The 57,671-nt window shown below is 33.3% G+C and carries 45 protein-coding genes and 1 other RNA gene (2 of these 46 running past the window's edge); 19 read left to right on the top strand and 27 right to left on the bottom strand.

Annotation, left to right across the window (positions count from 1 at the left end):
• Both IWX80_RS09820 and pyrR read right to left on the bottom strand, forming a co-directional pair.
• Positions 1-715, bottom strand: partial view of an aspartate carbamoyltransferase catalytic subunit gene (locus IWX80_RS09820; protein ID WP_196853268.1) — the 5' portion only. It extends 212 nt beyond the left edge of the window; the window shows 715 of its 927 coding nt (coding positions 1-715); the start codon lies at positions 713-715; the stop codon falls past the left edge of the window.
• Between the two features lie 46 nt (positions 716-761).
• Positions 762-1,301, bottom strand: a complete 540-nt coding sequence (gene pyrR, locus IWX80_RS09815) for a bifunctional pyr operon transcriptional regulator/uracil phosphoribosyltransferase PyrR (protein WP_091168558.1) — start codon at positions 1,299-1,301, stop codon at positions 762-764.
• 211 nt (positions 1,302-1,512) lie between these two features.
• Here pyrR and IWX80_RS09810 point away from each other — a divergent pair, with 211 nt between their 5' ends.
• Entirely contained in the window at positions 1,513-1,686 is a 174-nt protein-coding gene (locus IWX80_RS09810) for a hypothetical protein (protein WP_196853267.1), read from the top strand.
• Between the two features lie 92 nt (positions 1,687-1,778).
• Here IWX80_RS09810 and IWX80_RS09805 read toward each other — a convergent pair whose 3' ends face one another.
• The 3 genes from IWX80_RS09805 to nagB form a co-directional block, all read right to left on the bottom strand.
• Entirely contained in the window at positions 1,779-3,398 is a 1,620-nt protein-coding gene (locus IWX80_RS09805) for an ABC-F family ATP-binding cassette domain-containing protein (RefSeq protein ID WP_196853266.1), read from the bottom strand.
• A 181-nt stretch (positions 3,399-3,579) separates the two neighbouring features.
• On the bottom strand, positions 3,580-5,607 hold the full coding sequence (locus IWX80_RS09800) for a beta-N-acetylhexosaminidase (RefSeq protein ID WP_196853265.1): 2,028 nt from the start codon (positions 5,605-5,607) through the stop codon (positions 3,580-3,582).
• 24 nt (positions 5,608-5,631) lie between these two features.
• Positions 5,632-7,569: a glucosamine-6-phosphate deaminase gene (gene nagB, locus IWX80_RS09795; RefSeq protein ID WP_196853264.1), complete on the bottom strand. Its 1,938-nt coding sequence runs from the start codon at positions 7,567-7,569 to the stop codon at positions 5,632-5,634.
• 351 nt (positions 7,570-7,920) lie between these two features.
• Here nagB and IWX80_RS09790 point away from each other — a divergent pair, with 351 nt between their 5' ends.
• Positions 7,921-9,582 (top strand): MFS transporter, encoded by a 1,662-nt coding sequence (locus IWX80_RS09790; RefSeq protein ID WP_196853263.1) that lies wholly within the window; start codon positions 7,921-7,923, stop codon positions 9,580-9,582.
• 142 nt (positions 9,583-9,724) lie between these two features.
• Here the strand turns inward: IWX80_RS09790 and fsa are convergent, their stop codons facing one another.
• The 3 genes from fsa to ffs form a co-directional block, all read right to left on the bottom strand.
• On the bottom strand, positions 9,725-10,381 hold the full coding sequence (gene fsa, locus IWX80_RS09785) for a fructose-6-phosphate aldolase (RefSeq protein ID WP_073353076.1): 657 nt from the start codon (positions 10,379-10,381) through the stop codon (positions 9,725-9,727).
• A 136-nt stretch (positions 10,382-10,517) separates the two neighbouring features.
• The gene (locus tag IWX80_RS09780) at positions 10,518-11,321 is read right to left on the bottom strand and encodes an SDR family oxidoreductase (protein WP_196853262.1); all 804 of its coding nucleotides are present in this window, start codon (positions 11,319-11,321) and stop codon (positions 10,518-10,520) included.
• Between the two features lie 81 nt (positions 11,322-11,402).
• An RNA gene (ffs, locus tag IWX80_RS09775) (signal recognition particle sRNA small type) lies at positions 11,403-11,500 on the bottom strand.
• A gap of 87 nt (positions 11,501-11,587) precedes the next feature.
• Here ffs and IWX80_RS09770 point away from each other — a divergent pair.
• Both IWX80_RS09770 and hutI read left to right on the top strand, forming a co-directional pair.
• Positions 11,588-12,664, top strand: a complete 1,077-nt coding sequence (locus IWX80_RS09770) for a glutaminyl-peptide cyclotransferase (RefSeq protein WP_196853261.1) — start codon at positions 11,588-11,590, stop codon at positions 12,662-12,664.
• A 12-nt stretch (positions 12,665-12,676) separates the two neighbouring features.
• Positions 12,677-13,915, top strand: a complete 1,239-nt coding sequence (hutI, locus tag IWX80_RS09765; RefSeq protein WP_196853260.1) for an imidazolonepropionase — start codon at positions 12,677-12,679, stop codon at positions 13,913-13,915.
• Positions 13,916-13,967: 52 nt separating this feature from the next.
• Here the strand turns inward: hutI and IWX80_RS09760 are convergent, their stop codons facing one another.
• Positions 13,968-14,852: a hypothetical protein gene (locus IWX80_RS09760; protein ID WP_196853259.1), complete on the bottom strand. Its 885-nt coding sequence runs from the start codon at positions 14,850-14,852 to the stop codon at positions 13,968-13,970.
• Positions 14,853-14,951: 99 nt separating this feature from the next.
• Here IWX80_RS09760 and IWX80_RS09755 point away from each other — a divergent pair, with 99 nt between their 5' ends.
• The 3 genes from IWX80_RS09755 (at position 14,952) to IWX80_RS09745 (ending at position 18,211) form a co-directional block, all read left to right on the top strand.
• Complete coding sequence (locus tag IWX80_RS09755; protein WP_196853258.1) at positions 14,952-15,998, top strand: formimidoylglutamase; 1,047 nt, start codon at positions 14,952-14,954, stop codon at positions 15,996-15,998.
• A gap of 301 nt (positions 15,999-16,299) precedes the next feature.
• On the top strand, positions 16,300-17,556 hold the full coding sequence (locus IWX80_RS09750; RefSeq protein ID WP_196853257.1) for a DEAD/DEAH box helicase: 1,257 nt from the start codon (positions 16,300-16,302) through the stop codon (positions 17,554-17,556).
• A 178-nt stretch (positions 17,557-17,734) separates the two neighbouring features.
• Complete coding sequence (locus IWX80_RS09745; protein ID WP_334682306.1) at positions 17,735-18,211, top strand: Hsp20/alpha crystallin family protein; 477 nt, start codon at positions 17,735-17,737, stop codon at positions 18,209-18,211.
• 105 nt (positions 18,212-18,316) lie between these two features.
• On the opposite strand, the gene IWX80_RS09740 is transcribed toward IWX80_RS09745, so the two are convergent.
• The 3 genes from IWX80_RS09740 to aroC form a co-directional block, all read right to left on the bottom strand.
• Entirely contained in the window at positions 18,317-20,512 is a 2,196-nt protein-coding gene (locus IWX80_RS09740) for a response regulator (RefSeq protein WP_196853256.1), read from the bottom strand.
• A gap of 189 nt (positions 20,513-20,701) precedes the next feature.
• Complete coding sequence (locus IWX80_RS09735) at positions 20,702-21,982, bottom strand: dicarboxylate/amino acid:cation symporter (protein WP_113635682.1); 1,281 nt, start codon at positions 21,980-21,982, stop codon at positions 20,702-20,704.
• A gap of 112 nt (positions 21,983-22,094) precedes the next feature.
• The gene (aroC, locus tag IWX80_RS09730) at positions 22,095-23,153 is read right to left on the bottom strand and encodes a chorismate synthase (protein ID WP_113635741.1); all 1,059 of its coding nucleotides are present in this window, start codon (positions 23,151-23,153) and stop codon (positions 22,095-22,097) included.
• A gap of 183 nt (positions 23,154-23,336) precedes the next feature.
• Here aroC and IWX80_RS09725 point away from each other — a divergent pair, with 183 nt between their 5' ends.
• Together IWX80_RS09725 and IWX80_RS09720 are read left to right on the top strand one after the other, a co-directional pair.
• Entirely contained in the window at positions 23,337-24,176 is an 840-nt protein-coding gene (locus tag IWX80_RS09725; RefSeq protein WP_196853255.1) for a UDP-2,3-diacylglucosamine diphosphatase, read from the top strand.
• A 115-nt stretch (positions 24,177-24,291) separates the two neighbouring features.
• The gene (locus tag IWX80_RS09720; protein ID WP_196853254.1) at positions 24,292-24,795 is read left to right on the top strand and encodes a hypothetical protein; all 504 of its coding nucleotides are present in this window, start codon (positions 24,292-24,294) and stop codon (positions 24,793-24,795) included.
• Positions 24,796-24,846: 51 nt separating this feature from the next.
• Here IWX80_RS09720 and IWX80_RS09715 read toward each other — a convergent pair whose 3' ends face one another.
• The 10 genes from IWX80_RS09715 to IWX80_RS09670 form a co-directional block, all read right to left on the bottom strand.
• Entirely contained in the window at positions 24,847-25,275 is a 429-nt protein-coding gene (locus tag IWX80_RS09715) for a protease complex subunit PrcB family protein (protein WP_113635675.1), read from the bottom strand.
• Positions 25,276-25,345: 70 nt separating this feature from the next.
• Entirely contained in the window at positions 25,346-26,479 is a 1,134-nt protein-coding gene (gene bshA / locus IWX80_RS09710) for an N-acetyl-alpha-D-glucosaminyl L-malate synthase BshA (RefSeq protein ID WP_113635673.1), read from the bottom strand.
• 77 nt (positions 26,480-26,556) lie between these two features.
• Positions 26,557-28,578, bottom strand: coding sequence for a heavy metal translocating P-type ATPase (locus IWX80_RS09705; RefSeq protein ID WP_196853253.1), 2,022 nt, complete (start codon positions 28,576-28,578; stop codon positions 26,557-26,559).
• Between the two features lie 105 nt (positions 28,579-28,683).
• On the bottom strand, positions 28,684-31,680 hold the full coding sequence (locus tag IWX80_RS09700) for a glycoside hydrolase family 3 N-terminal domain-containing protein (protein ID WP_196853252.1): 2,997 nt from the start codon (positions 31,678-31,680) through the stop codon (positions 28,684-28,686).
• 15 nt (positions 31,681-31,695) lie between these two features.
• Entirely contained in the window at positions 31,696-32,178 is a 483-nt protein-coding gene (locus IWX80_RS09695; RefSeq protein ID WP_196853251.1) for an ABC transporter ATPase, read from the bottom strand.
• 65 nt (positions 32,179-32,243) lie between these two features.
• Positions 32,244-33,035 (bottom strand): (Fe-S)-binding protein, encoded by a 792-nt coding sequence (locus IWX80_RS09690; protein WP_196853250.1) that lies wholly within the window; start codon positions 33,033-33,035, stop codon positions 32,244-32,246.
• Positions 33,036-33,131: 96 nt separating this feature from the next.
• Complete coding sequence (locus IWX80_RS09685) at positions 33,132-34,463, bottom strand: 4Fe-4S dicluster domain-containing protein (RefSeq protein WP_196853249.1); 1,332 nt, start codon at positions 34,461-34,463, stop codon at positions 33,132-33,134.
• Positions 34,464-34,468: 5 nt separating this feature from the next.
• Positions 34,469-35,434 (bottom strand): MlaD family protein, encoded by a 966-nt coding sequence (locus IWX80_RS09680; protein ID WP_113635661.1) that lies wholly within the window; start codon positions 35,432-35,434, stop codon positions 34,469-34,471.
• Between the two features lie 50 nt (positions 35,435-35,484).
• Entirely contained in the window at positions 35,485-36,654 is a 1,170-nt protein-coding gene (locus IWX80_RS09675) for an N-acetylmuramoyl-L-alanine amidase family protein (RefSeq protein WP_196853248.1), read from the bottom strand.
• Positions 36,655-36,701: 47 nt separating this feature from the next.
• Positions 36,702-37,868 (bottom strand): N-acetylmuramoyl-L-alanine amidase family protein, encoded by a 1,167-nt coding sequence (locus tag IWX80_RS09670; RefSeq protein WP_196853247.1) that lies wholly within the window; start codon positions 37,866-37,868, stop codon positions 36,702-36,704.
• Between the two features lie 83 nt (positions 37,869-37,951).
• Between IWX80_RS09670 and IWX80_RS09665 the strand changes: the two genes are divergently transcribed.
• Complete coding sequence (locus IWX80_RS09665; protein ID WP_196853246.1) at positions 37,952-40,702, top strand: putative LPS assembly protein LptD; 2,751 nt, start codon at positions 37,952-37,954, stop codon at positions 40,700-40,702.
• A 63-nt stretch (positions 40,703-40,765) separates the two neighbouring features.
• On the top strand, positions 40,766-41,146 hold the full coding sequence (locus tag IWX80_RS09660; RefSeq protein ID WP_113635653.1) for a RidA family protein: 381 nt from the start codon (positions 40,766-40,768) through the stop codon (positions 41,144-41,146).
• 147 nt (positions 41,147-41,293) lie between these two features.
• On the opposite strand, the gene IWX80_RS09655 is transcribed toward IWX80_RS09660, so the two are convergent.
• The 4 genes from IWX80_RS09655 to IWX80_RS09640 form a co-directional block, all read right to left on the bottom strand.
• The gene (locus tag IWX80_RS09655) at positions 41,294-42,145 is read right to left on the bottom strand and encodes an N-acetylglucosamine kinase (protein WP_196853245.1); all 852 of its coding nucleotides are present in this window, start codon (positions 42,143-42,145) and stop codon (positions 41,294-41,296) included.
• A 132-nt stretch (positions 42,146-42,277) separates the two neighbouring features.
• The gene (gap, locus tag IWX80_RS09650) at positions 42,278-43,282 is read right to left on the bottom strand and encodes a type I glyceraldehyde-3-phosphate dehydrogenase (protein ID WP_113635650.1); all 1,005 of its coding nucleotides are present in this window, start codon (positions 43,280-43,282) and stop codon (positions 42,278-42,280) included.
• Between the two features lie 75 nt (positions 43,283-43,357).
• On the bottom strand, positions 43,358-44,344 hold the full coding sequence (gene pfkA / locus IWX80_RS09645; protein WP_113635648.1) for a 6-phosphofructokinase: 987 nt from the start codon (positions 44,342-44,344) through the stop codon (positions 43,358-43,360).
• Between the two features lie 382 nt (positions 44,345-44,726).
• Entirely contained in the window at positions 44,727-49,133 is a 4,407-nt protein-coding gene (locus IWX80_RS09640; protein WP_196853294.1) for a translocation/assembly module TamB domain-containing protein, read from the bottom strand.
• 230 nt (positions 49,134-49,363) lie between these two features.
• Between IWX80_RS09640 and tsaD the strand changes: the two genes are divergently transcribed.
• From tsaD to IWX80_RS09600, 8 genes are all read left to right on the top strand, one after another.
• The gene (gene tsaD / locus IWX80_RS09635) at positions 49,364-50,386 is read left to right on the top strand and encodes a tRNA (adenosine(37)-N6)-threonylcarbamoyltransferase complex transferase subunit TsaD (protein WP_196853244.1); all 1,023 of its coding nucleotides are present in this window, start codon (positions 49,364-49,366) and stop codon (positions 50,384-50,386) included.
• A gap of 3 nt (positions 50,387-50,389) precedes the next feature.
• Positions 50,390-51,097 (top strand): 16S rRNA (uracil(1498)-N(3))-methyltransferase, encoded by a 708-nt coding sequence (locus IWX80_RS09630; protein ID WP_196853243.1) that lies wholly within the window; start codon positions 50,390-50,392, stop codon positions 51,095-51,097.
• Between the two features lie 11 nt (positions 51,098-51,108).
• Positions 51,109-51,747, top strand: coding sequence for a DUF4159 domain-containing protein (locus IWX80_RS09625; protein ID WP_196853242.1), 639 nt, complete (start codon positions 51,109-51,111; stop codon positions 51,745-51,747).
• A gap of 528 nt (positions 51,748-52,275) precedes the next feature.
• Positions 52,276-53,220: a zinc metalloprotease gene (locus IWX80_RS09620; protein WP_196853241.1), complete on the top strand. Its 945-nt coding sequence runs from the start codon at positions 52,276-52,278 to the stop codon at positions 53,218-53,220.
• A 298-nt stretch (positions 53,221-53,518) separates the two neighbouring features.
• Entirely contained in the window at positions 53,519-54,466 is a 948-nt protein-coding gene (locus tag IWX80_RS09615; RefSeq protein WP_196853240.1) for a zinc metalloprotease, read from the top strand.
• A 78-nt stretch (positions 54,467-54,544) separates the two neighbouring features.
• Positions 54,545-55,636 (top strand): AI-2E family transporter, encoded by a 1,092-nt coding sequence (locus IWX80_RS09610; RefSeq protein WP_196853239.1) that lies wholly within the window; start codon positions 54,545-54,547, stop codon positions 55,634-55,636.
• Between the two features lie 11 nt (positions 55,637-55,647).
• The gene (locus IWX80_RS09605; protein WP_442899837.1) at positions 55,648-56,820 is read left to right on the top strand and encodes a THUMP-like domain-containing protein; all 1,173 of its coding nucleotides are present in this window, start codon (positions 55,648-55,650) and stop codon (positions 56,818-56,820) included.
• 2 nt (positions 56,821-56,822) lie between these two features.
• Positions 56,823-57,389, top strand: coding sequence for a hypothetical protein (locus IWX80_RS09600; RefSeq protein ID WP_196853238.1), 567 nt, complete (start codon positions 56,823-56,825; stop codon positions 57,387-57,389).
• Between the two features lie 4 nt (positions 57,390-57,393).
• Here IWX80_RS09600 and ddpX read toward each other — a convergent pair whose 3' ends face one another.
• Positions 57,394-57,671 carry the 3' portion of a D-alanyl-D-alanine dipeptidase gene (gene ddpX / locus IWX80_RS09595; RefSeq protein ID WP_196853237.1) on the bottom strand. 382 nt of this gene lie beyond the right edge of the window, so 278 of the gene's 660 nt are visible here — the last part of the coding sequence; its start codon lies beyond the right edge, outside the window; the stop codon is at positions 57,394-57,396.

Here is a 57,671-nt window from a genome sequence, read left to right as displayed (position 1 = left end):
TTGTGGACGGGAAATAATTGACATCCATGCGTTCATTTTGCACACGCAACATATTGGCAACATCACACCATTCTAATGCTTTTCTTAAATTAGGTTCCACGGTAACGCCAAGCGATTCAATATATCTTGGAATAAGTGTTTTAGGACCGCAAACTTTCACCTCTGCGCCTTGCATTTGCAATGCATAAATATTGGACAAAGCGACTCTGGAATGCAAAACATCGCCTACAATAACCACTTTCTTACCAGCTACTTCACCTAGTTTTTCTCGAATGGAATAACTGTCTAACAACGCTTGTGTAGGATGTTCATGTGCGCCATCTCCTGCATTTACAATACTGGCTTTTACGTTTTTAGACAAGAAATAAGCAGCACCGGGATTGGAATGTCGCATCACTACCATATCTACTTTCATCGAAAGGATATTATTAACAGTATCTATCAAAGTTTCTCCTTTTTTGACGGAAGATTGTGCCGCCGAAAAACTGATGACATCAGCAGACAATCGTTTTTGCGCTAGTTCAAAAGAGAGTTTTGTTCTGGTACTATTTTCGAAGAAAATATTGGCAATGGTAATATCTCGTAACGAAGGCACTTTCTTAATTGGTCGATTGATGACTTCTTTAAAATGATCGGCAGTTTCAAAAATCAGGTCAATATCATTCTTGTTGATGTATTTTATTCCTAATAAATGATTTACGCTTAATTCTTTCATTTTTGTTTACGATTATAGTTTTTAATAGTCAGCGTTTGAATGCAATTTAACTTGTAATTAAATACACGCCATCTTCGCCCTCATTTTCTTTCCAGCTCACTTTTACTTTTTCATTATTGATTGCGTCTACCTGTCGTCCTCTATAATCCGGTTGAATGGGTAAGTTGCGACTGAAGCGTCGGTCTATAAGAACCAGAAGTTCAATTTCCGAAGGTCGTCCAAAAGATTGTATGGCAGTCAACGCAGAACGAATGCTTCGTCCGGTGAACAAAACATCATCTATGAAAATGACTTTTTTATTTTCGACGATAAAATTAATTTTGGTTTTATTGGCTTCTAATGGCTTATCGGTTCTTCTAAAATCATCCCTAAAAAAGGTGATGTCTAGATAACCAAGCTGAATTTCAGGAGTTTGATATTCTTTTTCTAAAATTTCTTTTAAACGCTCTGCCAAAAAAACACCTCTTGGTTGGATTCCAACTAATATTGTATCTGAAAAATCTAAGTGCTTTTCGATTAATTGACAGGCCAAACGATGTAATATGATAGTAACTTCTTTTGCAGTAAGTAATACTTTTTGACTCATAGTAATTTTGTGGTTTGGTTTGGCAAATATACGAATTCCAATTTATGATTTTATAATTAAAAAGGGAGAAAATGCTAATTCAAATAATTCAAAAAAAACAGTATATTTATAGTACTTAATTTTGCAACAATCAATAAAAATTATGTAACAGAGACCAGCAGTTATACAGTAAATTTACATTTTAACGTTTAACATAAAAAAACATAAAATCATGCAAAAAAGACTCACCCGATTATTGATGCTTTTTATAGTATTAATTTCATTTTCAAGTTGTTCAATAATAGAAGGAATATTTAAAGCCGGTGTAGGTGTTGGTATCTTTATAGTTGTTGCAGTGATAGCCATTATAATCTTTATTATCAGCAAAATTTTCGGTAGAAAATAAACAACATTACTTTCGAATTTAGTATTTGAATCCTATTCAAAAAAAAATCTCCCGTTATTGCGGGAGATTTTCTATTTAATAAAAACTACTTTTTATATGGTGTACATTTTAGCTCTTAATTCCTGAACACCTTCGTTATCCAAGTATTCATCAAAAGTCATATATCTATCAATAGCGCCATTTGGTGTCAATTCGACAACTCTATTTCCAACAGTTTGAGCAAATTCATGATCATGTGTGGTGAAAATTACGGAACCTTTATAGTTTTTTAATGAGTTATTAAAAGCTGTAATCGATTCCAAATCCAAGTGATTGGTAGGTTCGTCAAGCATTAAAACATTGGCTCTTTCCATCATCATTCGAGATAACATACAACGCACTTTTTCTCCTCCGGATAATACTCTACAGGTTTTTAACGCTTCCTCTCCTGAGAAAATCATTTTCCCAAGGAAACTACGAATATTTACCTCATCTCGTTCTTCTTCTGTTTTTACCCATTGACGCAACCAATCTACAAGAGAATAATCACTTTCAAAAAACGAATGATTATCTCCCGGCAAATAGGCTTGGTTAGTCGTAACTCCCCAATCAAAAGTTCCTGAATCTGCGGTTTGATTTGCGTTTAATATTTCATAAAATGCAGTTGTTGCTCGCGAATCTTTCGAGAAAAGAACGATTTTATCGCCTTTGGCCATATTCAGATCTACTCCTTTAAACAAAACATCTCCATCGATGGAAGCGCTTAAATTCTGCACATTCAAAATTTGATCTCCTGCTTCACGCTCTTGATCAAAAATAATTGCCGGGTAACGTCGACTCGATGGTTTTATCTCGGAAATATTCAATTTGCTAATCATTTTTTTACGCGAAGTAGCTTGTTTTGATTTGGCTACATTCGCACTAAAACGACGAATAAACTCTTCTAATTCCTGTTTCTTTTCTTCGGCTTTTTTGTTTTGTTGTGCGCGCTGTTTAGCCGCTAATTGGCTTGATTCATACCAGAAAGTATAATTTCCGGAATAATGATTTATTTTACTGAAATCAATATCTGAAATATGTGTACAAACGGAATCCAAAAAATGTCTGTCGTGAGAAACTACAATTACGGTATTTTCATAGTTGGCCAAGAAATTTTCTAACCAAGCAATAGTTTCAAAATCCAGATCATTGGTAGGCTCATCCATAATAAGTAAATCCGGATTTCCAAAAAGCGCCTGTGCCAAAAGGACACGAACTTTTATTTTCCCTTCCAAATCTCCCATTAAAGTATAATGATGTTCTTCGGTAATTCCGAGATTTGATAACATCGATGCTGCATCAGAATCAGCATTCCAACCATTCATTTCTTCAAATTGCACTTGCAATTCGCCTATTCTGTCTGCATTTGAATCATTGTAATCTAAGTACAAAGCATCCATTTCTTTTTTGATCGCATAAAGGGTTTTGTTCCCCATCATAACGGTCTCCAATACGGTGCTTTCGTCAAACATATTGTGGTTTTGGTTTAAAACCGACATACGTTTTCCTGGTTCCAAATGAATATTCCCCGAAGTTGGATCCATTTCACCTGCAATTATTTTAAGAAAAGTAGATTTTCCAGCGCCATTGGCTCCGATAACGCCATAGATATTACCGTGTGTGAAGGTAGTATTTACTTCGTCAAACAAAATTCGTTTGCCAAACTGAACTGATAAATTATTTACTGTTAACATGAATGTTTATTTTATAAAATTTTTGCAAAAATACGAAAAAAATACCGATTTACTGAATTCCAAAAAAATCCGTTTTCTGCAAGTTAAATTTATAGAATGGGACGGTAATTATCATAAAAAATCCTGACGTAAATAGTCAGGATTCCAGAGTTTAGTATCGAGTAAATCAATGTTTTATTTTTTAAAGCAATTTTTTCAAACTCCCATAAACTGCTAATTCTACATCAGCCGGACTTCTGGTATTGCATTTTTCTAATAAATCCTCCAATAACGCTTGATTAACTTTTTGTTTTTTATCCATTAAAAGCAATAGCTGCTCTGATACATCACTCAAACTTTGAGACAAAGGTAAAAAAGGTTGCACCAACGGAGCATTGGAACTCAAAGCAATTAAATCGGAATTCATGGCAATCCACTTCTTGAAAAAATCAGTTATCACAACTTTATTCTCCTTGCTTTTATCCGCTAAATACGCATTGACTGCCACATTAAAATCTATCGCTTCCGAAGCATCCGCATTACAAGCATCCGCAAATAAGGTTAACGGAGAATGCATGCGGTATTTCTTTCCGCCACCGTTGCGTTTGTAATTTTTTAGTGGTTCACAAAGATTCGAAAAATCATTCAATGCCCGTGTATCTTGATTGTTGCTAATGTTTCTTAAGATTACTTCTTTGTTTCTAATGTGCGTAATTCCAAGTTCTTCTAATCGAAAAGAAATAGTTTTTAACCTTTTGCGCAAGCTGTTCATATCATTTACTTCGGCGTTAGACCATAATCGCTCGGCTATTGCGGCGGTTCGTGGCCAAATTCTGGAATCTATATTTAATGGTGTTACGAGTTCGCTCCACATCGCAGCTTCTCCTCCTAAAACTCTTGCTTTTTCTTCTTGAGTAAGAATAATCTTTTTAGGCAAGGGATCATTCATATAATGACTTTCTAAACCTAGCATCAAATCAATATAATACCCATTAGACAAAACTGTATTGTAACCGCTTTTTGCAGCTTTTATCAATGCTCCACCAGCTTCTTGACCTTCATTCGTTCCTCTCCAAGCATGAATTATGGCATCTTTTGACATGTTTTCAGTCATTATTTCTTCCCAACCCATCAATTTTTTGTTGTGTTTTTTCAGCATTGGAATCAACTTCATATTAAAGTAAGTCTGCAAATCATGGTTGTTTACCAAATTATTTTCCTTCTTAAATTGTTGAATAGCAGGATTTGCATTCCATTCTTTTCCATTATTCTCGTCACCACCAATATGAAAATAACTGCCTGGAAATAACGGACACACTTCATCAAAAATTGAGCTTACTATTTCATAAGTTTTTGGATTTGTAGGGTCTAAAGTCGCATTGAAAATCCCTGAATTTCTTTGCACTTCATACGTAATTTTCCCTTCGCCAATTTTACTTCCTATTTCCGGATAAGCAGTCAGCAATGCCGAGGCATGTCCCGGAACATCTATTTCAGGAATAACGAGAATCCCTCTTTCATCGGCATACGTTACAATATTTTTGATTTCTTCCTGAGTATAAAAATATCCATCTGAGGCTAATTCTGTTAATTTTGGATGATTTTTTAACTGAATTCTCCAACCTTGATCATCGGCTAAATGCCAATGGAAAACATTCATTTTCATCGAAGCCATAGCATCTAGATTTCTTTTGATAACATCTACGGGCTGAAAATGTCGGGCAGCATCAATCATTAATCCTCTCCAAGTAAAACGAGGCGAATCCGAAATTTCACCTACCGGAAAGTAAAACGATGTACTATTATTTTGAAGCAATTGCAATAAAGTTTCCAATCCATGAAGCGCTCCTAAATCATTGGTTGCATTAATAATAATTTTATTCGAGGTAATTATAAGTTGGTAACTTTCGTCCTCATTAATTTCTATTTTTCCATTGCGATTACAATTTATTTGTAATTCGGCTTCAGGACTTTCGTTGACTTTCGTCAAAAAACTTTGCTCTAGAAACAATCCCGTTCTGCCATCCAATCGTCGCAGGAAATTGGTTGCGCCTATGAAAATTCTGGGATTTGGATTCCCAGCAATATTCACTTTGAAATTTTTGCTTAAAGCAAAAGTGCCTTCAGACAACTTTATATTTTGTGGCCAAGGCATCAGGTTTAATTGCTCGGTGGTTATTTGAGCATTCGAAACAAAAGTTCCCAATAATAGGATTAAAAAGTATTTCATAGTTTATAGGTATTCAAGATATTTTTAATAATCAAAACGTTTAAAAGCTTCGATGGCTTCATATTCAGCCAATCCCAAATCATCATACAATTTTGCTGTATGTTTATTTCGATCTTCGGCACGCACCCAAAATTCTCTGGAATCATTTCCTTGAAACATCACGCGGTCTTTTTGCGATTGATGGTACAAAATAGCGTGTCTCTTTAGCATTACTTCCTCGGGGCTTAACGGAACTGCCATATCTATTTCGTGAATTTCCCACTCATGCCAAGCACCGCGATAGAGCCACAACCAACAGTCCTTCATAAACGGTTCGGGTTTCAAAGCTCCCATTGCAGCGAAAATAGCGTTTAGGCAAACTTCATGCGTTCCGTGCGGATCAGCAAGATCACCTGCGGCAAAAACCTGATGCGGTTTTATTTTTTCGATAATTGCTTTTACAATAGAAATATCTTCAGCATGTATTGGGTTTTTCTTTATTTGTCCCGTTTCATAAAAAGGCATATCCAGAAAATGAATATTAGATTCTCTCAATCCAATATATCGAACTGCAGCATACGATTCTCTTCGTCTGATAAGTCCTTTTAGCTTCCGAACTTCAAGAGAATCCATTTGGTTTTCTGACTTGTTATTCAAAAAATCAATAACCGATTGAAAATCTATTTTTGTTGCATCCTTTTCTACAAAATCATTACAAACCTCAGCAAATTTCAACGCTTCTTCATCCGTAACTGCTATATTTCCTGAGGTTTGATACACAACATGAATATCATGTCCTTGCCTTATCAATTTAGAGAAAGTCCCTCCCATCGAAATCACATCATCATCCGGATGCGGACTAAAAAGTATAATTCGTTTTTTTGCGGGATTAGCCCTTTCAGGTCTGTTGGTATCATCCGTATTGGGCTTTCCTCCAGGCCATCCGGTTATTGTGTGTTGCAATACATTGAACATATTGATGTTCAAATCATAAGCAGAACCTTCTAAAGCGAGTAAATCAGACATTCCATTATTATTGTAATCCCTATCAGTTAATTTTAGTATGGAGCGATTTGTTTTTAAACACAACCAAACAATCGCTTTGCATTTAAGTTCCAATGTCCAATTACAATCTTGAACCAGCCATGGAGTTTTGAATCTGGTTAGTTCTGAAGCCGCTGATTGGTCTAGAACAAAAGTGGTATTATCATGATTTTGCAAAAATGTTGCTGGAATTTCCGGGCTTATATCGCCTTGAACAGTTCTTTTAATTACATCGGCTTTATTTTGGCCCCAAGCCATCAAAACAATTCTTTTAGATTTAAGAATAGTCGAAACGCCCATCGTAATAGCTCTTTTTGGAACGTTTTCAATACCATTAAAATCAGAAGAAGCGTCGACTCGAGTAATGTAATCCAAAGTAATTATTCGAGTTCCAGAATTGATATGGGAACCCGGTTCATTAAAACCTACATGGCCGGTACGACCAATTCCTAACAATTGAAAATCAAGTCCGCCTGCGTTTATTATCTTATTTTCGTAATCAATACAATATTGTTTGAGCGCATCAATAGGAATTGTTCCATCTGGAATATTAATATTTTCTGGTTTAATATCAATGTGATTGAACAAATGCTCGTGCATAAAATAATGATAGCTGTGGTGGTTCTCTTTCTTCATAGGATAGTATTCATCCAAATTAAAAGTGACTACATTACTAAAACTCAGTCCGTCTTCTTTATGCATTCGAACCAATTCTTCGTACACTTTTATAGGTGACGAACCTGTAGCCAAACCAAGGATACAATCTTTGTTTTCGGCTTGCTTGGATACAATCAACTGTGCGATTTCCCGAGCAACTATTAAGGACGCTTCTGAAGCATTTTTGAAAATTTTATTGTGAATTTTTTCAAATCGTGTTTCCTCAAATTTACCGACACTTTCATAACTGATATCTATTTTTCCTTCTGAAGTACTTTTCATATCGTCTTTTTTATACTGATTTATAAAGATAGTTTTTTTTAAAAGAGCAAGGAAAATAAAAAATAACAGAAATCGAATTACTGCGATTACTAATGAAAATTATTAAATCATGAAAATCTTAGACTATTTATATCGATAAACAATATTCTAAACCAAATTTCCACTTTACCGTTGTTTTATAATTAGCAAAAAGTTTGAAAAAAAAGCAGGTATTTTCAACAAAAATTGGTTATTCAATAATTCTAACAATATTTAGTCTAAATTATTTTTTTTTGATTTACTTAACAAATATATTTACGGTCTTACAACAATAAAAAGTATTTAACACTAATCATTAACCCATTTATACTTATGAATTCAGAACAAACAAAGTCTAATAATTCCGCGCTTTATACGCTCATAACCGTATTTTTCTTTTGGGGTTTTATTGGAGCTTCAAACGGGATTTTTATTCCATTTTGCAAAGCTAAATTTGGCTTAGACCAATTTCAAAGTCAACTAATCGATTTTGCTTTTTATGGTGCTTACTACATCGGAGCTTTATTGCTTTTCATTTTTAGTAGTATTGCCAAAAAAGATATTCTCAACGGTTGGGGATTCAAAAAAGGAATTATTTACGGATTATTGGTCAGCACATTTGGAGCTGTACTTATGATAATTGCAGTAACACAAGGAAGTTATTTGTTTATTCTAGGCGCATTATTTATTGTTGCACTTGGTTTTTCACTACAACAAACATCTGCTCAGCCTTTTGCAGCATCTCTTGGTGAACCACATTCAGCTTCCAGCAGATTGAATCTTGCAGGAGGAATCAATTCATTGGGAACCACAATAGGACCAATAGTTGTTTCAATCGCCTTATTTGGAGTTATTGCAGGTGTAAATATTGAAGAATTTGCTCAAAAACCAGATTCATTAGATTCAATGAGAATTCTTTATGTATTTGTAGGAGGATTATTTTTATTGGCAGCAGCCTTATTCCATTTTTCTAAAAAGTTACCGTCTGGAAAAAGTGATTCTTCATTTGAAACAGCTAATAAAGCAATGCAAACCTTGATTGCTATTACAGTAATTTTGGTTGCCATTTTTGCTTATATCTTTTCTCGTTACGAAGATGCTGAATTTATAACTCGTTTTATAGAGAACAAAGAAAAAGATTACTTAGGATTAGCCTTAACAGTTTCTACACTTTTGGTAGTTGTTATTGGATTATTCTTTGCAAATACAACGGCTCAAAAAAATCCTGAAGGATGGGGAGCAATGAAATACCCACAATTAGTTTTGGGAATGTTAGCCCTTTTCGCTTATGTAGGTGTCGAAGTAACTATAGGAAGTAACCTTGGTGAATTATTGGTAACCGCTGATTTTGGTTCAATTTCAGGACCAGCTTTAGCGCCATACATGTCAATGTATTGGGGAAGTTTAATGATTGGACGTTGGGCAGGAGCCATTACGGTTTTCAACCCATCATCACAATTAAAGAAAATTTTACTTATCGTTGTTCCTTATATCGCATTTGGAGTAGTTTTAGCTGCAAACGCTATTTCTGGACAAGATGTAACGCCTTTATATGCTTACGCATTTGTAATTTTGTTCCAAATCGCTGGTTTCTTTTTAGGAAAAGACCAACCGTCAAGAACGCTTATGATTTTTGGTTTAATGGGAATGACTGCTATGCTTATTGGTTTATTCACTACTGGAACGATTGCTATTTTTGCTTTTATGAGCGGTGGATTATTCTTAAGTATCATGTGGCCTTCTATTTTCTCATTGGCAATTGCAGGTTTAGGAAAATACACATCTCAAGGTTCAGCATTCTTGGTAATGATGATCCTTGGTGGTGGAATTATCCCGCCATTACAAGGAAAATTAGCAGATATTATCGGAATTCATACTTCTTACTTCATTCCTGTTTTATGTTTCGCTTTCATTGCATTCTACGGATGGAAAGTAATTGGAATTTTAGAAAAACAAGGAATCGGAAAAGAAATAGAAGTTGGTGGAGGACACTAATTTCAATACAAACTAACCAAAACCAAACCAACAAAAAACTCCCATTGTGCTAAGCATAATGGGAGTTTTTATTTATATCGAAATCTCAAATCAGAAATCGTTGCCCGAGCCTGAAAGGCGAACTGGCGAAGCAATCTTAAATCTATTTATTTCCTTTCTCGAAATCAGCAACAAACTGTGCCAATCCAATATCAGTCAATGGGTGTTTCAACAAACCGTAAATAGCAGATAATGGTCCAGTCATAACATCAGCACCAATTTTTGCACAGTTTACAATATGCATCGTGTGACGCACTGAAGCAGCAAGAATTTGAGTTTCGTAACCGTAGTTATCATAAATCAATCTGATTTCTTCAATCAAAGCCAAACCGTCTGTAGATACATCATCTAAACGACCAATGAATGGAGAAACATAAGTTGCTCCAGCTTTAGCAGCCAATAAAGCCTGTCCAGCCGAGAATACTAAAGTCACATTCGTTTTTATTCCCTTATCCGAAAAGTATTTAGCAGCCATAACTCCTTCTTTAGTCATAGGCAATTTTACTACGATTTGCTCGTGTAAATCCGCTAACTCTTCCCCTTCTTTAATCATTCCGTCGTAATCCAAAGCATTAACTTCAGCACTTACATCGCCATCAACAAGGTTACAAATGTCAACATAATGCTTCAAAATGCTATTTTTTCCTGTAATTCCCTCTTTGGCCATCAACGAAGGATTGGTTGTAACGCCATCCAAAACGCCTAATGCCTGTGCTTCCTTAATCTGAGCTAAATTAGCCGTGTCAATAAAAAATTTCATATTATATAATTTAATTGTGTGTTTCTAATTCTTTGGGCGTGACCCTCCGTAAAAACTTCGGGTCGGGCTTTCCGCTGTATCCTCGCTAAAAAGCGAGGGATGCCGCTTCAATCCCTCACGCAAATTTCGTGCAAAATTACAATTTATAATGGTTCATCAGCATTTTTTCATATACTTTATCCGGTAAAATTCTCTTCAAAACAATTGAGAATTTTTGCATAAATACACCCACTTTATAATGAATTTCAGGTTCCCGAGTTTGTATAATCTGATAAACTGCTTCTGCCATTTCATTTGGATTACTGCCGCTGTCTACATGTTCATCCATTGTTTTCAATGTATTTCCATATGGAGTTTCGTAAGCCGAACCTTTTAGAACCGGAGCATGAAAACGTCCTGACGCAATATTTGTCGCAAAATCTCCCGGAGCTACATTCGTAATATGGACACCAAATGATTTTACTTCCATACGCAATGCTTCCGTTATGAGTTCTAATGCTCCTTTTGAAGCAGAATAAACACTTCGGTAAGGCAAGCCCATATAACCCGCAATCGAAGTCACGTTTATAATTAAACCCGAGCTTTGCGCACGCATTTGTGGCAAAACCGCTTTCATTACTTCAATTGGACCAAAAAGATTGGTCTCAAAATTATTCTTGATTTCATGCATAGGAATTTCTTCCAATGGTCCCGTAATCCCAACACCAGCGTTGTTAATGACAACATCAAGTCTTCCGGAGATCGAAATTACTTTGGCAACAGCCGCATGAATCGAATCTGCATTCCGAACGTCCAAAGCCACTAAAGGAAAAACCGAATTCAAAATTCGATCCGGATTTCTGCTGGTTCCATACACAACAAAACCTTTATGATGTAAAAATTCGCCAATAGATTTTCCTATTCCTGAGGAACCGCCAGTTATTAAGACTACTTTATTCATGATTGTTGTTGTTTATGATACGAAAGGTCCAAAAATAAAAAAATCCTCCCGAAGGAAGACTACTTTTGTAATAAATAAAAAAAATGGCAAGCGACCTACATCGCACCGCTCAACCACGTACCCTTGCTATGTTCCCATCCTGGGGGAGTCTGCAGGAGCTGGTCGTGTAGGACTTGCCGGTGCAAATATACAATCTTTTTATATTTTTACAAGAGCTTTAATCATTAAAAATAACATTGTATATTGGTACAACAAAAAAAGAAATCATGAAAAACTATAACTTCCTATCTGTCATTTTATTAGGAATCACCTTAGCAAGTTGCAACGAAACAAAAAAAGGTGAAAATACTTTATTCTCCTTTGATAATTCTAAATTTAAGGAACAATACAACCCACAAGAAGCGCTTTCTTTGGAAATTTTGAACTCAAATTCCAAAACAATAGACAGCGTTATCTACTATGTAAATGACAAAAAAATTGGTTCGAAAAAAGGAGTTGACAAACTAACTTTTGAATTAAAGGACCAAAAATTGGGATATCAAAACCTAAAAGCTTTTGTCTATTACGAAGGTCAAAACTCAGAAGCTACAACTAGAGTAGAATTAGTTTCTGATATTCAACCAAAATTATTGAAATATACTATTATAAATACCTATCCACATGACATCGGAGCCTACACACAAGGTTTAGAATTTTATCGTGACACGCTTTATGAGGGAACTGGAAACGGAACCGGAAACGGAACCGGAGAAAAAGGGATTTCCAGCTTAAGAAAAACAAATTATAAGACTGGAGAAGTTTACAAAAAAGTGGAATTGGCTGACAAATATTTTGGTGAAGGAATTACGATTTTAAACAACAAAGTTTACCAATTAACCTGGCAAAATAATGAAGGGTACGTTTATAATGCAGATACTTTCAAAAAAGAAAAAACGTTTACCTATTTCAAACCTATCGAAGGTTGGGGATTAACAAATGACGGGAAATATTTATACCAATCCGACGGAACCGAAAAAATTTGGATAATTGACCCAGCCACACTTAAAGAAGTAGACTACTTGAACGTATATTCATTTGAAACAAAAATAAAAGCTATCAATGAACTCGAATGGATTGACGGTAAAATTTATGGAAATGTATACCAAAAAGATGCCATTGCTGTCATCAATCCTAAAAATGGCGCGGTAGAAGCAATTATCAATCTTGCCGATTTGAAGAAAAAAATAACTCAATTACCTGATACGGATGTCCTAAACGGAATTGCCTACAACCCAAAAACAAAAACCATTTTTGTAACCGGTAAAAACTGGAATAAAATGTTTGAAATCAAAGTTTCAGAGTAATTATCATTTGTAATGACAACATTAATCATCAATATTAAAGAGTTGCTTCAGGTTCGAGATTCTTCAATTTTGAAAGTTTCGGGTGCTGAAATGGCGATTTTACCAACGATTAAAAATGCCTTTTTGGTGATTAAAGATAATTTAATAACTGATTTTGGTTCGATGGATACTTTGCCGGAAATTCACACGGACAAAACTATTGACGCAACAGGAAAGATCGTTTTACCATCTTGGTGTGACAGTCACACGCATATTGTGTATGCGGGAAATCGGGAACAAGAATTTGTAGACCGAATAAACGGTTTGTCGTATGAAGAAATCGCTAATCGAGGTGGTGGAATTTTAAATTCAGCAAAAAAACTCGACGAAACTTCCGAAGAAGAAATTTACCAACAATCCAAAGCGCGTCTGGAAGAAGTCATGCGTTTGGGAACCGGAGCAGTAGAAATCAAATCAGGATACGGATTAACAGTTGATGGAGAATTGAAAATGCTTCGCGTGATTCAGCGATTAGCTCAAAACTATCCAATTACAATCAAAGCAACTTTTCTGGGTGCTCACGCTTTCCCATTAGAGTTTAAAGAAAACCATCAAGGATATATTGATTTAATCGTCAACGAAATGCTTCCAGAAATTGCCAAAAATAAACTGGCAGATTTCATAGATGTATTTTGTGAAACTGGTTATTTTACGGTTGAAGAAACCAAACAAATTATGGAAGCTGGAATTAAATTTGGCTTGAAGCCAAAAATCCATGTCAATCAATTTAACTCTATTGGCGGAATTCAAGCGGGAATAAAACACAATGCGCTTTCCGTAGATCATCTAGAAGTTATGAAACCGGAAGATATTGAATCTTTGAAAAACTCTGAAACAATGCCCGTTGCATTGCCTTCATGTTCTTATTTTTTGAGTATTCCTTACACGCCAGTGCGAGAAATGATTGCTGCTGGACTACCATTAGCGCTAGCAACCGATTATAATCCGGGTTCTACTCCATCCGGAAATATGAATTTTGTAGTAGCAACTGCGTGTATCAAAATGAAAATGACTCCCGAAGAAGCCATCAATGCTGCCACAATAAATGGAGCATATGCCATGGGAATTTCTGAAACTCTCGGAAGCATCACCATTGGCAAAAAAGCAAATCTAATTATCACAAAACCCATTCCCTCCTACTATCAATTACCTTACGCTTTTGGCAGTAATCTGATTGAAACTGTACTTTTAGAAGGTGAAATTTTTGCATAAAAAAAGAGGAACATTTTACGTTCCTCTTTTTTATGATTATTTTTTTGGATGATTATCTTAAGATAAAACTTGTTTTAGAAACCAATATATCAGTATCAAAAATATTGATATAATAAGTTCCTTTAGCAAAATCTTTCCCTTTAAGATCTTGAGTTACCTGAACGGTTTTATTGTCATATTGTACAACCGTTGTAAAACTGTATGTTAAGGTATTATCTCCAAAAGTTTCTGTTTTTTTGTCTCCTAAAACATTGTTTTTACTATCAATCACTTGAACGTAATACATTTTTTCACCTGATTTAGCAATCGGGTTTTCAGGAATTGTAAAACTAACTCTAAGAACATCTGCTCTGCTCGCTTTGTCTGTTTCAATTTGTTTACCAGAACTTCTTAGTTTAAAAGCTGATCCTCTTGTATTTAAAACTGTTAATTTTGAACCAATTTCAACTGCTTTAGCCAATTCTTCGTTTTGACCTGCTAAAACTTCATTGTATTTCTTTGATTCTCCCAAAACAACTACTGTACTATCACGCTGCGTAGTCAAAGTTGTGTTTTGTTTTTTTAATCCTTCATTTTCCGCCATTAAAACTTTCATGTTGCCTTGTAGCGCATTGAATTGAGTTCTGTATTTTGACAATGAAGCCACATCACCTTTAGATTTGCTTAAATCAGACATTAAGTTTACCACTTTATCTCTTTCTTGAATCAACTCATCAGACATTGAAGTGTTTTCTGCTATAGCAGCATCATAAGTCGATTTTAATTCCTGCAAATCTTTCATCACCGATTCTTTTTCGGTCAATGTAGTTTTTAATTCTGTTTTAACGGTGTCAGCATCAGAGGTCATTTTGAAAATGTATATCAAACTACCCACTAATAAAATCGCTAATACAGCTATTACGGCTTTAAGACTTGAACTGCTTTTTTGATTTTCCATCTCGATTTAATTTTTATTTATTTACAAATTTAACAATATATAACTACCTAATAACGTAAGTTAACACAATTATATTATTTTTGACTAAAATATTTTTTAATGGAAAAGATTATCCCGTTCACTATCAAAGATCTCGCAAAGATAACCAACCACCGAAGTGGCGAAATAAAATTTGGAGAAAAAATGATAACCATTCCAAAAGATGCAGATCCTCTTGAATTTCTAAAAACTTGTGAAGCAAAATATGTATTGTTTGGTATTCCCGAAGATATTGGCATAAGAGCAAATTACGGCAGACCTGGAGCTGCTTCAGCTTGGGATAGCGCCATAAAAAGCATTGCTAATATTCAGCACAATCGTTTTTGTAAAGGCAGTCAACTTGTAGTTTTAGGTCAACTTGATGTAAGTGAACTTATGAATAATGTTGAAATCCTTGATTTTAATGACATTGATGACCGTTCTAAATTGAGTCAGCTAGTTGATAAAATTGATAAAGATGTATCGCATATCATTTTCAGTATCATAAAATTAGGAAAAACTCCTATTGTTATTGGTGGCGGACATAATAATTCCTACGGAAATATAAAAGGAACTGCTCTTGCTAAAGGGAAACCTATAAATGCTATTAATTTTGATGCGCACTCTGATTTTAGAATTCTCGAAGGACGCCATAGCGGCAATGGTTTTTCGTATGCTTTTGAAGAAGGTTTTTTGAAAAAATATTTCATTTTTGGACTGCATGAAAATTATACTTCAAAAAGTGTTTTGGATATTATTAAAAAAATTGAAGATCGAGTTCGATATATCACGTATGATAGCGTAAGTATTAGAAAAGAAAAAGACTTTGACCAAGAAATGATCACTGCATTAAGTTTTATAAATGATGAATTTTTTGGAATTGAAATCGACTTAGATGCTATTCCAAACATTGCTTGCAGTGCTATGACAATGAGTGGCTTTTCTGTGGAACAATTGCGTCAGTTTATATCATTTTTTGGAAAAAATAAAAATGCTTCCTATTTGCATATTTGCGAAGGAGCACCAGATTTAGGGGAAGAAAAAAACAATCATCTGATAGGAAAACTGATAGGTTATTTGGTAACAGATTTTATAAAATCCAACAGCGCTTTGCCATTACCAATTTAAAAACCACTTTCCAATAAAAGAAGATAAGTTTGGTCGGCAAGCACAAATTCCTCAAAGTTACAATTTGAAATAATAGCCACGAATTTCACAATTTAGCACAAATTAATTCGTGAAATTCGTGGTGTTTTTTTTAGAAGCGAAATATACTCTAGTAGATGATTTTAACTTTTTTTGAACCAATACCCTTTCAAAAATCCATAAATTCGGCTCCTAAAAAAGTTATAAAAACCCATAAAAAATATTAATACTATCTTTGCGAAACTATCTATGTACCTAATACAAGATATTTAATATCCAAAATATGTTATTCGAAGATTTATCACTTTCAAAAAGTATACAAAAAGCCGTATTTGAACAAGGCTACCTCAATCCAACTCCTATTCAAGAACAATCGATTCCACTAGTATTAGCGGGAAGAGATTTAATAGGATGTGCACAAACCGGAACGGGAAAAACAGGCGCATTTGCTATACCAATCATACACCAATTACACCGAATTGTAGGTTCATCAAAAAAAGCCAAAGTAATCAGGTCTCTAGTTGTAACACCAACGCGAGAATTAGCCGTTCAAATAGGCCAAAGTTTCGACGATTACAGCAAATACACTAATTTGACTCAACTGACCATTTTTGGTGGCGTTTCACAAAACCCTCAAGTTGATACATTAAAAAATGGTGTAGATATCCTGATAGCAACACCTGGAAGATTACTTGATTTACACAAACAAGGTTTTATAGATTTAGATCATTTGCATACTTTAGTGCTTGATGAGGCAGATCAAATGCTGGACATGGGATTTGTAAACGATGTCAAGAAAATTGTAAAGCTTACGCCAAAAAACAGACAAACTTTATTTTTTTCAGCAACGATGCCAATTGCTATCCGAGAATTAGCCGAAATGTTTCTTACGGATCCTGAAACCGTAACCGTTTCGCCAGTTTCTTCAACAGCTGAAAATGTGGAACAACGCGTTTATTTTGTTGAAAAAGCCGAAAAAAGAAATTTACTCTATCATTTGATTAAAAATGAAAATTTATCAGATGTATTGGTTTTTTCCAGAACCAAACACGGTGCTGATAATGTTGTAAAAGCATTACGAAAAAACAACATCGCCGCTGAAGCCATTCACGGTGATAAGTCACAAAATGCAAGACAACGTGTTTTGGATGCTTTCAAAAACAAAGAGGTGGGCGTATTAGTAGCCACTGATATTGCTGCGAGAGGGATTGATATTGACCAATTACCGTTTGTAATAAATTTTGATTTACCAAATATTCCTGAGACGTATGTTCATAGAATTGGCAGAACCGGTCGAGCCGGAAATGGCGGAATTGCGATTTCTTTTTGCAGTAAAGACGAGCACGGCTATTGGAAAGATATTCAAAAACTGATAAAAGTTGATGTTAAGACCGTAAATGACCATCCATATCATTGGCATTCAGGCAGTCCGGAAACAGCGCCCGCATCTGCTGCACAAAAAAATTCGAACCGAAGCGGTGGTGCGCATAAGTCAAGAAAGTCTGACGCATCTAAACAAAATAAAAAGCGCTGGTATTAATTGTATTTCGATAGTAATTTTTCAGGTGTAAGAATTGCCCTTTTAACCAAAACATAAATACGCAATTAAACGTTAATACATTGTTTTTCAACGTTTTAAATGTTAAAAGCTGTTTAAAAAAATATTTAAATCAATACATTTGATACAAGATATTATAAACAACTTTAAACAAAAAATTATGGAAACCTTAGTTAAAAGAAACGGATTAATGCCAGTAATGAATGCAAGTTTATTTCCTTCAGTAAATACATTTTTTGATGATTTTATCTCAAGAGATCTTTTTGATTGGACTGATAAAAATTTTACCGCTCTGGGCAGTAATTTACCTTCAGTTAATTTAAAAGAAACTGATGACAAACTACAAGTAGAACTAGCTGCTCCGGGAATGAAAAAAGAAGATTTTAAAGTTGAAATTGACAACAATGTGCTCATGATTTCTTCTGAAAAACAAGAAGAAAAAGAAGAAACCAGAAAAAAAGATAATTATGTTCGAAAAGAGTTTAATTATCAATCTTTCTTTCGATCTTTTACTTTGCCGGATTCAATTGATGAAAGCAAAATTGAAGCAAGTTATAAAGATGGAATTCTTCATGTCGATATTGCAAAAAAAGACAATGGTAAGAAAAAAATGTTAAAAAAAATTGCAATAAAATAGAAATTTATTCAATTATTATCAGATAAAAATCGTTAAATCTTAGAGTTTGTAGGAGACTTTAAAGGTTTGACGATTTTTTTTTTAGTTTTAAAAATTTTCGCCCCTTTAGTTTTTAGAAATCAAAATTGTAATGATACTAAACAATTTAACCGAGTCAAAAGGTTTTATAATAATATCATTAATTCCTGCTGAGAGAGCTTCTTCAGTAATTTCAGCTTTATCAAAAGCAGTGAGTGCCACAATTGGTGTTTCAATTCCCATGAGACGAATTTTACGAGTAGTTTCAAATCCATTTATTAGAGGCATATTGATATCCATCAGTATAATATCAAAATATTCTCTATGAAGAATTTCCAATGCAGCATATCCGTTATCTACTACGCTACATTTATAATTATTCTTTTCTATAGTTTTTTTGGTAACCAACTGATTAATATGATTATCCTCAACAACCAAAACATTTATGGAATGAGGAGGAGCAATATCAACTTGAATGTTATTGATGATATCAATTGTTTTCTCAGGATTGTATTCAAAAGCAATCAAGAACTTAAAAATAGTTCCCTGACCAATGGTGCTTTGCAATGAAATAGTACTATTGAATAAGCCTAACAGTTGTTTTACTATTGAAAGTCCAAGTCCGGTTCCTTGATAATCCGTTTCTTTTCGACCTACTTGTACAAATTTCTCAAAAATCTTCTCTTGATCTTCAGCTGCAATTCCAATTCCGTTGTCTTCAATTCTGAATTCTACAAAATAGGATTTGCCTTCTACTCTTTCTAAATTTATGTGAATTATTACTTCCCCATTTGCCGTAAATTTCAGAGCGTTACTCACCAAATTCATAATAATTTGAGATAGCCGTAATTTATCACCAATTAAATATTCTGGTATAGCAGGATCAATTTTTACTACTATAAAATTATTATTTTTTTTAGCTAAAAAAGAAAGCGAATTTTTGACCATATTAATTTCATCAGAAATATTAAAAGTCAAATTCTCCAAAATCATTCTGTTATCTTCAATTTTGTTAATTTGAAGAATATCATTTACCAACGAAAGCAAGTATCTGGCCGAAAATTTTAGCGAACTCAAGTGCGGACTGTCAGCTAATTCTTTATGTTCGTCCAGCAACATATTTGTAATTCCTACCACTCCATATAAAGGCGTTCTGAGTTCGTGACTAATAGTTGACACAAATTGAGATTTTAAAACAGAAGCTTCCTCCGCTCTTTCCTTTGCAATTAATAGCTGTTTATTAGTCGTTGAAAGTTCTGCATTCAATTTTTTTCTGAAATTATTGTTTTTAAACAAAGTATAAAGCAAAAGCAACAAAACGATAGATATTACTGTAAATAACAACAAAATCGTTTTAGATTTTTCTACGATCTGAAGTTGGGCTTCTTTTTCGATTTCAAATTTATCGATTTCCCTTTTATACTCATCTAATTCAACATTAATTCCGGCAATATTAGCTTTCTCCAGTTTTTCCTTGTTGTAGAGTAATGCGGTAATTTCGTTGTATCTATTAAGGTTTTCGTACGCATTTTTATAATCACCTTTGTTCATCAAATGTTTAGAATATTCAAGATGTGCAAAGGATAAATCCGACTTTTCATTAGCTTCATTTCCAGCTTTTATAGCATTCAAAAAAGAATTTGTGGCTTTTTCATCATTACCTTCATGGGAATAATACATTCCGTTGAGCATATTGATAGCACCAGCATTAAATTTATTACCGAACTTTAAATTGTACTTATTTACGAATTCTAAACTTGGATATCCTTTCTCAAAATGGCCAACGTCAAAATAAGCCCAAGCAATATTTAATTTGGTCATAAAAATCTGATTAGTGTCCGCTATTTTTTGACTGTATTTAATAGCATTTTCATAAAAATTTATCCCTTTTATATATTGCTTCTTTTCAAAACAATAGATATTACCTAAATTATTATGAATCCTGCTTTCCAGAGTATCATTGGTAGTCTTGTTCGCGTACTTTAATGCTTTATTGTAGAAAAAAATAGCTTTATCAAATTCAGCAAGTTCAGCGTAATTAGCAGCTATGGTATTGTAGGAAATTGTAATTGCGGTAGCATCATTAGCAGTTATGGATTTTTGTAATGCTACCTTAGAAATTTCTAATGATTTTTCAAAATTAGCCTCCTTTAAATATTGAGAAGCCTCATCAGTTAGTTTGGTAATTTCTTTGTCAGAAAATAATTTTGTTTGTGCAAAAATAGTGCTGTTAAAAGAATTTAACGTTAGTAATGCCCACAAAACAACACGTATCTGATACATAAACAATTAAAGTTTATCAAATATACATTATTTTAATAAAAAAAGGAAGAAATGGGTAAATTATGTATTAAAATCAAACAGAAGAAAAGAATAATTTAAAAGACAGAAAAACTCCCGTATTTAAACAAAAAAACCTGTTCAATAGTTGAACAGGTTAAAATAGGTACTTTAAAATATTATTAATTTCTACTACTCGATAACAACTTCTTCCGTTTCATCAGCACCCTCCCATTGTCCTACAACTGAAGTTGCTAAAGCATTTCCTAAAACATTTGTTGCACTGCGAAACATATCACAAAAGTGATCGATTGGCAGAATCAAAGCAATTCCTTCAATTGGAATATCAAACATACCGCAAGTTGCCGCAACAACCACTAAACTCGCTCTTGGAACACCTGCAATCCCTTTACTGGTAAGCATTAAAACTAAAAGCATCGTCATTTGAGTTCCTAAATCTAAATCTATACCATAAGCTTGCGCAATGAAAATACTGGCAAAGGTCATGTACATCATACTTCCGTCCAAATTGAAAGAATATCCAAGTGGCAACATGAAAGATACAATTCTATCTTTGACACCAAAACGTTCTAATTCTTCTGTCAATTTTGGAAAAACAGCTTCACTGCTGGTTGTTCCAAAAGCAATAATTAACGGACTGACAATTCTTTTAAGCAAAACAGTCATTCTGCTTTTTAGAAAAATATACCCTACAACAATCAAAACTACCCAAAGTGATGAAATACCAATTAAGAAAGAACCAAAAAACTTAAAGTAAGTAATGGCCAATTCCTGAAAATCTCTTACTGCAAATACGCCCGCAATAGCACCAAAAACTCCTATTGGAGCAAACTTCATTACATAGTTTACCATTTTAAGAACAATATGAGAAGTTTTATCTAGAGCGTTTGTAACTGGCTTCACATAATCTCCCAATGCGGCTGCAGCCAAACCAAAGAAAATAGAAAAAATTACAATTTGTAAAATTTCATTGGTTGCCATGGCCTCAAAAATACTTTTAGGCACAATATGTTCAATAAAGTTTTCAAAAGATATATTTTGAGTTTTTGCAGTAACTTCTGAAACTGAACCCATATCAACATTTGATAGATTAAGGCCAACTCCAGGTTCCAATATGTTTACAAAAAACATACCCAATAATAAAGAGATAAATGAAGCTGTAAAGAACCATCCCATCGCTTTTCCTCCAATTCTTCCTACCGCCTTTATATCACCAAGTTTCGCAATTCCTACAACCAAAGTTGTAAAAACTAATGGAGAAATAATCATTTGAACCAATCGAATGAAAATTGTAGCCAGAATTTTGATTTTATTACTAAAATTTTGAGCCGATTCTGGAGAAATCGAATTGTGTATGATAATGCCTAAAACAGCACCCAAAACCATAGCAATTAATATTTGACCCGTTAATCCTGAAAAAAAAGATGGTTTTTTAGTTGTATTGGTATTCATTAATGTATTTGTTAGGCTTCAGGACTTCTCCTGATTATCACACTATCTTTTTTACTTACATTGAAGTTTAAAATCGGTAATGTTTATAGTAGAAAAGTTCCCAAAATTAGTATTAATATGTTTTGTTTATCAAATAAAAATCAGCTAAAACAATCGCTGCCATTGCTTCGACAATAGGCACGGCACGTGGAACAACACAAGGATCATGACGTCCCTTTCCGGTCATTTCCGTAATATTGCCTTTATTGTCTAAGGATTCTTGTTTTTGCATAATGGTAGCCACAGGTTTAAAAGCAACTCGGAAATAAATATCCATTCCGTTACTGATACCGCCTTGTATTCCGCCTGAAAGATTGCTTTTTGTCGTTCCATCAGAATTGTATAAATCGTTATGCTCGCTACCTTTCATTTTTGCACCACAAAAACCACTTCCAAATTCAAATCCTTTTACAGCATTTATGGAAAGCATTGCTTTTCCAAGTTCCGCATGAAGTTTATCAAAAACTGGCTCTCCTAAACCAATAGGCACATTTTGAATCACACACGTTACAGTTCCGCCCACAGTATCACCTTGTTTGCGAATATCCCGAATGTATTCTTCCATAATCACCGCTGCTTCTTCATCTGGGCATCGAACCGGATTATTTTCGGTTTTTGAAAAGTCTAAATCTTGGTATGGTTTTTCTAAAAATATTGGTCCTACAGAAGAAACGTAAGCATTAATTTTTATTTCCGGTAACATTTGTTTTGCCACAGCACCAGCCACTACTCTGCTTGCAGTTTCACGAGCTGAACTGCGTCCGCCACCGCGATAATCACGAACTCCATATTTTTTTTCATAGACATAATCGGCATGACTGGGTCTGTAATTATCTTTTATATGGGAATAATCGTCTGATTTTTGATTGGTGTTAGGAATAATAAAGCCGATTGGTGTACCAGTCGTTTTACCTTCAAAAATCCCTGAAAGAAATTGAACATCATCCGGCTCTTTTCGTTGGGTAACGATAGCTGATTGACCTGGTTTTCTTCTTGACATTTCGAATTGGATTGCTTCTAAATCTATTGTAATTCCTGGAGGACAACCGTCTATGATTCCGCCTAAAGCATCACCATGGGATTCTCCAAAAGTTGTTATTCTAAATAGTGTTCCGTAGCTATTTCCTGCCATTATAATTTGTTTTGAACAAAAGTACCATTTTAGTTTAAAGTTCAAAATTTTAGCCTTTAAAGTTTTAACCAACATTTCACATTTATTGTTATTAAATTAATATTATATTAAATTTCTTAACCTTTAATTCCAATTCATTTGATAATATTTCGATTATTTTGGTAAACTTCAAATGGAAAAACCTTGAAAAAAAGAAAAGTCGAGTTAGTGGTGATTTCAGATGTACATCTTGGAACTTTTGGAAGCCATGCCAAGGAACTTTACAATTATTTATCCACCATTAAGCCCAAGATTTTAGTCTTAAATGGCGATATTATTGATGTATGGCAATTTAGAAAATCTTATTTTCCAAAAGCACATTTAAAGGTCATCCAAAAAATTATCAGTTTTGTTTCAAAGGGAACAAAAGTCTATTACATTACAGGAAATCATGATGAAATGCTCCGAAAATTCAGCGATATGAATTTGGGTAATTTTACTTTAGTTGACAAATTAGTCTTAGATCTTGATGATAAAAAAGCTTGGATTTTTCATGGTGATGTATTTGATGCTTCTGTACAGCACTCAAAATGGATTGCAAAATTAGGTGGATTAGGATATGACTATCTAATTCTTTTAAACCGATTTGTAAATTGGTGTTTGTTAAAACTAGGAAAAGAACCATACTCTTTTTCTAAAAAAATAAAGGCAAGTGTTAAGAAAGCAGTAAAACACATTTCTGATTTTGAAAAAACAGCCACTGAATTAGCAATTGAAAAGAAGTATGACTATGTAATTTGTGGACATATTCATGAACCGAAAATGATTCATAAAGAAACCAAAATTGGCAGTACAATGTATTTAAATTCCGGAGATTGGATTGAGAATCTTACAGCATTAGAGTACAATAAAAAACGTTGGAAATTATTTCGCTATTCGGAAATGAATTATGTTGAGGAAGATAATCTTTTTGAGATGGAAGATATTTTAAGCAATCAAGTCATTGCTTCCGTGCTATTCTCGAAACAAAACATTTTGATGTAATTCTCGTTTTAGGGCGCTGTGATTTCGGAATATGTAAATTATATAACTTTTATCTGAAATTTTATAAAAATTTACCCTGTGTTAGCGTTACATTTGTATCAACAAAAACTCACATATGAAAAAGATTATTTTATCGGCAATAATGTTAATTGGATTAGCATTTACCGCACAAGCACAGGATATTTCAAAAAATGCATTAGGTCTTCGTTTTGGAGATAGCGGTGGATTTGGTGCTGAACTTTCTTACCAAAGAGGTTTATCAGCTAACAACCGTTTAGAATTAGACTTAGGTTGGAGAAACAGAAGTAACTTCAACAACAATAACTACGATGACAATGCTATCAAATTAACAGGTTTATACCAATGGGTTTGGAACATTGATGGTGGTTTCAACTGGTATGCTGGTATTGGTGGTGGTGTTGGAAGCTATGGTTATGAAAATAACAATACAAAATACAATGACACATTTGCATTTGCTGCAGGAGATATCGGTATCGAATACAACTTTGATATTCCGTTGTTAATCTCTTTAGATTTCAGACCTGAATTTGGTGGAAGTGGATACTACAAAAACAATTACGGTTCTGATGTAGCTTTAGCTCTTAGATATCAATTCTAGTATTATCTAGATAATACATGAAAACGGCCACTAGAAATAGTGGCCGTTTTTTTATTTAATAATAATTTCTTTTTTAGAATTTATTTTGACAACACAAAAAGGAGTTGTAAAAGCCTGCGTTACCATGCTACCGGGTTCAGGATTAGTTTCTTTTACAGTTATAATTACATTTTTATCAGTTTCTACAATATTTTCAATTCCTATACTATAACCGCCAGTTGTTTTCTCTCCCATATTCAAAACAATAAAATTCGAGTTCTGAATATCAGTAGCACTAATCTTATCTTTCAAATTTTCATCATTCTGCAGCATTTTAATTTCGTTTGGCTCAGAAAGTATTTCAAAAAAACGAATATTGGCGCCGCCATTAGATTGCTGTGTCAAAACTTCATATAATTTGCTTGTATCTGAAATTTTTGAAGAAGTAGCACCACATGAAGCAAGCGTAATAGCAAATGCGGAAAGAATTAGTTTTTTCATTTTTTATATTTTAAATAAACGGAATAGCTTTAACAACGTATTCTCATTCATAAAGTTATCAATCGAGAGTTTATAAATATTTATTAATGGCTTTTTGATACAACTCTTCGTAAAGCGGCAAAATATTTTTAATATCAAATTGTTTCGCAACTGATAAAGCATTTTCTTTAAATTGTTTCAGAACCGAATCGTCTTTTAAAATTTTCAATGCATTTTGAGCCATTTCATCGGTATTCCCCACGTTACTTAAATAACCGGAAATACCGTCAAAATTTACCTCAGGCAAACCTCCGGAATTACTGGAAATAACAGGAACTTTACACGCCATGGCTTCCAAAGCGGCTAAACCAAAACTTTCTGTTTCAGACGGAAGCAAAAACAAATCCGTTAAGCACAAAATTTTGTCAATTTCGTTGCTGTTACCAAAAAAGATGACTTTATCTAAAATTCCCAATTCCTGACATAAATATTCTGCTTTTTCTTTTTCAGGACCATCTCCTACCATCATTAGTTTCGCCGGAATCTCTTTCTGGATGTTATAGAATATTTTAATCACATCCGGAATTCTTTTTACTTTTCTGAAATTACTGATGTGTGTAATAATCCGTTCATTTTCCTTTGCCATTACTGAACGTTGACAAGGAATACTCGGGTCATTTATGTTTTTTTCCAATTCAATAAAATTTGGAATCACCTCAATTTCATTTTTTATATTGAATAATTTAAGTGTGTCATCTTTCAAACTTTGGGAAACCGAGGTAACAAAATCAGATTTATTGATGCTAAAAGTTACGGCCGGTTTATAAAAAGGATGATTTCCAACCAATGTAATATCAGTTCCGTGTAAGGTAGTCACCATCGGAATATTGATTCCTTCATCTTTCAACATTTGCTTGGCCATATAGCCAGCATAAGCATGCGGAATGGCGTAATGCACATGAAGCAGTTCTATTTTATATAATTTTACCATATCGACTAATTTACTGGACAAAGCCAATTCATACGGTTGATAATGGAATAGAGGATATTCAGGGACATTTACTTCGTGGTAATGAACATTTGGACTTAAAAGTGCCAAACGTACGGGCTGACTGTAGGTTATAAAATGGATTTCATGACCGCGACGCGCCAATTCCAGCCCTAATTCTGTAGCGACAACACCACTACCTCCAAAGGTAGGATAACAAACTATTGCAATTTTCATGTATGTAATTTAATGAAACGAAATTAAGAAAAATAGGAATGGGTTTTATGGAATTTTAAGTTAAATACGAGATGAACTTAAAATTTCATTCGCTGAATTCTAACCGCATTCAAAATTGCCAGTAATGCTACACCTACATCCGCAAAAACAGCTTCCCACATCGAGGCAAGTCCACCTGCTCCAAGAATTAGAACTATTAGTTTTACAGAAAAAGCCAAACTAATATTTTGCCAAACGATTTGTTTTGTTTTTCTTCCAATGGCAATAGCGGTAAAAATCTTAGTAGGTTGATCATTTTGAATAACAATATCAGCCGTTTCAATTGTTGCATCGCTTCCTAAACCACCCATAGCAATTCCGGCTTGCGCCAAAGCAATTACCGGAGCATCATTTACGCCATCTCCCACAAATGCAACTTTTAGTTTTTGGTTTATAAGCGCTGCTACTTTTTCGACCTTATTTTCCGGTAATAAATCTCCAAAAGCTTCATCAATATTCAACTCTTTGGCAACAGCCGAAACTACAGCTTGATTATCACCAGATAGCAAAATTGTTTTGATATTTATTTGGTGTAAACTTTCAATAGCTGTTTTAGCATCTTCTTTTATTTCATCGGCAATAAGGAAATAACCTGAATATTTTTTATCGATGGCAACAACTATAATGGTAAATGGAATTGTATCTAACTGTTTGTCATAATCGATATTAAATTTATTCATCAGTTTAGGATTTCCCACTAAAATTTCTTTTCCGTCCACAAGGCCTTTCAAACCAAGCCCTGAAATCTCCGTAACATCAGAAACTAAAGTTTTGTTTGTAGCATTATTGGCGTATTCTAGTATTGCAGAACCAACAGGATGCGTAGATTTGGCTTCGATTGCGGCAGAATAATTTACCAAATCAGCCTCGGGAATCCCAATTGAAACTACTTTTTGAACTTTAAAAACACCTTTAGTCAACGTTCCCGTTTTATCCATCACCACTACCTGAATTGCAGCCATTGTATCTAAAAATGTAGATCCTTTAAACAATATTCCGTTTTTACTTGCTGCGCCAATACCGCCAAAATACCCCAACGGAATAGAAATCACTAAGGCACAAGGACATGAAACCACCAAAAAAATCAAGGCTCGATACAGCCACTCTTTAAATACATACGTTTCAACAAACAAGATTGGAACCAAACAGATGGCAATAGCGAGATATACTATTATGGGCGTATAGATTTTAGCAAACTTCCTGATAAATAATTCTGTCGGCGCTTTTTTGGCGGTAGCATCCTGAACCATTTCAAGAATTTTAGATAATTTACTATCTTTAAATGCCGTAGTTACCTCTATTCGAGCAATGGAATTTAGATTGATCATTCCAGCAAGAATAGTTTCTCCTTTTGATTTAGAATCCGGTTTGCTTTCGCCGGTTAAAGCAGCTGTATTGAAAGTGGCATAATCCGAAAGCAATTTCCCATCCAATGCTAATTTTTCCCCGGGTTTTAATTCTATAATTGCGCCAATAGTTACTTCCGACGCTTTAATTGCAACCACAGTTTGTCCTTGAACAACATTTGCAACATCAGGTCTTTCATCCAATAATGATTTGATGTTGGATTTGGCTTTTTGTACCGCCATCACTTGAAACAGTTCACCAATAGCATAAAAAAGCATTACAGTAACTCCTTCTGCATATTGACCAATGCCAAAAGCGCCAATAGTAGCAACACTCATCAAGAAAAACTCAGAAAAAACAGTTCCGCTTCTAATACTTTGAAAAGCATCTTTTAAAACTGGAAAACCAACTGGAATATAAGCTATAACATACCAAACAATTCGAATCCAACCATTAAACCAAGATTGCTGAAAGTAATTATCAAATAACAACGCAACTAATAATAATACAAAACTGACTATAGAGGGAAAAAACATCTTTAATACCCCTTCACCTCCATTTGAATGATCGTGATCATGGTCATGTCCAGAGTGATTTTCAGTATCACTTTCTGATGAGCAGCAATCCGTTTGGTTATTTGTCACCGTTTTATTATCTTCTAATGAGCAACAAGTATCCTGATGACTAGCTTTATTCTTATGTTTGTGCGCCATAATTACAGTAGATTAAGAATTTTAAAAGTACAAAATTAACCCTCAAGAAGTTAGTTCAACGACTCTTTTCTAAACCTAAACTGAATCCAAAAAGATTGTAGATTTTTAATCTGTAATGGCTTCGTAAATTATTTTCTGAATATCTTCCCGAATATTTGCTTTGGATAATCTATTCTCTGCAGCTACTGGAAAAGTTCTATTGGATAAAAAAACATAAACAATTTGTGTTTCAGGATCGGCCCAAGCCATTGTTCCAGTGTAGCCGGTGTGTCCAAAACTGGTCATTGAAGCACAACCGCATGTAGGTCCTTCGGTACCCAATTGTGGTTTATCAAAACCAACGCCTCGCCTATTTCCCACTGCGCAGAAATAGCAAGTATTGAAGTCTTCAAAAGTTTTCTCGGAAAAATATTGCTGATTGCCATAATTTCCTTTTTGCAGATAAAGTTCCATTATTTTAGCCACATCCATTGCATTCGAAAAAACTCCTGCATGACCAGAAACTCCACCTTCTAAAGCAGCCGATAAGTCGTTGACATACCCTTGCAAAAGCTGGCGACGGAAATACGTATCCGTTTCAGTTGGAGGAATTCTGTTATTGTCAAATTTAGCCAACGGATTAAAACTGGAATTATTCATACCAAGCGAGCGATAAAAATTTTCCTGAATTAAAACATCTAAAGTTTTACCCGTTGTTTTTTCCAAATAATCCTTCAAAATCATGAAAGTAAGATCACTGTATTTGTATTCTTTTTTTACTGACAGCTTACTATCCACAATCATTTTCATAATCGTGTCGCTAAAATCATTTCGTATAAAAAGACTATCTCCTAATTTTTTTGAGAAATTCTCTTCGGCAACTTTCCTAAAATAAACCTCAGAAGGAGATTTTGATTTATCAATTGTGGCCTTGTAAAATGGAATTCCTGCTGCTAACCCAGCATAATGAGACAATAAATCCTTGAAATTGATATTCGCTTTATTCGAATCTTTAAAAATAGGAGACATTGTTGCTAATGTAGTCTCCAAATTTATTTTTTGCTGATCGTATTGCAACATAACATTTGGTAAAGTCGCCAAAATTTTTGTCAACGATGCCACATCATAAATATCAGAATCCTGCACTTTTATCGATTTATCATAGGTATGGTATCCGAATGATTTCTGATATATAACTTTACCTTTTCGGGCTACTAAAACCTGAATTCCAGGTGTCATTTTAGCATTAATCGCTTTATTGGCAATACCATCAATTTTGGATAAAATAGTTGAATTCATTCCAACATTTTCCGGTGTAGAAAACCCTAAACGATTCAATTTTTCTGTTGGCAAACCATCATTTACTTTGAAACTATCATTGATTGAAACCGGTAATTTTCCTTTAGCTTCGATTGATCCAAAAATTAGTTCGGCAGAAACAATCTGAGCAATGGAACTATTCTGATACGAAACAACCAATCCTTCGATATCATCAAAATTGGTAATTGGCAGTAATGAATAAGGCTTGGCAAAAACATTCAGAATTACTCTATTGTTTTTGGCTAAAAAATTAATCTTAAATAATTCATTAGATTTTAAATCATCGTTTCTAAAAGCAACATCTGATTTATGATAACCAATAATTACCGTTGTAAAAGGCTGTAATTTCGCTTGAAGACTATCCAAATTAGTTTCTGCAATTTCAGTTACTTCAGCGTATTTTTTTAAAGTCGATAAAAAATCATCGTTGCTGTCATCGCCAATTTTTACATAAGCAATTTTTTGTTTGTCTAAATTTTTAATTGGCAACACAGCCGAAGTATTTTTTAGAACCGTAATTGCATTTTCATACAATTCATATTGCAATGCATCATTTTCGACAGTATTTAAATCGTTATACAAATTTTCAGTGGCAATTGGTTTGTACGCATTCAAACCAGCTTTATACTTGAATTTTAAAATTTTCTTTACAGAAAAAGCCAACCGTTCATCAGTAAATAAATTCAAGGAATATGCTAATCTAAATTTATCAATCGCAGCAGGAACATTTTCAGGAAACAACAAAACGTCATTTCCGGCCATAAAAGCTTCAAAATTAATTTCGCTGGGTAATTTAAAATTACTTACACTTTTCATATTCAAAGCATCTGTAAAAATAAGTCCTTGAAAACCCATTTCTTTTTGAAGAATATCAGTAACTACATTATATGAAATCGAAGAAGGAAAATTAGGTCTTGGTTCTAAACTGGGAACGCTTAAATGTGCCACCATAACTGATGCAAGTCCTTCATGAAACATTTTTTTGTAAGGGTAAAACTCAATATCTTTTAGTCTTTCTTTCGAAGAATTAATGATTGGTAATTTTTTATGAGAATCTGTATCTGTATCGCCGTGACCTGGAAAATGTTTCCCTGTCGAGAATACTCCCTGACTTTGAACCCCGTTCATTATGGCAATTGCACGTTCTGTAACCTTAAATTTATCTTCGCCAAAAGAACGAAAACCTATAATAGGATTTTTAGGATTTGAATTGATATCAAGTACCGGTGCAAAATTAAACTGCATTCCCAATCGCTTGCTCTGCTGTCCCATTTGCGCACCAACTTTCTCTAAAAGTTTCATGTCTTGAATGGCGCCAAGAGTCATATTCCAAGGATAACGATAGGTAGAATCCAATCGCATACCCAACCCCCATTCCGCATCACTTCCTATAAAAAGAGGAATTTTTGATTTGGATTGAAAACGATTAGTCAATTTAGCCTGACGAACCGGACCGCCTTGGAAGAAAATTAATCCTCCAATTTTATAATCTAAAATGAGTTTTTCAATTGCATTACTATGAGCAGAATCTTTATTGGAATATGCGGCAACCATAAATAATTGCCCGAATTTTTCCTCTAAGGTCATAGTATTATAAAGACTGTCAACCCATCTGTTTCCTTCGGGAGATAAGTCAAAAAGCTTAGGAATATTAGTAGTATTTATGCTGTCCAAATTTTCTATTTTGGACGGAACTGTGGATACAATTGTTTTGTTCTTATTCACTTTTGTACCAACGCAACCAGCAGCAACAAAAATAAATAAGACATAAGAAAAAACAATTTTGATGCCTATTTTTTTCATTGAACTATTTTTTGTTTAAAAAAACCTACTGTGCCAGCTATCAATGGCTGGAACTTCCCAGGATTCATTGTATTCTTCTATATTATTAACCAGATTATTGAAAACAATTGTGTTCTCAGTAACGGCTTTATCTTTAACCATCTTCTTAAAATCAATCAATGGCTTGTGGGCAATATGCTCTCCAAGTTTGAAAGTAACATTCATTTTATCCAATAAATCAACGTTGTATTTTTGTTCTAAACTTTGAATAAATTCAACAGAGGAATCAATAGAACATCCTGTTGCGGGCTGAACATCTTGATTTACTGCAATAATAATGAAGCGATTGTATTTTAATTCATACGATGATTCTAAACTGGTGCCATGCGCAGCCCAACCTTCTAAGAAGAATTGCAAAGCAGTTTCTATTTCAGAAAATTCCGCATCCGAAAACTTTCTGTTCGATTGATAAATCCAAATTCTGGATTCTTCGGGTAAATTTTCAAATGGAACGTACATCTTATTTATGAATTATGAGTTATGAATTTTGATTAAGATAATCAAAATTTGTAATTTTAAGTGATTTATAAATCCTGAGCATTCGCTATCAATTCCGCAATGTCCATAACTTTTACTTCGCCTTCCTTTTCTTTGTTTTTAATCCCATCTGTCATCATGGTATTACAAAAAGGACAACCAGCAGCAATTATTTCCGGTTTTGTTTCTAATGCGTCTTCAGTTCTTTCAACGTTGACTTCCTTATTTCCTGGTTCAGCATCTTTAAACATTTGGGCACCACCAGCACCACAACATAAACCATTTGCTTTCGAACGCTTCATTTCAACTAATTCAGCATCCAATTTAAGAATCAAATCTCTTGGTGCTTCATATACATTATTGGCTCTTCCTAAATAGCAAGGATCGTGAAAAGTAATTCTTTTTCCTTTGAATTGCCCACCTTCAATAGTCAATCTTCCATCATCTAACAATGATTTCAAGAATTCCGTATGGTGAACCACTTCATATTTTCCTCCTAATTCCGGATATTCGTTTTTTAGCGTATTAAAACAATGCGGACAAGCAGTGACAATTTTTTTAGCTTCATAAGCATTCAAAACCTCAATATTCATCATCGCTTGCATTTGGAACAAAAACTCATTCCCAGCTCTTTTCGCGGGATCACCGGTACAACTTTCTTCAGTACCCAAAACCGCAAAAGGAACATTGGCACGATTTAAAATTCGCACAAATGCCTTAGTTATTTTCTTTGCTCTATCGTCAAAACTTCCTGCACAACCAACCCAAAATAAAACTTCTGGTTGTTTCCCTTGAGCTAACATTTCGGCCATAGTTGGCACTATTAAATTCTCTGACATACTATTTGTGATTCGGTTATTCGTTGATTTGATTATTCAAGTAAACGGAAAATTATTTTTTGATTATTTGATATGAACTCTAAACAAATAAAACTATTATTCGTTTTTCCAATTCAATCTATCTTGCTGATTGTACTGCCAAGGCGCTCCATTATTTTCTATATTGGTCATCATCGCATTCAAAGGCATTGGAGCCGCACTTTGTTCCATAACTAGGTAGCGACGCATATCCATAATAATTGAAAGCGGGCTAATATTTACCGGACATTCCTCTACACATGCATTACAAGATGTACAAGCCCAGAGCTCCTCTGTTGTAATGTAGTCGTTTAATAAAGTTTTGTTATCGGGAATAAAAATACCTTTATTGGCATCAATATTTCTTCCTACTTCTTCCATTCTGTCTCTGGTATCCATCATAATCTTACGTGGAGACAATTTCTTTCCTGTTATATTCGCTGGACAAGATGAAGTACAACGACCACACTCTGTACAAGTATAAGCGTTCAATAATTGTACCCAATTTAAATCTTGAATATCACTTGCGCCAAATTTACTTGGAACTGAATTTTCATCCACTGGAGCTGCCGCAAAAGGATCAGCGTTAGGATCCATCATTAACTTCACTTCTTTAGTAACTGATTCTAAATTATCAAATTGTCCTTGTGGATTAAGATTTGCAAAATAGGTGTTTGGGAAAGCTAACAGTATGTGTAAGTGCTTTGAAAAATAAAGGTAGTTCATGAAAATTAAAATACCCACAATGTGCAACCACCAGAATATCTCAGAAAGCAACATTACCAATTCATTTGACATTCCATTAAAAATAGGTTCAATAAATTGACTTATTGGAAAAGAACCTGCTTTTATAAAATGTGAAAAACCACCAGGAACATTTTGCAAATGCAAATCAGATGCATTCATCAGCAAAAATAATGTCATTAGAACCACCTCGAAATACAAGATGTAATTCGCGTCACTTTTAGGCCATCCTTTCAAGTCTGAACTTACAAATCGTTTCAGTTTGATTGCGTTTCTTCTAATCCAAAAAGCAAAAACAGCTACTAAAACTAAAAAAGCCAAAATTTCGAAAGAAGCAATCAGTACATCATACGTTGTTCCTAAAAAAGCAAAAACACGATGCGTACCAAAAAGCCCATCAATTATAATCTCTAATAATTCAATGTTGATGATTACAAAACCTACGTAGACAATAATATGAAGTATTCCAGCTATAGGTCGTTTTACCATCTTTGATTGACCAAGTGCAATCATGGCCATATTAGTCCAACGCGCTTTAGGATTATCTGAACGATTTACATCAGTTCCAAGATTGATATTCCGTCTAATTTTTTTAACACTGTTGAAAAAATATCCAAAACCAATAACCAATAGAATGGCAAATAAAATATTGTCTAAATAGCTCATAATTGCTAATTTTTTACATTAGGTATAGAATCGTTCGTAGGACCAACATAAGGTTTGTTTTTCTTTCCAAAAACAGAGATATTCACATATCGTGTTGGATAGAGTCTAATATCCTGCAATAGTAATTCTAATTCTTTTGTAGAACTTTTAATGTTTTGGTAAAAAGCTTCGTCATTTAATAATTTCCCCATAGAACCTTTACCTGATTCCAAACCGCTCATGATACCATCAACTCTTGCTAAAGTTGCATTCAAATTACGGGCAGTTTTACCTAAATCAGCTTTATTAAGAGAATCAGAAATTTTAGAGAAATTTCCAGATATTTTATTGAAATTGGTTACCACTCCATTTATTTGAGTTTTATTAGTGTCCAATAAATCATTAACATTCATAGAAACTTTGTGAAACTGTTCAATAGTCTTACTCAATTCAGCTAAGGTAAGCTTTAAATCTTGCTGTCCTTTTTGATCCAAAACGTTATTAAGACCTGAAATTAATTTTTCAGTACTTCCCAATAACTTTTCTAGTTTTTCTTGAAGAGGTGCTAATTGGTCTCCTACTTTATCAGTAAGTCCCATTTTTACTCCACCTTGCAACTTCTGACCATCAACAGCTAATGTTTTGTCATTAAAATTTGGAATAATAGCAATTTGTTTTCCTCCAATAAATCCTGGCTCATAAATAGAAGCAACACTGGAACTGGAAATTGGAAAATCAGTTTTTAATTGTAATTCCACTAATAATACACCTGTATTTTCATTTATGGTGATGCTGCTAACTTTACCTACAACTAAACCGTTTAGGGTTACTGGTGCTGATGTAGCTAAACCTTCTACACTTTTATATTCTACAAAAAAAGTTTTGTAATTGGTAAATAGGTCTCTTCCTTTTAAAAAACTGTAGCCCCAAATAAATAATAAAATCGACGCTATTACTAGAATGGCAGTTTTAATTTCTCTTGTTATTTTCAAAATTTAAGTATTTTTTACAAATTTAATATAAATTATTTGACTTGTTGTAATTATTTCAGCGCTTCTTCAACACTAATATTTTTTCCATCCCTAAATGCTATAATATACGCTGAAGAATACCCTTTGGATTTAACTTCTTTCAAATCCTGTTTCGCAACATTATAATCCGTTGTTGCACCGTAAGCATATTTATAAAAGGAACCGTTGTTTGTTCTCACGCTGACATTTTTTAAACCTTTAAAATTAGAAGGAATTAATTCGATATTTTTATTTCCGGCTGCAAATTGAACTTTAAAAACCACATCAGAATTTTGTGTTCTTGTTTCGTTCTTTTTCGAAACTGATTTTTCAATATTTAGTTTTGATTTTGTGCGCTTTAAACTATTTTTTATACTGTTTTCCGTTATTTTTTTAGAGGTAATATCCTGATAACTATTGTCGGATTGTATTCCAAAATATTCTTTTTTGTATGCGATAATTGCTGTAGCAATTGCCTGTGCCATCTTGTTTTGTCCCACATCTGAATTTAGAAAAACGCCTTCCTCGTTATTGGATAAAAAGCCTAATTCAATCAATACACTGGGCATGTAAGCTGCATCCAAAACCCATAAAGGAGTCTGTTTTATTCCTCTTGATTTTCGATGTACTTTATTTTTAAAATTATTTTCAATTTTTGAAGCTAGATTTATACTTCGGTCTAAATAATCTTCTTGCAGAATTTTCAACCCTATTAATGTTTCGGGATTTTTGGGGTCAAATCCTTTATAGGTTTGCTTGTAATCTTTCTCCAATAATATAACTGAGTTTTCTTGTTTTGCGATTTCCAAGTTGCCTTTGCTCCTTGCCAAACCCATTACAAAAGTTTCTGTACCAAAAGGAACTGGATTTTTGACAGAATTACAGTGTATGGAAATAAATAAATTAGCATCAAGACTGTTCGCTTTTTTTGGTCGGTCCTTTAATTCTATAAAAACATCTGATTTTCTGGTATGGATGACTTGAATTCCACCCTCTTTTTCAAGGAGCTTTTCCAGTTTCAATGTAGTTTTAAGTGCAATTTCTTTTTCAACAAAACCATGATAGGAATTACCGGGATCTTTACCGCCGTGACCCGCATCTAAGATTACAATAAACTTAGTTTTAGACTGAGGAAAGATATTTACTGCGAAAAATAAAAACAGTAGTATGAAAACTATTTTAGTTTGTTTGAGAATATTCAAAATATAAGTAGGTGTGTTTTCCGATTATAACATAAAAGTAACTGTTATTATTTTAAAGCATCCTGAACGTTGATTTTTTCTCCGTTTTTGAAAGCGATCAAAAACGCAGTGTTGTAACCTTTATCTTTTGCTTCGCTTAATTGCTTTTTTGCTTCTTCATAATCAGCAGTTTCTCCATACATATATTTGTAAACTCTATTTTCATAGGCTACAGAAATATTTTTTAGACCATTAAAATTTCTAGGAATCAATTCCAGTCTTTTAATGCTCGCCGAAAGTTGCACTTTGAATATTGGTTTAGAATTATCAACCACCTTTTTAGTTTGTGTCGGCTCCACCGTTTGAGACATTGTTTTTGGTTTTGCTGGAGTAACCGTATCTCTTATTGGTTTTTCATTAATTTTTTGCGAAGGTCTTTCTTCAAAAATTTCCATTTCGCCACTACCATAATATTCTTTTTTATAACTAATTATCGCATCAGCAATAGCTTTGGCAATTTCATCCTGTCCTTCTTCAGAATTTAATTTATTTCCTTCTGTAGTATTAGAGATGAAACCCATTTCTATTAGTACCCTTGGCATATATGCCTTGTGAAGTACCATAAAAGGAGCTTGTTTTACACCGCCACCTCTAATTTTTTTACCTAAATCCTCAAAAGCATCTTCTACTTTACTTGCCAGAGAAATACTGTTATCTAAGTATTCCTCTTGCATCAAAGTCATTCCAATCATCGTTTCGGGAGAGTTGGGATCAAATCCTTCATATTTTTGTTTGTAATCTTTCTCTAATGTAATTACGGAGTTCTCTTTTTTGGCGGCTTCTAAGTTTGATGCCACTTTACTTAAACCCATTACATAAGTTTCGGTACCATCAGCAGCAGTGTTTCTGTTAGCGTTACAATGAATGGAAACAAAAATATTGGCATTAAATCTATTGGCAATATTAGCTCTTTCAATCAAATCAATAAATACATCTGTTTTTCGGGTGTAATTTACCTCCATTTGTGGAGTAGCAGCTAGTATTTTTCCAACTTTTAAAACTACTGCCAAAGCAATGTTTTTTTCAACTCGACCTTCATAAACAGCACCAAAATCATGCGCTCCATGACCTGCATCTAAAGTCACCTTAAAATTATTGGATTGACTATACCCGATTACCGAAAATATTATCAAAATAAAAGTTAATATTCTTTTAATTTTATATGTTTTGCGCATAAAGCTATAAGTTAATTTAATTAAAACACTACAGTTATAAATTTATTTATTTGACTATTTTTGACAAAAAATAATATGTAAGTTTGACATGTCAAAAAACAGGCCATAATTTTACAAAAATAGCATTTAAACCTTTGTATACAAACTTATTTAATATCGTTTTATTATCAATTTTCCTGTCACTTGGGTCCGGTAAATTATATTCTCAAGATATCCCTAAAAAAAAGACGGCTATATCCCCTACTAGACAAATAGATAGCACCAAAAAAAGTGTCAACCAAAGTAAAGCTCCTGTTTTAGCTGTTGAAAAAGTTGCCGATACAATCAAAATCGACAGTATCAAACCTAAAAAAGCATTCCTAGACGGGAAAGTGAGATACAAAGCAGATAAATATGCTAAAATTGATCAGAAGAAAAAAATTATAACTCTTTATGACCAGGCGGAATTATACTATCAGGACGTTGAACTGAAGTCGGGAATAATTGTTATGGATTATGAAAAAAATGAAGTTTATGCCGGACGTATCAAAGATTCAACGGGCACTTACACTCAATATCCAAATTTCAAACAAGGCGCTAACGTTATTGAACCTGATTCTATTCGGTTTAACTTTAAAACAAAAAAAGCTTTAATTTGGAATTCAAGGTCTGACCAAGGAGAATTTAAAATAAAAGCGGCCATAACCAAAAAAGAGAATGACTCCGTTTATTTTCTAAAAGGAGCCCGATTTACCACTTCGAAAGATGTGGATAATCCCGAATATTATTTCCAAACAAATAAAGTAAAATTTATTCCAGGCAAAAAAGTAGTAACCGGTTTGACCAATATGGTTATTGCAAACGTACCAACTCCAATTGCATTGCCCTTTGCTTTTTTTCCAATGAGCAAAGAAACCAGTATTTCCGGGCTAATTTTACCTAGTTACAATGACTCTAATAATAGAGGATTTTCACTTCAAAATTTAGGATATTATTTTGCGCTCAGCGATAATTATGATTTAACGGTTTTGGGGGATTATTACACTAATGGAAGTTATGGATTGCGTTTTGAATCCAGCTATGCGAAACGATACAATTATAGAGGAAATCTGAACGTACGATTTGAAAATTTAATCACCAGCGAAAGAGGCTATCCGGATTATTTGAAACAAAATATTTATAACATTCAATGGTCACATTCGAAAGACTCGAAATCAAATCCAAATTCCAGCTTTTCAGCCTCTGTGAATTTAGGAAGCAGCAAGTATTTCCAGCAATCCATCAATCAGGTGAATATTGGCTCAAACCTGAATAATACTTTGAGTTCTTCGATATCATATTCAAAAACTTTCACTTCAGTTCCACAGGTAAGAATGTCGCTGACTGCAACACATTCACAAAATACGCAAACCGAAGAAATTAATATGACTTTGCCAACCTTACAGTTAAGTGTTGACCGGATTTATCCGTTTGTGGGGAAAGACGGCGTTAGAAAAGGTTTGCTAAAAAACATTAACTTACAATACAATCTAAACGGAAGAAACAGCATTGTTACCACTGATTCTTTATTCTTCAAACCTCAAATGTTCCGCGATGCAAAAGTTGGTTTTCAACATAGCATTCCATTAAGTACGAATTTTAAATTATTTAAATATTTCAGTGCTTCATCATCTTTGAATTATGAGGAAATTTGGTATACCAAAACAATAGAAAGAAGTTATGATGTTGACCAAAGTAAAGTTGTAGACAAAACCATCAATGGATTTGACGCTTTTAGAACGTATTCATTCTCTTCAAGCGTGGGAACCACTATATATGGGACTTTTAATTTTGGTAATGACAAAAAAATAAAATCTATAAGACACGTCATGAGGCCATCGGCATCGTATGGTTATACCCCAAGTTTCGAAAAATATTATGATACCTACGCATCCGATGCCAGTGGAACAATGAACAAACAATACACCCGCTTTGAAACTGGAATTTATGGTGCTCCGGGATTAAACAATGCTAATACGTTGGGTTTTGATTTGAGTAATACTTTTGAAGCTAAAGTAACTGATAAAGACAGTACCAAAGTGGAGCCTAAAAAAATAATGTTACTTAATAACTTAAATCTTTCTACATCGTATAATCTGGATGCAGACGGAGTAACTTCACTCGCTTTTTCGCCAATACGAGTTAGCGGTGGGACTACTTTACTGGACAATAAAATGAATGTGAATTTTGGTGCAACATTAGATCCGTATGCTATTGATAATTCAGGCAACCGAATTAATGTTTTTAATATTGATAATGGCGGAAGTCTTTTTAGAATGACGAGTTCTAACATGACCTTAAATTACTCCATTTCGAGCCAAGGTAAAGACGATAAAAAAGATAAAAATGTTCAAAGCCAACGAAATGGTGGTCGAGAGGATGATTTATTTGGGACAAATACTGATTTAGGAGACAGCAGAAGAAGCCAATTCGAAGATGAAGAAGAAGAAACTGACGGCGAAGACAAAATTTCTGAATTTTTTAACTCTAAATTACCGTGGGACATGACATTCGCCTATTCATTAACGTACGGGAATAACAACCGAGAGAATCAAATAATTGGGAACTCGATAATGATTTCTGCTAATGCTGACATTACTCCTAAATGGAAAGCGGGTGTGTCTACAGGTTACGATTTTGTTCAAAAAGGGGTTACATTCACACAACTTCGTTTTGAAAGAGATTTGTTAAGTTGGAGAATGGATTTCAACTGGTCACCGTTTGGTACCAATGCCAACTGGGGTTTCTTCATTGGAATAAAATCAGGCGTATTGAGTGACATCAAATGGGATAAAAGAAGTACCATCAACAGATAATTCTATTCCCTATTAAATACTAATTGACACTACGTTTTTTTAACTTTAGACAAGCTTACTTTTATGAAAAAAATTATTTTAACAGAAAATGCTCCGGCTCCAATTGGACCTTATAACCAAGCTGTTCTTAAAGGAAATACACTTTACACTTCAGGTCAAATTGCTATAAATCCAGTGTCAGGAGAATTGATTACGGAAACAATCGAATTAGAGACTGAACAAGTGATGCAAAACATGAAAGCGGTTCTGGAAGCAGCAGAAATGACTTTTGACAACGTTGTAAAAACAACAATCTTCATTATGGACATGAATGATTTTGGAAAAATAAATTCTGTTTACGGTTCTTATTTTAACGAAAAAATTGCTCCAGCTCGCGAAACAGTTCAAGTGGCTTGTTTGCCAAAAAACGTTAATGTAGAAATCTCGATGATTGCAATACTTTAGTTTTCAACAGAAGCATTGATTCAAGTGATATGCATTCCGTTTAGAAACTATTATAGTATAAAATAAAAAATCACTGATAATTTACTTTTAATCTAGTAAATTGTCAGTGATTTTTTTTAGTTCAAATCTGAATTTCTCCAGCTGAAACTATTTATTTGCTATATGGTAAGCAATAAGTCCGTCAATAGGTCTTCTTAAAACATTACCTAATTGCAATTCATATTTATCAAAAGTTTCTTGCAATTCTTCTTTCAAATAAAAAGCAATGGAACCTACAAAATGTACAGGAACTTCTTTGCAGTTTTCATATTGTTTGATATAATTTTTTACAAAAGATTTCATTCCTTTGAAAATAATTTTTCTGCAGAATTCAGTTTCTTTATGCTGAATTAAAAACTTTGCAAAAGTCGCTAAATAAGCATTTGGATTTGGTTCTTTATACAGTTTGCTTTTTATAGCATCTGGATCTAAATCGTATTCTTTTTCAAATTCAACTGCCAGTTCTTTTGGCATTTTATTGAAATAATATTTTCTTATTAATTCTTTTCCAAAAACATTTCCACTACAATCATCCATGGCAATATACCCTAAAGATTGTACTTTTTGGTGTAATTCTTTACCATCAAAATAGCTGCAGTTTGAACCTGTTCCTAAAATAGAAACAATTGCTTTCTCTCCTTTTGGAGTTGTTGCATAAACGGCTGCATACGTATCTTCTTTCACGTCAATAATGGCGTTAGGGAAATACGTTTGAAAAACTTGTGAAAGTGTAATTTTCATTTTATCGGTACCACAACCGGCACCATAAAAGAACAAATGAGTTGCATTTTTTTTATTTTGCAAAATGTCAAAACGATCATTTAAACGTTCAATTATTTCATCTTCATCAAGAACTTCAGGATTCAACCCTAAAGTTTGTGTTGTAAACATTACTTTGCCATTGTCATCTATTGCAATCCAATCAGCTTTTGTAGAACCACTATCAACTATTAATCTCATTTTCTTTTGGTTTTTTGGTTTCGGAGTTAGCTGTTTTCTAATTGCGTTTAACGGAAAACATCTATTTTAAAAAAGTAACAAAAAATAAAATCCCGTTAAAATAAAGATAACGGGATTTGTAAATATAAAGAATTATTTTAAACCTGCAATGTGTACTGATAAATCAATTAATTTGCTAGAATATCCATATTCATTGTCATACCAAGAGATGATTTTGAAAAAAGTAGAATTCAAACCAATTCCAGCGTGAACATCTACAATAGAAGTTCTTGAATCAGAAATAAAATCCTGAGATACAACTAAATCTTCAGTATATCCTAAAATACCTTTCATTGTAGTTTCAGAAGCCTTTTTCAAAACTGCCATAATTTCTTCGTATGAAGTTTCTTTAGCAACTTTTACAGTTAAATCTACTACAGAAACGTCAGCTGTAGGAACACGCATTGACATACCTGTTAATTTTCCGTTCAATGATGGAATAACTTTTCCAACTGCTTTTGCTGCACCAGTTGATGATGGAATAATATTTAGATTTGCTGCACGTCCACCTCTCCAGTCTTTTCTAGAAGGACCATCAGTAGTCATTTGAGTTGAAGTTGTTGCGTGAACAGTAGTCATCAAAGCTTCAACAATTTCAAAATTATCGTGAATAACTTTAGCTAATGGAGCTAAACAGTTTGTCGTACAAGAAGCATTAGAAACAACCATATCAGTAGCTTTAGCTTCAGTGTGGTTAACTCCCATTACAAACATTGGTGCATCAGCAGAAGGAGCAGAAATAATTACTTTTTTAGCACCACCTTTGATATGCTCATTTGCAGTTTCAATAGTTGTAAAGAAACCAGTACATTCAGCAACTACATCAACATCAACTTCATTCCATTTTAAATCTGCTGGATTTCTTTCCGCTGTAATACGGATGTTTTTTCCGTTTACAAAAAGTTGTCCTTCTTTTACTTCAACAGTCCCGTTGAAACGACCATGTACTGAATCATATTTTAATAAGTACGCCAAGTGATCTACATCTAATAAATCGTTGATTGCTACAACTTCTACATTATCTCTATTGAAAGACTCTCTGAATACAATTCTACCAATTCTTCCAAAACCGTTTATTCCTAATTTTACTTTTGACATTTTACTTTAATTTTTTTGTTTATTTTATATTAACTTCATATAAAGTCTAATTTCCTCACAATAAACTTTAACCACTTATGTAGACATGATGTCTGAAACTCTTAATAATTCTCTATCAATTTCTGTTTTGCCTTTGATTGCTTGTTCCAAAGGTGTCAACGAAACTTTATCATTTTGTAATCCAACCATATAATTCGATTTTCCTTCTATCAAAGATTCAACAGCTTTTACACCTAATCTACTGGCTAAAACTCTATCAAAACATGAAGGTGAACCACCACGTTGCATGTGACCCAAAACAGAAACTCTAACATCATATTCTGGTAAATTGGCTTCAACGTAATCTTTCAATTCGAATACATTTTTACCTATTTTATCTCCTTCTGCAATAACTACAATACTTGATGATTTACCCGAAGCTTTACTTTTTTGCAAAGATTCTAATAATCGGTCTAAACCTAAATCTTCTTCTGGGATAAGAATTTCCTCTGCTCCTGCTCCAATACCGGCGTTCAAAGCAATATGACCGGCATCTCTACCCATTACCTCTACAAAGAATAAACGGTTGTGAGAACTCGCAGTATCTCTAATTTTGTCAATTACATCTACTACGGTATTTAGTGCTGTATCGTATCCTAAGGTATGACTGGTTCCAAAAATATCATTATCAATGGTTCCTGGAATTCCCATCACTGGAAAATTAAACTCCGTATTAAACAACAACCCTCCTGTAAAAGTTCCATCACCACCTATTACCACTAAAGCATCAATTCCGGCTTTAGTAAGATTTTCATGTGCTTTCTTTCTTCCTTCTGGAGTTTTGAATTCTAAAGATCGAGCTGATTTTAAAATCGTCCCTCCTTTATTTACAATGTTGTTAACGCTTCGAGGTCCCATTTCCTTGAAGTCTCCTTCAATCATTCCCTGATAACCTCTATAAATTCCTATACATTCTATGTTATGATAAGCACAAGTACGAACAACTGAGCGAATTGCTGCGTTCATTCCTGGTGAGTCTCCTCCCGAGGTTAGAACACCAACTTTTTTTATTGTTTTTGGCATTATTTAAGTATTAAAGTGTAAAATTAGCAAACATAAACCATTTCCAAGTCTGTGTTTTTAATAAATTAGCAAAGCATTGTGAATTCAAACGTTTTCGTTGATAAGTTTTTGGAAAACCCAAATAAATTGAATTTTATTTAACAAAATTGAAAAATAACCAACTTTTATTTAACAATTAACAATTCGTATGTTTTTTCGATACTAAACGAGTCGATATGCTGAATTATTCAATAGCAACAAATCGTTAGGCTTTTTTCTGTTTGGCAAAAAAAAAAAACAACTTGAAATTTTAAGGATGCGATTTTTGGATCACTGCTTAACAGTTTGAGGCGTGACTTTGTTTAAATTTAAAATGGTACTGATAACAAGTAAAAAGTAGTAACTAGTTTTCTTCAGGTATCAAACCTTCCTGATTTTTTTTAATTTTTTCAGTATTCGTTTTCTTTGATTTAGAAAAATTGATATAATCCGGAGATAAATTTGAATCTTGATCTTCTGAAACCGGAGCTGACAAACTCTCAATTTTCAGATTTTTAAATATTTTATTGACAAATTCTTTAAAAGTATCAAAATCTACTTCGTAAGAAACCCCTAAACCTTGCGTGTAACCAATTCCTTGACCAACATAATTGATGTCATTTTCTTTATTAAAAAGACGTAAATTAAGTGTTCCGTCCTCGTTAACTCTATATAAAATTTCAACATCACCTACAATTGCTGATTCATTAATTCCACCAAAAGGAACTCCCAATTTACCATTGATGGTCACTCTTTCATTTATTTTGGATGAAATCGTGGCAACAAATCTTCCATCGGTTTCTTTTCCTATTCGTCTGTCAGCACCAATTAAATTAAGTCCCACTTTGAATTTTTCGTCATCAGACTGAATAATTCCACCTAAGATACTCGAAGCGGTTTCAAATAAACTTCCGGAAAAATCAGACTGATTCACTCCTTCCGGACTCAAAAATCCACCTGAAGAAAGTAAATACAGCGCTTGCGTCTGGCGAACATCTTTGTCGTTTAATTTATATTGAATTTCTGATTTCAAAACATTACTTACAGTTGGAAATTCAATATTAAAATCAGGTTCAGGACTCGTTAAATCGCCTCGAAGACCTATCACTACTTCAACTGGAACTTTGGTATTAAAAGAGGAATTATCCAATAAAACCGCAGGATTTGCCGAAGTTTTATAGATTGCTTCCAGGTTTAATTGCGCCTTCATGGGATTTCCTTCCCATGTGATTGAACCTCCTTTTTTAACTTCAAATTTCTTATCAATAAGCCCACCGTATTTGAAATTATAGGTTCCTTCATACGCCTGGAAATCTCCCCACATATTGAATCTTCCTAAAGTATTAATTTTAAATAATAAGGATCCGAACCCTTTTCCTTTCATTCCGTGACCGGTATTACGATCCAGAATTACTTCTACTTCGGCATCGGGTGTAATATCAAAATCAAACTCTAATTCCAGTCCGTTATAATTTCTGGTGTTTTCGACAATTCCATTTTCAAGATTGTATTTTTCCTTAGCTGTTACAAAATGAATAAAGATATTATCACTAACACTTTCGGCATTATTGATAGGAATTTTTACTGCGGTTCCTTTCTCAGATTTTGCTTCAACTTTTATGAACAAGGAATTAGTAGGTCCCTTAATAGTTGCCATTCCATCAATAAACGCTGTCCCATAATAGGCTGCGTCTTCACTATCCTTAGTATCTAATGCTAATAATCTTTTAGAACTAATGGCTAAATCTAACTTCCAATCCGTAAAATTATTATGTTCAATGCTTCCGTTTAAGTTTCCTATTGTTCCATATTTAGTATCAGTTAGTGTATTGTTTCTGAAGAGAAACTTCTCATCCGTTAAATCAATAATCGTATTATCACTCAAACCATAATCTACATTCAAATACGGTATCGTAATTCCAGCATCATCTAAATACAGACGACCGCTAATATTCGGTTTTTTAAGATTTCCTTCTATCGTCGAGTTTCCTGAAATATACCCTCTAATATTAGATAATACTTCACCGCCAAGGGAGTTTAAAGTTGCAATATTGAATTTATCAAATTTCAATTGCAAATCTAAAATTGTTTCTTTATTAACTATTTCAAAACTTCCATCCGCTTTGAATAAATCTACATTTTCATTTTCTAAATTCGAATTGATGGTAAATTTCCTAAGACTTTCATCGCCTTCAATATCAAAATTCAAGGTTCCTAAATCCGTTTTATTCACGTTCAATTTGTCAATAACAATAGAAGCTGTAGGCTGGTAAACGTCCTTATTCTGCTTGAAGTTCACTTCTCCATTTATATTTCCCTGAACAATAAACTTATCATTGACGGGCGTAATCTGATTTAAATCAACATCCTTAAAACTCAACTTCAGATCCTTAATGGTAGTATCCTTAAAAACCCCAGCTAATGAAATTGATTGGTCTTCATGGGATAATATGATGTTATCAATATCAAAATTTTTGAATGATTTATCAAAAACTATTTGGTTATCAGGCGTTTCATTTTCATTTAAAAACCAAAGATAATCCTTGAATTTAACTTCTGATTTACTGATTCCTACCACATTATTATTGTCTTTATTAATGGTGTGGTATAAATTCAGATTGTAATAATCTTCCGCTTTAGGGCCACCTTTAAATTCAGAACGAAAGAATAACGTATCTTTCATTGTAACATTTATCAGGCTAAAATCGCGTATTTTATAGTATTTCGTCTTTATACTATCTAATTCTATATAAGCATTATACAATGGATTTTTATTATCTACTGAAACTCTAATATTATCAAGTGTATTATTCGCAGCAATAATCTGAGGTGAATTAAAATTGAGTTTAAACTCCTGATTATCGGAGTTTATACTTCCTTTTACAATAGTATTGGCGCCAATTGAAATTTCAGGATAAAATATCTCGATGATCTTATTATAGATGGAAAAATTAAACTTCAAGAACTGTCCTTTTTTGACTTTACTAGGTTTAAAATTCGTGTAAAGACTTCCCAAAGAGTTTTTTACCAAATTTTCTAACTGATTGAATTCGTACTTACCTACAATTTCACCCTGAACAATATCTGGAGAATTTACGGTAATAGTTCTTACTCTGTTGCTGTCAAAAGTTGAATTTATAGCAAAATCATCAAAATTATAAGTGTCTTTTTCATTTTGATAAGACGTTTTATTGATGTAGACATTTCCCTGAAAGTTCTCGATATTATTCCCCGAAGCCTGAACTACAACATCGCCTTTAAACACAGAAACCGAATCTTTCATTAACTTCAACTTATGCAAATCTGCATTTTCAACGTTGATATGAAAATCGTAACGGCTATCTTTTTTACTCAAGTCCAATAATCCGTCGAAATTCATGCTCAAATTTGGGTCATTAACAGAAATCTGACCTTTATAATACGGGCTTTTAAGCGTACCATCGACAACAATATTGGTATAATTATAATTTTTATAATCTATTTGACTAATATCTCCTTTGATAGCCGTATCTAAAAATTTTTGTTTAAAACCTTTTCCATCAACATCAATATTCAAACTAACGCGACCCAAATCTTTTTGATCCAATAAAGTTGCAATGTCAAAATTTTCCAGAATTACATTCCCTATATAAGAAGCTTTGTCAATTACATTTATATTTTGAATTGCCAATTTTGAAGTTACTTTTCCCAATGCAGTGATCATAGAAAAATCAGCATCAACTGCTGTTGTTGAAACATTGGAAATTCCTGATGCAGAAAATCGACCTAACTTTTTTAAAGAAGTAGGTAATTTAGTTCCTAAAATATTCGGGAGTATAACCACCAAATCGTCGTAGCTGGACATTAACTTATCAAACTTAGCGTACATGGAGAATTTCTGACCTTTTTTGGCAAACAGGTTTTTAAAATTAATATCACCGTTGATTCGAGTTTTTCGGTCATCTACTAATTCAAGGTTTTTAAATTTCAAATCATTCAGCGTACCTTTGATACTTGCTTTAGCATAAAAATGCTGGTTTTTACCAATTTCTTTATAAAAATAACGAATATCATTTGAAGCAATTGAAGCCGAATTCAATTGAATATCAAAAAGTACTTTATCAGTGAAATTGGAGAAATCTTCAATTTTATAATTCAATAAAACTGTTCCAACCAAAGTAGATTCCTTAGTTAATAAATCAAGATTTTCAAGCTTTATATTTTTCTTTGAATAGGTAAATTTTGATTTCAAATTTTTAACATACAAACCACGAAAGTCTAAAAATGACATTTTATTTATGTTAGTAGTCACATCTGGTCCAAATATCAAGAAATCAGTTACTGAGGCATTCAGTTTTGTAAAATCTAAGTCTTTTGGATTTTCTCGGTTATAATCCGTAACGATAAAATGTCCATCAAAAATTTGCAGTTTATTTGCTTTAAGCAAAAATTTTCGGCTGGAAGGTTTACCCGTTTCAAAAGCTTTAATGAATTTATCAAGATTTGATTCTTTTTCGTTTTTATACGTTTTCAAATCAAAAAGTAATCCATGCAAATCCAAACCATCAAAAATCAAATCGCCATCAAGTAGTTTTTTACTTTCTAAAATAGTGGTAGCAATTCTTTGTGAATATATTAATGTGTCTTTATGGTGGTCCAGAATCAATACTTTTTTAAATTTCACGCCACCAAAAACCGAAACGGCTACACCATCAATAGCGATATTAGTTCCAAAATCCTTATTAATACTATTAGTAAAATAACGTGCAATTTTCGTCTGGACAATTGGCATAGTAAGCGCAATAGCAAGTACCAACAAAAGCAGGATTAGTCCAAGCAGTAAGCGCAACGCTATTTTTATAACTTTTTTGATACCTATTTACTATTTAATGTTCTAAAATTTGATTTTGCCATTGGAAACGGAGCGCCTTTGATAAAAATTCTTTAATTTTGCCTTCTGACGAAAAAATGTGTTTTTCTTTAATTGACCCGTCAAATGTAATTCAAAATTTGTGCCTTTTTATGCAAAATCCCGAGGTTTTTATTCTTGCCATCGAAAGTTCCTGTGACGATACTGCCGCTGCCATCTTACAAAACGATAAAGTGCTGTCAAATGTTGTAGCAAATCAGCTAATTCATAATCAATACGGTGGCGTGGTTCCTGAGCTTGCCTCTCGTGCGCACCAACAAAATATTGTTCCCGTTGTCGATGCCGCTCTTCGCAAGGCAAATATACAAAAAGAACAACTATCAGCAATTGCTTTCACGCAAGGTCCTGGCCTTATGGGCTCGCTTTTGGTAGGCAGTTCTTTCGCAAAATCATTGGCGCTTGCATTGCAAATTCCATTGATTGCCGTAAACCACATGCAAGCCCATGTTTTGGCTCATTTTATTGATGAAGAAAGTTTTGATAAACCAACCTTTCCCTTTTTGGCGTTGACCATAAGCGGCGGACATACTCAAATCATTAAAGTGGATGATTTTTTTGACATGACCGTAATTGGCGAAACTACGGATGATGCAGTTGGTGAAGCTTTTGACAAAAGCGCAAAAATTTTAGGACTTCCCTATCCAGGCGGCCCTTTGATTGATAAATATGCACAACTGGGAAATCCTAAAGCATTTGCTTTTACCAAACCAAAAGTTCCTGGTTTAGATTTTAGTTTCTCTGGTTTGAAAACTGCAATTTTATATTTTATCCAAAAGAAAAAATTAGAAAATCCAAATTTCGTTGACGAAAACCTCAATGATATTTGCGCTTCTATTCAGCATACTATTATTGAAATTTTGATGGATAAATTGAAATTAGCCGTAAAAGAAACCGGAATAAAACAAATTGCCATTGGCGGAGGCGTTTCTGCCAATTCCGGAATTAGAAATACTTTGAAAGAAGCCGAGAACAAATTTGGATGGAAAACATTTATCCCTAAATTTGAATACACCACTGATAATGCCGCAATGATTGGAATTGTGGGTTATCAAAAATTTTTAACACAATCATTTGAAACTTCTTCAGTAGTTTCTAAAGCAAGAATACAATTCTAAATTATGCAATTATTTTACAATCCAACTATTACGGAATCTACTGCGATTTTTTCTTTTGATAAAGAGGAAAGCAAACACATTATTAAAGTATTGCGTAAAAAAGATACTGACATATTATTTGTCACAAACGGTTTAGGTTTTTTATTTAAAACTGAAATCACATTGGCTTCCGACAGTAAATGCACCGTTAAAATCATTTCTTTCGAAAAAGCTGCTCCTTCAAAATTCAGATTGCATCTGGCTGTAGCGCCAACAAAAATGAATGACCGCTACGAATGGTTTCTGGAGAAAGCCACCGAAATAGGTATACAGGAGATTACACCTATTATTTGCGATCATTCTGAACGTAAAGTAATCAACAACGAGCGCTTTGATAAAATTTTATTGACAGCGATGAAGCAATCTAATGAATTATATCTGCCAAAATTGAATCCCGCTATGACCTTTAAGGAATTTTTAAAACTTAAAAATGAAGATGTAAAACTAATTGCGCATTGTGAAGAAACAGATAAAAAAACACTGAAATCCGTTTTGAAACCAAATAAAAATATTACAATACTGATAGGTCCGGAAGGTGACTTTTCCGAAAAAGAAATTGCTTTGGCTCTTGAAAATAATTTTACTGCCGTTTCATTGGGAAACACCAGATTACGCACAGAAACTGCAGCTATAGTTGCCTGTCACAGCGTAGTATTTGTTAATGAAGAATAACTAATTTTATTATGAGGCAACTATTTTATCTTCTGTTAATCCTTTCAACACCGTTGTTTTCACAAGAAATTGCTTTGGTAAAATACAGTGGCGGGGGCGATTGGTATGCAAATCCAACATCGCTGCCTAACTTGATAAAATATTGCAATACCAATATCAACACCCGAATAAAAGCAAAACCGGCAACTGTTGAACCAGGAAGTCCAGATCTATTTTCATATCCTTATGCACATCTGACTGGCCACGGAAATGTTGTTTTTAATGATGCGGAAGTAAGTAATCTTAAAAATTATTTATTGGCCGGAGGATTTCTACACATTGACGATAATTACGGTATGGACCAATATATAAGAAAAGAAATTAAAAAAGTATTTCCCAATAATGACTTAGTTGAAATCCCAGCAAATCATGCTATTTTCCAAAAACCTTATTCATTTCCTACTGGTTTACCAAAAATACACGAACACGATGGGAAACGGCCACAGGCTTTTGGAATTTTTATAGAAAGTAAACTAGTCCTGCTCTACACCTATGAATGCGATTTAGGAGATGGCTGGGAAGATCCTGAAGTCAATAACGATCCCGTAACAGTACGTGAAAAAGCTTTAAAAATGGGCGCCAACATCATTAGTTACATATTTAATAACTAGCATAATTTATTTCCATCAATCCATTAAAATTCCTTTTTCCATTTTTTTCTATTTTGAAAATCAAATTGCAAGTTTTATTCAAAAATTATGTCTATTTTTTTCTTAACATAAAATTTAGAAAAAATACCTTTTCTTATACTCCTGTTTTTAATAAACTACACTTTTATTGTATACAATTTCAGATGTTTTGTTGATAAAACTGAATTAAAAATCTAAATTAATGATAATTTCAAACAAGTAACTCATTAATATATTCCAAATAAATTAGCGTATTATAAGAATAAATTACAATAATGGTCACAAATCATTAAATTATAAATACAAAAAGAAATATTTTTTCTATGGAAGAAAATTTAAAATATAAGAAAATACTTAAAAAATTAAAAAATCTAATTTTACGGAAACCCGTAAAATGTGAGGGTTAGAAATTATTTCATAAAAAAGTTAAGCAATTATTTTTTTTATGAAAAATTTGTTATAAAATTGTGAAATAATTAACCAAATCTATTAATTTATAACAAATTTATTATGAAAAAAATTCTTTTATCTGCTGCTGCATTATTAATGCTTTTTTCTTGTCAGAATGACACAACGGAAACTACTCCAGAAGCAAGCGCAGCATCACAACGTGGTTGTGCTTCACAAGAAGTTCTAGCAGCACAAATGAAGGCTGATCCATCTTTAGCTTTAAGAATGAATAAAATTGAAGCTTTTACTGAAAAAGCGATGTTAACTGGACGTTTAGTAAATGGTAAAGTAGAAATTCCAGTGGTAGTAAATGTTTTATACAGAACTGCTGCAGAAAATATTTCTTTGGCTCAAATTCAATCTCAAATTGATGTGTTAAATAAAGATTTTAATGCTTTGAATTCAGATTACTCTTCAGTTCCAACTTTATTCTCAGGCGTAAAAGCAAATGTTGGAATTACATTTGTATTACAAAATGTAGTAAGAAGATCCACAACTACATCATCATGGTCTACTAATGACGCTATGAAAAAATCAGCAAAAGGAATTGCTCCAACTACACCAACTACTGTTTTAAACATGTGGTCATGTAATATGGGTGGTGGTATTCTTGGTTATGCACAATTTCCTGGAGGAGCTTCTGCTACTGACGGAGTTGTAATTGACAACAATGCTTTTGGAACTACAGGTACTGCAGCTGCACCATTTAACTTAGGAAGAACAGCTACTCACGAAGTAGGTCACTGGATGAACTTACGCCACATTTGGGGTGATGCAACTTGTGGAAGTGATTTAGTTTCTGATACACCTACGCATAACACTGCAAATTACGGTATCCCTGCTTATCCTCATTACAGCACTTGTACTGGTACTCCAGTAGAAATGACAATGAACTACATGGATTATACTGATGATGCTGGAATGTACATGTTCTCTAACGGTCAAAAATCTAGAATGGCTGCTTTATTTGTTTCAGGTGGAGCAAGAGCAAGTTTCGGAATATAATTTTATTTTAAAATCATTTGAAAGAGGTGATCTAAAAAGTCACCTCTTTTTAATTTTAGGCATTTTGACTCTATTTTTCAACAAATTAATAGCTGCTTCTCAACTGGATAAATTACTATTATTTTTTAAAGTATTGTATGCTGTTATTTAGAACAATAAAGCTGAACCATTAAAGATTCTTACCCTAAAAGAATTGTTCCAAGTCCTTTTCTGAATTATTCCTTTAATTAAAAAATATAGAAAATTGCTAAAATTTATAAACAATTAACCAAAACCATTACTATAGAACAAATTTATTATGAAAAAAATTCTTTTATCTGCTGTAGCATTATTGATGCTTTTTTCTTGTCAAAATGACACAACAGAAATTACTCCATCAGCTGATGCAATTGCAAAACGTGGTTGCGCATCTCAAGAGGTGTTAGCTGCCCAAATGAAGGCTGATCCAACTTTAGCCTTAAGAATGAACGAAATTGAAGCATTTACACAAAAAGCAATGTCAACAGGCCGTTTAGTAAACGGAAAAATTCAAATTCCTGTAGTAGTGAACGTACTTTATAGAACAACAGCTGAAAATATTTCATTAGCTCAAATTCAATCACAAATTGATGTTTTAAATAAAGATTTTAATGCAACGAATTCCGATTTTAATCAAGTTCCTTCTTTATTTTCAGGTGTAAAAGCGAACGTAGGAATCTCTTTTGTACTAGAAGCTGTTTACAGAAAAGCAACTACTAAAACTTCTTGGGGAACTAACGATGCAATGAAAATTACTTCTCAAGGCGGAATTGCTCCAACATCTCCAACTACTAAGATGAACCTTTGGGCTTGTACTATCGGTGGAGGAATCTTAGGCTATGCACAATTTCCTGGTGGATCATCTTCTACTGATGGTGTTGTAATTGATTCTAAATACTTAGGAAATACTGGTACAGCCGTATACCCTTTCAACTTAGGAAGAACTGCAACACATGAAGTGGGTCACTGGATGAACTTACGCCATATTTGGGGTGATGCAACTTGTGGTAGTGATTTAGTATCTGACACACCAACTCACAATGCTGCAAATTCTGGAGTTCCTGCTTACCCACATTACAGTACTTGTTCAGGTACGCCAGTAGAAATGACTATGAATTACATGGATTATACTGACGATAGAGGAATGTACATGTTCTCTAATGGACAAAAATCAAGAATGGCTGCTGTTTTTGTATCTGGTGGATCAAGAGCTAGTTTCAGATTATAATTTTTTAGATTTTTTTTGAAATTAAAACTCGCTACATGTTAGCGAGTTTTTTTTATATTTACAATCTAAAATAGAAACATGATTACATCAAAAACCATTTCAAACGGGATTCTTAGAGCATTATTAACACTAACTTTCTGTGGCTTAGTCTTGTTCTTTTTTTACCAAATTCAATCCGTATTGATTTATCTTGTTGTATCATTCATACTCACATTAATAGGAAATCCCATTTTGGACTTTTTTAAAAAGCGATTGAAATTCAATCATATTGTTGCAACGATAGCAACGTTGTTTATTTTCATATTAATCATTTTTGGTTTTATAATGATGTTTGTTCCATTAGTTTTATCTCAAGGACAAAACCTTTCGCTTCTTAACACCGCTGAAATTGAAAAAAACATTCTTGAGTTAATCAGTCAAATAACCGTTTTCCTAGATGCTCACCAAATTGATTCTGCTCAAGTATTAAAAGAAGCAAACATAACATCTAAAATAAACTTTAATTTCATTCCTAACTTTTTAAACACAATTTTGGGCACACTAAGTAGTTTAGGCGTTGGATTAGGTTCGGTTTTATTTATTACTTTTTTCTTTTTAAAAGACAGACTCATGTTCATTGTAGGAGCAAAAAAACTAATCCCTAACAGCCATGAGGATCAAATATTACATTCATTAGAAAAAATCAATCATTTGTTATCACGCTATTTCATTGGCTTACTGATTCAATTATTCATCGTATTCCTTTTATATCTTATTGTGTTATTCATTTTTGGAGTTCCTAACGCACTTGTCATTGCCTTTTTATGTGCAGTTTTGAACATTATCCCATATATTGGACCGCTTATAGCATCAGTTTTAGCGGCGATTCTAACCATGTTAAGCAATCTGGGAAGTGATTTTCAATCTGAAATTTTACCTACCACCATCTATGTTTTAATTGGATTTTGGATTGTTCAAATTATCGATAACAATTTATCCCAGCCCATCATTTTTTCTAAAAGTGTAAGTTCACATCCGCTGGAAATATTCCTGGTTATCTTAATTGCAGGATTCCTATTTGGAATATTAGGAATGGTTATAGCAGTTCCTTTTTACACCATAATTAAGGTCATGGGTAAAGAATTTTTCCCGGAAAACAAAATAATCATGTTATTAACTAAAGATATTTAATGTTGGATTTAATGCTTTTAAATCCCGAAATACAAGCATTTATCAATGCGAATATTGGCACGAGCATTTCGAAATTAGCGCTTCAAAAAAATCCATTTCCTGAGGTGGATTGGATTCGTATTTTGAATCAAATTGAAGCCAAATCAAAAGCAAAAGATAAATTACCGAATTGGTTTGCTACCAAAAATATTATTTATCCAAGTAAAATCTCAATAGAACAAACTTCATCCCAAAAAACAGCTCAATACAAAGCTTCCATTGTTTCTGGCGAAAGTTTAATTGATTTAACGGGAGGTTTTGGTGTAGACGATTATTATTTTATAGAAAAAATAAAGAATGTCGCCCATTGCGAAATCAATTTAGAATTATCAGCAGTTGTAAAACATAATTTCGAACAATTAAATGTTTCAAATATTACTTGTTATTCAGGTGATAGTTTAGATACTTTACAAATTTTAAATAAAAAATGGGACTGGATTTACATTGATCCATCCAGACGAAATGATGCCAAAGGAAAAGTATTTCTGCTAAAAGATTGCTTGCCTAATGTTCCTGAAAATTTAGATTTTTATTTTAAAAATACTGAGGCAATTTTAATAAAAACTGCTCCATTGCTGGACATTTCAGCCGGATTATCTGAATTACAACATGTAAAAACAATTCATATTGTAGCCTTCGATAACGAAGTTAAAGAATTACTATGGGAAATCCACAAATCTTTTTCTGGCAATACAACTATAAAAACAATAAACATAACAAAAGATAAATCAGACACTTTTGAATTTATTTTGAATGAAGAATCTAATTCTTCAAAGTTCAGTTTGCCACAAAAATATCTTTACGAACCCAACAGCGCGATAATGAAATCCGGCGGATTCGATGCTGTGAGTTCCTTTTACAACTTAAATAAACTTCACAAACACTCCCATTTATACACTTCGACTGAAATCAAATCTTTTCCAGGGCGTGTTTTTGAAATTCAAAAAATTTTATCGTACAACAAATCGGAAATGAAATCCTTTTTAGAAAACACACAAGCAAATATAACCACACGAAATTTTCCAGATGGTGTAGAAAGTATTCGGAAAAAATGGAAAATTAAAGACGGAGGAAATAGCTATTGTTTTTTCACAACCGATGAAAATAATCATAAAATTGTTTTAATTTGCACCAAAATATCATAAAAATGAAACATCTGATCACACTAACTTTATTTTTATTCTCCTTAAATATATTTGCTCAAAAACCTTGTGATTACAGTACAAACGTCACCGATTCTTTAGGTACTTACAAATCAACGAAGGACTACATGATCAGCGAGAAAAATTTTGCCGGAAATTCCAGTTATATTTTTTATTCTTTGGCATTAACAGATGATTTACCAACATTAAACGTACAAATTATCCAAAAAAGTAAAGACTTTTTGAAAGCGAATTGTTTTGATAAAAACTCCAAATTATATTTACAGTTAAATAATGGAAAAATAATCACGTTGATTCATATTGATCAAGAAAATTGCGGCACCATGATTCGTGATGAAAAAGGATTTGACAATAGAGTGAATTCAGGGATTTTCATGTTTATGAAAGACAGCTTTGAAGAGCTGAAAAAATCTCCTGTATCAATGATGCGAATTAAATATTTGACAGATACCGAAGATTATGTCTTCAAAAAAGAGTTTAAATCTGAACTAACAAACGAAACTTACAATCCCGAAACCTATTTCATTGAGTCCTTAAAATGTATTGAATAGATACTTATTTACATTTCCATTTAACATTTGAAACTTTATCATACAAACCGGATTTCAAATTGTAATGCCACCATTCTGAATCGAAAGAATTAAATCCACTGCTAGTCATAATGGTTTTCAATAGTAATCGGTTTTGTTTTACCTCTGCCGAAACATTTGGATAATTATGACTTGCTTCTATTCCAAAAAAATCGAAATCTGTTCCCATTGGCACTTCATTTCCATTACTGTCCACTAAAGTAATATCTACAGCTCCTCCTCTATTATGAATAGAACCTTTGG

The organism is Flavobacterium sp. CAN_S2, from assembly GCF_015752255.1.
GTDB lineage: Bacteria > Bacteroidota > Bacteroidia > Flavobacteriales > Flavobacteriaceae > Flavobacterium.
Note: the sequence above shows the minus strand (reverse complement) of the source record. Positions and strands in the feature narration are given on the sequence as shown.

Bases quoted from the DNA above. Each gene is read 5' to 3' on its own strand.
- gap (WP_113635650.1), bottom strand. From the start codon at position 43,282: ATGTCAAAAGTAAAATTAGGAATAAACGGTTTTGGAAGAATTGGTAGA.
- IWX80_RS09780 (WP_196853262.1), bottom strand. From the start codon at position 11,321: ATGAATAAAGTAGTCTTAATAACTGGCGGTTCCTCAGGAATAGGAAAA.
- IWX80_RS09800 (WP_196853265.1), bottom strand. From the start codon at position 5,607: ATGAAATACTTTTTAATCCTATTATTGGGAACTTTTGTTTCGAATGCT.
- bshA (WP_113635673.1), bottom strand. From the start codon at position 26,479: ATGAAAATTGCAATAGTTTGTTATCCTACCTTTGGAGGTAGTGGTGTT.
- IWX80_RS09695 (WP_196853251.1), bottom strand. From the start codon at position 32,178: ATGTACGTTCCATTTGAAAATTTACCCGAAGAATCCAGAATTTGGATT.
- IWX80_RS09685 (WP_196853249.1), bottom strand. From the start codon at position 34,463: ATGAGCTATTTAGACAATATTTTATTTGCCATTCTATTGGTTATTGGT.
- tsaD (WP_196853244.1), top strand. From the start codon at position 49,364: ATGCAAAATCCCGAGGTTTTTATTCTTGCCATCGAAAGTTCCTGTGAC.
- nagB (WP_196853264.1), bottom strand. From the start codon at position 7,569: ATGAAAAGTACTTCAGAAGGAAAAATAGATATCAGTTATGAAAGTGTC.
- IWX80_RS09745 (WP_334682306.1), top strand. From the start codon at position 17,735: ATGGAAACCTTAGTTAAAAGAAACGGATTAATGCCAGTAATGAATGCA.
- IWX80_RS09750 (WP_196853257.1), top strand. From the start codon at position 16,300: ATGTTATTCGAAGATTTATCACTTTCAAAAAGTATACAAAAAGCCGTA.
- IWX80_RS09640 (WP_196853294.1), bottom strand. From the start codon at position 49,133: ATGCCAATTGTCCAGACGAAAATTGCACGTTATTTTACTAATAGTATT.
- IWX80_RS09700 (WP_196853252.1), bottom strand. From the start codon at position 31,680: ATGAAAAAAATAGGCATCAAAATTGTTTTTTCTTATGTCTTATTTATT.
- hutI (WP_196853260.1), top strand. From the start codon at position 12,677: ATGACAACATTAATCATCAATATTAAAGAGTTGCTTCAGGTTCGAGAT.
- IWX80_RS09655 (WP_196853245.1), bottom strand. From the start codon at position 42,145: ATGAGATTAATAGTTGATAGTGGTTCTACAAAAGCTGATTGGATTGCA.
- IWX80_RS09630 (WP_196853243.1), top strand. From the start codon at position 50,390: ATGCAATTATTTTACAATCCAACTATTACGGAATCTACTGCGATTTTT.
- IWX80_RS09810 (WP_196853267.1), top strand. From the start codon at position 1,513: ATGCAAAAAAGACTCACCCGATTATTGATGCTTTTTATAGTATTAATT.
- pfkA (WP_113635648.1), bottom strand. From the start codon at position 44,344: ATGCCAAAAACAATAAAAAAAGTTGGTGTTCTAACCTCGGGAGGAGAC.
- IWX80_RS09660 (WP_113635653.1), top strand. From the start codon at position 40,766: ATGAAAAAAATTATTTTAACAGAAAATGCTCCGGCTCCAATTGGACCT.
- IWX80_RS09790 (WP_196853263.1), top strand. From the start codon at position 7,921: ATGAATTCAGAACAAACAAAGTCTAATAATTCCGCGCTTTATACGCTC.
- IWX80_RS09755 (WP_196853258.1), top strand. From the start codon at position 14,952: ATGGAAAAGATTATCCCGTTCACTATCAAAGATCTCGCAAAGATAACC.
- IWX80_RS09690 (WP_196853250.1), bottom strand. From the start codon at position 33,035: ATGTCAGAGAATTTAATAGTGCCAACTATGGCCGAAATGTTAGCTCAA.
- IWX80_RS09805 (WP_196853266.1), bottom strand. From the start codon at position 3,398: ATGTTAACAGTAAATAATTTATCAGTTCAGTTTGGCAAACGAATTTTG.
- pyrR (WP_091168558.1), bottom strand. From the start codon at position 1,301: ATGAGTCAAAAAGTATTACTTACTGCAAAAGAAGTTACTATCATATTA.
- IWX80_RS09740 (WP_196853256.1), bottom strand. From the start codon at position 20,512: ATGTATCAGATACGTGTTGTTTTGTGGGCATTACTAACGTTAAATTCT.
- IWX80_RS09715 (WP_113635675.1), bottom strand. From the start codon at position 25,275: ATGAAAAAACTAATTCTTTCCGCATTTGCTATTACGCTTGCTTCATGT.
- IWX80_RS09625 (WP_196853242.1), top strand. From the start codon at position 51,109: ATGAGGCAACTATTTTATCTTCTGTTAATCCTTTCAACACCGTTGTTT.
- IWX80_RS09770 (WP_196853261.1), top strand. From the start codon at position 11,588: ATGAAAAACTATAACTTCCTATCTGTCATTTTATTAGGAATCACCTTA.
- IWX80_RS09615 (WP_196853240.1), top strand. From the start codon at position 53,519: ATGAAAAAAATTCTTTTATCTGCTGTAGCATTATTGATGCTTTTTTCT.
- aroC (WP_113635741.1), bottom strand. From the start codon at position 23,153: ATGGCAGGAAATAGCTACGGAACACTATTTAGAATAACAACTTTTGGA.
- IWX80_RS09705 (WP_196853253.1), bottom strand. From the start codon at position 28,578: ATGGCGCACAAACATAAGAATAAAGCTAGTCATCAGGATACTTGTTGC.
- fsa (WP_073353076.1), bottom strand. From the start codon at position 10,381: ATGAAATTTTTTATTGACACGGCTAATTTAGCTCAGATTAAGGAAGCA.
- IWX80_RS09610 (WP_196853239.1), top strand. From the start codon at position 54,545: ATGATTACATCAAAAACCATTTCAAACGGGATTCTTAGAGCATTATTA.
- IWX80_RS09720 (WP_196853254.1), top strand. From the start codon at position 24,292: ATGAAAAAGATTATTTTATCGGCAATAATGTTAATTGGATTAGCATTT.
- IWX80_RS09620 (WP_196853241.1), top strand. From the start codon at position 52,276: ATGAAAAAAATTCTTTTATCTGCTGCTGCATTATTAATGCTTTTTTCT.
- IWX80_RS09735 (WP_113635682.1), bottom strand. From the start codon at position 21,982: ATGAATACCAATACAACTAAAAAACCATCTTTTTTTTCAGGATTAACG.
- IWX80_RS09605 (WP_442899837.1), top strand. From the start codon at position 55,648: ATGCTTTTAAATCCCGAAATACAAGCATTTATCAATGCGAATATTGGC.
- IWX80_RS09600 (WP_196853238.1), top strand. From the start codon at position 56,823: ATGAAACATCTGATCACACTAACTTTATTTTTATTCTCCTTAAATATA.
- IWX80_RS09760 (WP_196853259.1), bottom strand. From the start codon at position 14,852: ATGGAAAATCAAAAAAGCAGTTCAAGTCTTAAAGCCGTAATAGCTGTA.
- IWX80_RS09670 (WP_196853247.1), bottom strand. From the start codon at position 37,868: ATGCGCAAAACATATAAAATTAAAAGAATATTAACTTTTATTTTGATA.